This is a genomic window from Wenyingzhuangia sp. IMCC45574 (genome assembly GCF_054182685.1).
Genome location: NZ_CM135169.1, coordinates 3,282,858 through 3,339,849 on the forward strand (window position 1 = coordinate 3,282,858; position 56,992 = coordinate 3,339,849).

A 56,992-nucleotide genomic window follows, 5' to 3' on the forward strand; every position below is an offset into this window, starting at 1 on the left:
AGTAATTAAGAAAATTGAAAGAATTTCAACTCCAGGTTTACGTAAGTACGTTGGTGTTGAAGATTTACCAAGAGTGTTAAACGGATTAGGTGTTGCTATCGTTTCTACTTCTAAAGGAGTAATGACGTCTAAGCAAGCTAAAAACGAGAACGTTGGTGGAGAAGTAATTTGTCACGTTTACTAAAAAATAGAATAGTATGTCAAGAATAGGAAAAAGCCCAATCGCAATTCCAGCTGGTGTTACTGTTACTATTAACGGAGACACAGTTACAGTAAAAGGAAAATTAGGAGAATTAACTCAAGAATTAACAGATGGTATTTCTGTTAAAGAAGAAGATGGAACTTTAACTTTAGAGCGTCCGTCTGAATCTAAGCCACATAGAGCTAAACATGGTTTATATAGAGCTTTAATCAACAACATGCTTGTAGGAGTTTCTACAGGATGGTCTAAGGAATTAGAATTAGTTGGGGTTGGTTATAGAGCATCAAACCAAGGAAATGTTTTAGATTTAGCTATTGGATATTCACACAACATTGTGTTGAGTATTGCACCAGAAGTTAAAGTTGAAACAGTGTCAGAAAAAGGGAAAAACCCAATCGTTAAACTTACTTCTTTCGATAAGCAATTGGTAGGTCAAGTAGCTGCAAAGATTCGTTCTTTCCGTAGACCTGAACCGTACAAAGGAAAAGGAATTAAGTTTGTAGGTGAAGAATTAAGAAGAAAAGCAGGTAAATCTGCATAATTTATAGTATTATGGCATTATCAAAGCTTGAGAGAAGACAGAGAATTAAGCGTAGAATTAGAAAAATTTCTACTGGGACTACAGCTAAACCAAGATTATCTGTGTTTAGAAGTAACAAAGAAATTTACGCTCAATTAGTAGACGATAACGCAGGAGTTACATTAGCTTCTGTATCATCTAGAGATAAAGAAATCGATGCAAAAGGGACTAAGGTTGAAGTTGCAGCATTAGTAGGTAAAGCAATTGCTGAAAAAGCAGCTACTGCAGGAGTAGAAACTGTAGCATTCGATAGAAATGGTTATTTATACCATGGTAGAGTTAAAGCATTAGCTGAAGCAGCTAGAGAAGCTGGTTTAAAATTTTAAGAAAATTATATTATGCAAGGATATAAAAACGTAGAAAGAGTTAAGCCAAGCGGATTAGAATTAGTAGATCGCTTAGTAGCTGTAAACCGTGTAACTAAGGTTACAAAAGGAGGACGTACTTTCGGATTTTCTGCAATTGTTGTTGTAGGAAACGGAGATGGTGTTGTTGGTTACGGATCTGGTAAATCTTTAGATGTTGCATCTGCAATTGCTAAGGCTGTGGAAGAAGCTAAGAAAAACTTAGTTCGTATTCCTTTATTAAACGCAACGTTACCTCACGAACAGAAAGGTAAATTTGGAGGATCTAAGGTATTATTATTACCTGCCTCTCACGGTACCGGAGTTATTGCAGGGGGTGCTGTACGTCACGTATTGGAATCTGTTGGAGTACACGATGTATTATCAAAGTCTCAAGGATCATCTAACCCTCATAACGTAGTAAAGGCAACTTTTGATGCATTATTACAATTGAGAAGCCCTCAGCAGATTGCTGCAGAGAGAGGAATTTCTTTAGACAAAGTATTTAACGGTTAATATTGAGTACCATGGGAAAATTAAAGATAACACAAGTAAGAAGCCAAATTAACCGTACGCAAATTCAAAAAAGAACTTTAGCGGCATTAGGTTTAACTGGTATAGGTAAGGAGAAGTTACATGAAGCAACTCCTTCTATTTTAGGAATGGTTAAAAAAGTTGAACACTTAATTTCTGTAGAAGAAGTTAAATAAGATATAGAAAATTATGAGTTTAAATAATTTAAAACCTGCTAAGGGGTCTGTAAAAAGTAGCAAGCGTATCGCAAGAGGAGAAGGTTCTGGACACGGTGGAACTGCTACAAGAGGACACAAAGGTGCAAAGTCTCGTTCTGGATATTCTAGAAAAGTAGGATTCGAAGGAGGGCAAATGCCATTACAAAGAAGAGTACCTAAGTTTGGATTTACAAACGTAAACCGTAAGGAATACCAAGGAATCAACTTAGATAAGTTACAAGCTTTAGTAGATAATGGTAAAGTTACAGATACAGTAGATTTAGCTGTATTGGTTAAAAACGGTTTAGCTAGCAAGAATGAATTAGTGAAGATTTTAGGTGGAGGAGAGTTAAAGGCTAAATTAAACGTAACTGCTCACAAATTTACAGGATCTGCTAAGGCTGCTATCGAAGCTGCTGGAGGAGAAGCTGTAGCTTTATAATTTAAACAAGTAGATGAAGAAATTTATCCAAACATTAAAAGACATTTGGTCTATAGAAGAATTAAAAGGTAAGATATTATTAACTCTAGGGTTAATGGCAATTTACCGATTCATGGCACAGGTAACTTTGCCAGGTATTGATCCTCAACAGTTAACTGATTTAGGGACCAATACAAAGGACGGTCTTTTAGGTTTATTAAGCGCATTTACAGGTGGTGCATTCTCAAGAGCTTCTATTATGGCTCTTGGGATTATGCCATATATATCAGCATCTATTGTGGTTCAGTTAATGGGAATTGCTGTTCCTTATTTACAAAAATTGCAAAAAGATGGTGAAAGTGGTAGGAATAAAATCAACCAAATAACACGTTGGTTAACTATTGGAATTACTATTGTTCAAGGTGGTGCTTATTTAACAAGTTTACCTACATTAGGAATTCCTGCTGAAGCTTATTTATTAGGTCAAGGCGGTATGTTCTGGATTTCTTCAATGATTTTGTTAACTGCAGGAACTGTTTTTGCAATGTGGTTAGGAGAACGTATTACTGAAAAAGGAATTGGTAACGGTATTTCGTTATTAATTATGATTGGTATTATTGCTCGTTTTCCAGGTGCATTTGCTCAAGAAGTAGTTTCTAAGATATCAGGTGATGCAGCTGGTGGATTAATGATGATTTTATTAGAAATTATTATTTGGTTTGCCATTATTTTAGCTAGTATATTATTAGTAACTGCGGTTCGTAGAATTGCCGTTCAATATGCTAGACGTACTGTAGTAGGAAGTATTGACGATGCACAAGGTGCTAGACAATACATTCCATTAAAACTTAACTCTGCAGGAGTTATGCCAATTATCTTTGCACAAGCTATTATGTTTGTACCAGGATTAATTGCTAGAAACTCTGACGGAACAGTACAAACAGTTTTCAACTGGTTCTCAGATTTTAACGGATGGGGTTACAATATTTTATTTGCGGTATTAATTATTGTGTTTAGTTACTTCTACACAGCAATCACAATACCAACAAATAAGATGGCAGATGATCTAAAAAAGAGTGGTGGATTTATCCCTGGGACTAGACCAGGAGTAGAAACTGCAGAAAAATTAGATAATATTTTGTCAAAAATTACGTTACCTGGATCTATTTTCTTAGCTTTGCTGGCTGTTTTTCCGGCGATAATTGTTCATTTCGGTGTACAACAGAACTGGGCACTGTTTTATGGAGGTACTTCGTTAATTATTATGGTAGGTGTTGCTATAGACACTATCCAACAAATTAACTCGTATTTACTAAACAGACATTACGATGGTTTAATGAAAACAGGAACTAAAAGAAGAGCATCTTAAATTATGGCAAAACAAGCATCCATACAACAAGACGGTACTATTACCGAAGCATTATCTAACGCAATGTTTAGAGTTGAGTTAGAAAATGGTCATATAGTTACTGCTCATATTTCTGGTAAAATGCGTATGCATTACATTAAGTTGTTACCAGGAGATAAAGTTAAACTAGAAATGAGTCCTTATGATTTATCTAAGGCTCGTATTACTTATAGATACTAAAAATATCATACGATGAAAGTAAGAGCATCAATAAAGAAGAGAAGTGCCGAGTGCAAGATTGTGCGTAGAAAAGGCAGATTATATGTAATTAATAAAAAGAATCCTAGATTCAAACAAAGACAAGGTTAGTTATGGCAAGAATTTCAGGTATTGACATTCCAAAGAACAAGCGTGGTATAATCGCTTTGACTTATATTTTTGGAATTGGACCAAGTAGAGCTAAAGAAATCTTAGCAAACGCAGGAGTAGACGAGAACATCAAAGTTCAAGATTGGACAGATGAACAAATTGGAGCTATTCGTGAGCAAGCAGGAACTTTCACAATCGAAGGTGAGTTACGTTCAGAGATCCAGTTAAACATCAAACGTTTAATGGATATCGGATGTCAAAGAGGAATCCGTCACAGAGCTGGATTACCTTTAAGAGGTCAAAGAACAAAGAACAACTCTAGAACAAGAAAGGGTAAACGTAAAACTGTAGCGAACAAAAAGAAATAATTAAGTCATGGCTAAATCAAACACTAAGACCGCTAAAAAGCGTAAAGTTATTGTTGAAGCTGTTGGAGAAGCGCACGTTACTGCATCTTTTAACAACATCATCATTTCTTTAACAAATAAAAAAGGAGATGTAATTTCTTGGTCATCTGCTGGTAAAATGGGATTCCGTGGTTCTAAAAAGAACACTCCTTATGCTGCGCAGACTGCTGCTGAAGATTGTGCTGCTGTAGCACATGAGTTAGGATTACGTAAGGTAAAAGTTTACGTAAAAGGACCAGGTAACGGTAGAGAATCTGCTATCCGTACTATTCACAATGCTGGAATTGAAGTATCAGAAATTATTGATGTTACTCCATTACCACACAACGGATGTAGACCTCCTAAGAGAAGAAGAATCTAATTTTTTTTATATTTATTAACTATAAATCGACACTTAAAGTTATCGAAGGAGCACGCCTTAATTCATAACTGTCGATTTTTAATTTTTTATTATGGCAAGATATAATGGACCTAAAACTAAAATTGCTCGTAAGTTTGGAGAAGCAATTTTTGGTGACGACAAGTCTTTCGAAAAACGTAACTATCCTCCTGGACAACATGGTCAGGCAAAGAAAAGAGCAAAACGTTCTGAATATTCTTTACAGTTACAAGAAAAGCAAAAAGCAAAATATACTTACGGTATCTTAGAGCGTCAATTCTCTAACTTGTTTAAGAAAGCTTCTGCTAGTAAAGGTATTACTGGTGAGGTTTTATTACAGTTATGTGAATCTCGTTTAGATAACACAGTATTTAGAATGGGATTGGCAAACTCTAGAAGAGGATCACGTCAGTTAGTATCTCATAGACATATTACTGTTAACGGAGAAATCGTTAATATTCCTTCTTACCAATTAAAGCCAGGAGATGTTGTTGGTGTAAGAGAAAAATCTAAATCACTTACAGTAATTGAGAACAGTTTAGCTAGTTCTTCAGCTGTTTATGAGTGGTTAACTTGGAATACTGATACAAAAACTGGTACGTTTGTTGCTGTACCGGAAAGAATTCAAATTCCAGAAAACATCAAGGAGCAATTAATCGTCGAGTTGTACTCGAAATAATAAATAGACACCAGTTAGCTATGGCAATATTAAATTTTCAGAAACCAGATAAAGTTATTATGATCGAATCTACCGATTTTGAAGGTAAATTCGAATTCAGACCGTTAGAACCAGGTTTTGGTTTAACTGTAGGTAATGCTTTGAGAAGAGTATTATTGTCGTCTTTAGAAGGTTTCGCTATTACTTCTTTACGTATCGAAGGAGTTGAGCATGAGTTCTCAACTGTAGAAGGTGTTGTAGAGGATGTAACAGAAATCATCTTAAACTTAAAGCAAGTTCGCTTTAAGCAACAAATAGAGGACACCGACAAAGAATCAGTATCGGTATCTGTATCAGGTCAAAACCAAATAACTGCTGGTGATATTCAAAAGTTTACTTCTGGATTTCAAGTATTAAACCCAGATTTAGTAATATGTAACTTAGATAGTTCTGTATCTGTTAGTTTTGATATTACTATTGAAAAGGGTAGAGGATTTGTACCTGCTGAAGAAAACAAGAAGATAAATGTACCTATGGGAACTATCTTTACAGATTCTATTTACACTCCAATTAAGAATGTAAAATATGCTGTAGAGAACTACCGTGTAGAACAAAAGACTGATTATGAAAAATTAGTTTTTGACATCGTTACTGATGGTTCTATCAACCCTAAGGACGCATTGACTGAAGCTGCTAAGATCTTAATTCACCACTTTATGTTATTCTCTGATGAGCGTATTACATTAGAGGCTGATGAGATTGCTAGAACAGAGACTTATGATGAAGAGTCATTACACATGAGACAGTTGTTAAAAACTAAGTTGGTGGATATGGACTTATCAGTAAGAGCATTAAACTGTTTAAAAGCTGCTGAAGTAGAAACATTAGGTGATTTAGTATCATTTAATAAAAACGACTTAATGAAGTTTAGAAACTTTGGTAAAAAATCTTTAACAGAGTTAGACGAATTGGTAAACGTTAAAAATTTACATTTCGGAATGGATTTAAGCAAATACAAATTAGACAAAGACTAATTTATAGTATAAAAGCAAAAGTTAGATGTTAAAATTTTTAATGTCTAACTTTTACTTTTAAAAAATTAATAATTTAAAAACCCCTTTCATAATTTGCTCCCCAAAAGGGTAAGAAGCAAGATGAAAGCACAAATCATTTTACAATGAGACACGGAAAGAAATTTAACCACTTAGGGAGAAAAACTGCTCACAGAAACGCAATGTTATCTAACATGGCTTGTTCATTAATAGAGCACAAAAGAATTAACACTACTGTAGCTAAAGCAAAAGCTTTACGTCAGTTTGTTGAGCCAATTATCACCAAGTCTAAAGAAGATACTACTCACAACCGTAGAGTTGTTTTTTCTTACTTAAAGAACAAGTATGCAGTTAGTGAGTTATTCCAACAAATTTCTGTAAAAATTGGAGATAGACCAGGTGGATATATTCGTATCATCAAGTTAGGAAACCGTCAGGGAGATAATGCTCCTATGGCAATGGTTGAATTGGTTGATTACAACGAAATTTACAACCCTAATGGAGCTAAGAAGAAGAAAACTACACGTAGAAGTAGAAGAAAAGCTACTGATGCTGTAGATACTGCTGCTGAAGCTCAAGTAGAAGCTACTGATGCAACTGAGAAATCAGAAGAGTAGATGATTACTTAAAAATCAAAATATCAAAAGGATAAACTATTTTTTAGTTTATCCTTTTTTTATATTTGCAAAAATATTTTTTAAAAACATTCTTTGTTGAAAGCTTAGGTGACAAACCTCCACCCAACAATAAAAACAACTTTTATGAAGTACAAAGAATTAAAAAAAGCAATTTTATTACTAGAAGACGGTACTGTATTCGAAGGTAAAGCAGTAGGTGTAGAAGGTACAACTATTGGAGAAATCTGTTATAATACAGGAATGACAGGTTATCAAGAGATTTTTACAGATCCTTCTTACTTTGGACAAATTATGGTAGCTACCAATGCTCATATTGGTAATTACGGTGTAAATAATGACGAAGTAGAATCTGATGGTATTAAAATAGCTGGTTTGGTATGTAGAAACTTTAGTTATGAGTTTTCTAGAGACCGTGCAGATGGATCTTTAGAGGAATATTTTAAAAAGCATGGATTAATTTCTATTACAGATGTAGATACGAGAGCAGTTGTAAGCTATATTCGTGAAAATGGGGCTATGAATGCGTTAATTTCTACAGAGGTGGAAGATATTGATGCGTTAAAAGCTAAGTTGTCTGATGCTCCAAGTATGAAAGGATTAGATTTAGCTTCTGTTGTTTCTACAAAAGAGCCATATTACTATGGGGACGAAAATGCAACGTATAAAGTTTCTGCTTTAGATTTAGGTATTAAAACAAACATTTTAAGAAATTTAGCAAAAAGAGATTGTTACATTAAGGTTTTCCCTTGTACAGCATCTTTTGAAGATATGGCTTCTTTTGAGCCTGATGGATATTTCTTATCTAATGGACCTGGAGATCCAGAACCATTAAAATCTGCTCAAGAGGTAGCTAAGACTATTATAGAGAAAGATTTACCTTTATTTGGTATTTGTTTAGGACACCAAACAATTGCTTTATCTCAGGGAATTTCTACTTATAAAATGCACAATGGGCATAGAGGTATTAATCACCCAATTAAGAACTTAATTACTGGAAGAGGAGAAATTACTTCTCAGAACCATGGATTTAATGTTGTAAGAGAAGATGTAGAGAAAAGTGATAATGTAGAAATTACACATGTACACTTAAACGATAATACTGTTGCTGGTATTAAAATTAAAGATAAAAATGCTTTTTCTGTGCAGTATCACCCAGAGGCAAATCCTGGACCACACGATGCCGCTTATTTATTCGATCAATTTGTTGATAGTTTAAAGAAATAAGTTAAAAATCATATAAAATAAAAGCCCTCTTTTTAAGAGGGCTTTTTTTATAACTTAATAGCATCATCTATAACACAATTAGCTCCTTCTAATTTGTCTAAATGAATTTTATAGTCAAAAACTTCTTGGCTATATTCTCTTCTTCTATTTTTATTACTAGATAAACGAGTCCTAGAACGTACAAAACGTCTAATATCGTCTAAGGTGTTTAATTTTAAAGTAGGTACTTTTGCATTGGTACCATCTTCATTTTTTGCTACCATTACAAAATAAGAAGAGTTACAGTGTTTTTCTTCTCCTGTTTGTATATTGGTAGAAACAACTCTAATTCCAACCGTCATAGAGGTATTACCTACGTAGTTTACCCTGGCTTTTAAGGTTAAAAACTCTCCTACACTAACAGGGTTTACAAAGTCTACTGTATTTACAGAAGCCGTAACAGCATATTTACCTGAATATTTAGAGGCACAGGCAAACGCAATCTGATCCATAAGGTTTAAAATATATCCTCCATGAATTTTACCACTAAAATTAGAGTGGATAGGTTTCATTAATTCTGTTATTTCTACAGCCGAATCTTGTGGGGTTTTTATTATAGTTGTCATAATTTTTTTTTAGTTTAATATAGATTGATATAGTGCTATTGTCTTGTCTACAGTTGTCTCAATATCAAAGATGTTTTGAACTCTTTTATATCCTTCTATTCCAAATTTTTCTCTGTTTTCTTTTGATTTAATCAATAAGTTAAGCTTTTCTGCAATAGATTTAGGGTTTTTGTTATCGGCAATATATCCACTAACTCCATTATCTACTAATTCTGTACATCCACCAGCATTGGTAACAACAACAGGCTTTTTTAAACACATTGATTCTATAATAGCTCTTCCAAGCCCTTCGTTTTTAGATGTTTGGGTGTATATATGCGCTCCCATCATTAAATTCTTTATATCACTTCTTAAACCTAATTGTAAAATTTTGTTTTTAAGTTTACTCTTAGAAGCTAATTTTTTTAAGTCTTCACTATCAGTATTTTTTCCTACAAATACAAAATATACGTCTTTGGTATTCTGGATATAATTGGTTGCTTTCATTAAGTATTTCATACCTTTTACAGGTCTATGGTGAGCAGCAGATAGTATAATTATAGCATTTTTAGGTATTCCTAGTTCTGAATAATCAAAAGGAGTAGTGTTATTAAACCAATCAGTATTATAACCTTTATAGATTGTAATAACTTTGTTTTTTTTAAAAAGTTGTTTTTTTAAATGCCTAGTAATATCTTTACTTATAGATATAATCTTGTCTAATCTAAAGTTTAAATAGGTTCTATAAGCTAATGGATCGTGCCAATGAATGCTTGTAGACCCCATGTAACCAATAATTTTTACTTTTACTTTTTTTAACGCTTTACAAGTGTTACTAGTATAAGCTCCTCCAAAGACATGAACAATATCAAACTGATTATTTACAACCGTTTTTTTTAACCTATCGGCAAAAAGTTTGTCATTTTTGCTTTTTGCTCGATCCTCTATATAAGGCACATTATTTTCTAGTAAGATGCTTTTAATTTCATCAGAAAAATGACCTTGTATAGTTACATCAATACCTCTATGATGCATGATTATAAATTGTTTTAACTGTGCTTCATATAGCGAAAGGTTTCCATTATAGTTCCCAATAGTCAATATCTTCATACTATTTGTATATTTTCTTAGATTCATCCCAGTATACGTCCATTTCTTCCAGAGATAATTCTGTTAAATCAATCCCTTTTTTAAGGGTTTTCTCCTCTAGGTATTCAAAACGTTTTTTAAACTTTTCATTGGTTCTAGCTAAAGCGTTTTCAGGATTTACACCAATAAAACGCGCATAATTTACCATAGAAAATAACACATCACCAAATTCAGCTTCAATTTGGTCTTTGTTTCCTTTTTTAATTTCTTCGTTTAGTTCTGTAAGTTCTTCTTGTACTTTGGCCCATACTTGTTCTGGGTGTTCCCAATCGAAACCTACAGCAGATACTTTAGATTGAATTCTATTGGCTTTTACTAAAGCAGGTAAGGAGCTAGGAACTCCTTGTAATACAGACGTATTCCCTTTTTCTTTTAGTTTTAATTTTTCCCAATTCTCTTTTACTTCTTCTTCGCTTTCTACTTTAACATCTCCATATATATGTGGATGTCTATGTATTAACTTTTCAGAAATTGCATGTGCTACATCACCAATATCAAAAGCTTTTTTTTCGCTTCCAATTTTAGCATAGAAAGCAATGTGAAGTAACAAATCTCCTAACTCTTTCTTAATTTCTTCTAAGTCGTTTGTTAGAATGGCATCTGCAAGCTCGTAAGTTTCTTCTATGGTTAAATGCCTAAGAGACTCTAAAGTTTGTTTTTTGTCCCAAGGACATTGTTCTCTTAGTTCGTCCATTATAGTTAACAAACGATCTATAGCAGCTAGTTGTTCTTTTCTAGAATTCATATGCTCAAAGTAAAAAGAGTTATAATTCCTTGTAAATCTAGAAATTATAACTCTTTTAAAAGTCTTGTTTGGTAAAAATTATTCAGCAGCGTTTTCTTGTTGTGCTTCTTCTAATTTTTGAATGTCTTCTTTAATTGTTTCAAAGTTAAATTCAGCTTTTACTAAAACGTTGTACCATTGAATCACTTTTTTGATGTTAGAAACGTATACTCTTTCTTCATCATATTCAGGTAAAACTTCGCTAAATAAGTTTGTTAATTCTCCATTAGAAGATTTGTGACTGATAGCTTCTTTCCCTTCGAACTTTTCGTGAATGTTTAAAAACACCTGTCCTAAAGCGATCTCAGTTTCATATGTATATATTCCAATATCACTTAATACACTTACGTTTTGTGTATTTTTTACTGGAGCTTTTTTTCCATCTACTAAAGAAGTTGTAATAAATCCACCTTTAGTTTGTCCTAAAATTTCGTATAAACCTGGTTTACCAGCAATGGCAATAATTTTTGTTAAACTCATTTTCCTTAATTTTTATTATTTTCTTTTTGCGCTATGGTAACGCATTCTGTAGTCAGCACCTACTTTTCCTTTTGATATATTTTCTAATTTTCTTTTTATCAGACGTTTCTTTAAAGATGATATTTTATCTGTAAACAAAACTCCTTCTATATGATCGTATTCGTGTTGAAATACTCTAGCGGCTAAACCAGTTAAGGTTGCTTTTTGTTCTTTAAATTCGTCGTCTTGATACGTGATATGAACCGTTTCTTGTCTGTAGACATCTTCTCTAACATCAGGAATACTTAAACAACCTTCTTCAAACGGCCATTCGTCTCCTTCTTCGCTTACAATTTTTGGATTGATGAATACTTTTCTAAACGTAGCTAACATTTCTCTTTCTTCTGGAGTTGACTCTTCATCTTCTGCAAAAGGAGTTGCATCTACAACAAATAAACGGATAGATTTACCAATTTGTGGAGCTGCTAAACCAACACCGTTAGCATTTTCCATTGTTTTCCACATATTTTCAATCAAAGTAGCCAAGTCTGGATAATTCTTATCAATTTCTTTTCCTACTTTTCTTAAAACAGGATCTCCGTATGCAACAATAGGTAAAATCATAATATTTGCTAAAATTTGTGCAAAAATACGAATTAGGAGTGAACAATTAGCAATGAGTAATTAGCAATTTACAATGTGCGGTTAACAATTTATAATTTACAATGTACAGTGAGTAATTTGCAATGAATAATTTACAACGAGTAATGACCAATTTGCAGTTAACAGTTTACAATGCATAGAGAGGAATGTACAACTAACAATGGTTGTGAGTTTTTAATAGATAGTTATTGCTCTTAGAAATGACGAATTGTGAATTACAATAATTCCAAACGCCTAACTATATTTTTCTAAATACCACTGAATTGTTTTTAAAATTCCTGATTCGAAATTCTCTTCTGCTTGCCAACCCAACTCTTTTTCAATTTTAGTTGCATCTATAGCATAACGTCTATCATGACCAGCTCTGTCTTCTACAAATGTAATTTGATCTTTGTAACTTCCTGCAGTCTTTGGTTGTAGTTCGTCTAGAATTTCACAAATCTTAGCAGCAATGTAATTGTTATTACGTTCATTTTTTCCTCCAATATTGTATACTTCTCCTGCTGTTCCTTTATGATAAGCTACATCTATTCCTGTACAATGGTCTGTTACATACAACCAGTCTCGTATATTCTTACCATCTCCATAAATAGGAATATTTTGGCCTTTAAGAGCTTTTCTAATTACTGTAGGAATTAATTTTTCATTGTGTTGTTGGGGTCCATAATTGTTAGAGCAATTGGTAATAATAGTATCCATTCCATAGGTATGGTGATAGCTGCGAACCAACATGTCGCTACTAGCTTTAGAAGCACTGTAAGGCGAGTTAGGAGCGTATGGTGTAGTTTCTGTAAATAAACCAGTTTCACCTAAAGTACCATAAACCTCGTCGGTAGAGATGTGTAAAAAGCGGCAATTTGTGTATTCTTTTTTAGCAACAAAAGGTTTTTCCATCCAGTGCTTGTAAGCAACATCTAGTAAGGTAAATGTTCCGTTTACATTGGTTTGTATAAAAACATCTGGGTTGGTAATAGAATTGTCTACATGCGATTCTGCTGCAAAATGTATAACCCCTTGTATGTTATTTTCTTTAAATAGTAATTCTATCAATTCTCTATCACAAATATCACCTTTTACAAAGGTATGTCTTTTATGATTTTTAATCTTAGCCAAGTTCTCTAGATCCCCAGCATACGTTAATTTATCGAGACTAATGATATGATAATCAGGGTATGTTTCTATAAAGTGATATGTGAAATTAGAACCGATAAAACCAGCCGTTCCAGTAATTAAAATTGTTTTCATTAGATGTTTTTTAGGCATTGAGTCAGAGACTCTTTCCAGTGTGGAATTGTAATTCCAAAAGTGCTTTTAATTTTTTCTTTATCTAAGATACTAAATAAAGGTCTTTTTGCTTTTGTTGGGAATTCACTTGTTGTAATAGGTGATACCTTAATTTCGGTTGCTGTTTGCGAAAATATTTCTTTAGCAAAATCGTACCAACTGCAGTTACCATTATTAGAGTAATTATAAATTTCTACAGAGGTGTTTTTTATTTTAGGTACAATTTCTAGTATTGTTTTTGCTAAGTCTGCTGCATAGGTAGGGGTTCCAACCTGATCTGATACAATTTTTAGTTCTTTTTTTGTTTTGGCCAATTGCAGCATGCTTTTTACAAAGTTGCTGCCAAAACTAGAATATACCCAAGAGGTTCTTATAATGATAGAGTTTAGTGGGTTTATTTCTTTTAAAGCTTGTTCTCCCTTTAGTTTAGAAGCACCGTATACATTATTAGGGTTGGTTGAATCGGTTTCTAGGTAAGCTTGACTGTTTGTTCCATCAAAAACATAATCTGTAGAAATATGTACTAATTTTAGATTTAATTCTTTGGCAACTATAGCCAAGTTCTGAGTTCCTACATGGTTTACAGCAAAACAATCTTCTATAGCATCTTCGGCTTTTTCTACATTGGTATAAGCTGCACAGTTTATAATTACATCAATACTGTGCTTAGAGCAGTATTCTTTTACTTTAGCAAGGTCTGTAATATTTAAATCTAGAGAAGCTGTAAAGTAAAACTTAAATTGCACGTATTGCTCCGAGAGTTTTTTAATTTCTGAACCTACTTGTCCAGTGGCACCAGTAACTAATATATTACTCATACAAGTTTAAATTAAAGTCGAATAATGCTGCGTTTTCTAAACTTGGGTTTTTTGTGTCTTTTTCAGAAAGGATAAAATGATGAGCATCCATCCCCCAATTAATATTCAATGAAATATCGTCATAAGCAATTCCTCTTTCATCCCTAGGGCTATATGGAGCATCTATTTTATAACTAAATATAGCAGTATCGCTTAAGGTAATATAACCATGTGCAAACCCTTTAGGAATTAACAGTTGTTTTTTGTTTTCTGCAGATAACTCTACAGCAACGTGTTTGCCAAAAGTAGGCGAACCTTTACGAATGTCTACGGCAATATCTATAACTGTTCCTTGTATAACGCGGACTAGTTTTGTTTGTGCAAAAGCTCCAATTTGGTAATGTAAACCTCTTAGGACACCCTTACTAGATTTAGATTCATTATCCTGACAGAAATTTAAATCGTATCCCAGTAAAGATTCAAATTCCTCTTTTTTATATGCTTCCATAAAATATCCTCTGTGATCTCCATAAACTGTAGGTTCACATAATATAACATCTGGAATTTCTGTAGGAGTGTATTTCATTTTATTTATTAGCTTTCTTTATTAAATATTGTCCATATTCATTCTTACTCATTTTTTCACCCAAAACTAATAATTGTTCTTTGTTAATATATCCTTCTTCAAAAGCAATTTCCTCTATACAAGCAATTTTTAAACCTTGTCTTTTTTCTATGGTATGTATAAAATTACTGGCTTCTAACATAGATTCGTGCGTACCAGTATCTAGCCAAGCATAGCCTCTTCCCATTATCTCTACGTGTAATTTGTTTTTTTCTAAGTAGACTTGATTTACCGTTGTAATTTCCAATTCTCCACGTTCGCTTGGCTGAATGTCTTCTGCAATTTTAATAACATCGTTAGGGTAAAAGTACAGTCCAGAAACAGCATAGTCACTTTTAGGATTTTCGGGCTTTTCTTCTATACTAAGAACATTGCTATGTTCATCAAACTCTACCACACCATAGCGTTGAGGATTGTTGACATAGTAGCCAAAAATGGTCGATTTTTTTTCGGTTTGCAACCTGTCTATAGAACTTCTAAGCAGTTTGGTGAACCCTTGTCCGTAAAATATATTATCTCCTAAAATTAATGCAACATCGTCTGTTCCAATAAAGTTTTTACCTATTATAAATGCTTGTGCTAAACCCTCTGGTTTGGGTTGTACTGCATAAGAAATATGAATTCCTAGTTGGCTTCCATCACTTAATAAGTTTTGAAAACGTACGGTGTCTTCGGGAGTGGTAATAATTAAAATATCTTTAATACCTGCCAACATAAGTACAGATAGCGGATAGTATATCATTGGCTTGTCGTAGATAGCCAATAACTGTTTACTAGTTGCTTTTGTTAGTGGATACAATCTTGTGCCAGACCCTCCAGCAAGTATAATTCCTTTCATGGTAAGTTTTCTGTAGAGTGAATGTACTTATTTTTGTAGCGTATTTAAAAATTCTTGTAAGATAATAGTAGCACTAATTTTATCTACCAATCCTTTGTTTTGTCTTTTCTTTTTTCCAATTCCGCTTGCAAGCATCGTGTCAAAAGCCATTTTAGAGGTAAAACGTTCATCAAACCTTTTTATAGGAATATGGTGATATGTTTTTTCTAACTTGCTTATAAATTCTTTAATGTGAACTTCACTTTCGCTATGGCTTCCATCCATTTGTTTCGGTTCTCCAATAACAAAAGTATCAATCTTCTCTTCTTTTGTTATTTTTTGCAAAAAAGCAAAAAGTTCTTTGGTAGCAATGGTATCTAGTGCAAAAGCAAAAGTTTTGGAGGTATCAGAAATTGCAACTCCTGTTTTCTTTGTACCATAATCGATGGAAAGTATTTTAAATTCAGCCTTTAACATAATTAAATGCGAAAATAAGGAATGATATGATATTAATTTATTTATAAGTGGTATTTTTTTATAATTTTGGTCTTCTTTGGAGTTAGGTAAATTTTAACCAAAATTAATAAATGAAAATATCTGTTATAATTTCATATTACAAAGCTTTAGATAATTTAAAGCTAATACTTTTAGCTTTACAAAATCAGTCTGTAAAAGATTTTGAGGTAGTAATTTCTGAAGATGATAATAATCCAGAAACTCCTTTGTATATTAATGAGAATAGTAATAAATATAATTTTAGAATTCTTCACACCTACCAAGTGATAGATGATGGTTTTAGAAAAAATTCTATGTTAAATAAATCAATTATTGCTTCTAATGGTGATTTTTTAATCTTTATAGATGGAGATTGTATTCCAGATAAAAATTTTATTAAAAATTATATTAAATTTTATCAGCCTAATACTTTGATGAAAGGAAGAAGAGTAATGTTGGGTGAGAAAATTTCTAAAGAAATTAAAGAAACCAATTCTCTTAAAAAGTTATCTTTTAAAGGGATACTTTTTTCTGATTCTACAAAGAAAAAAGAAGCTATATATTCTCCTAAGCGACCTATAACTTTTTCTAAAAAAGTAAAGGGATTGCTAGGTTGTAATTGGGGAATAGATAAGCAGTCTCTTATAAATGTAAATGGATTTGATGAGGATTATGTAAAGCCGTCTGTAGGAGAGGATACAGATGTTAACTGGAGATTACAAAAAAATGGCGTTAAGAGTATATGGGTGAAAAATATTGCAGTAGTTTATCACATTTACCATGACCATAAATATTCTAAAGAGGATAACGATTTTAATGTTGCTCTTATGGAAAAGAAAAAAAGAGATGGTTTTTACTTTTGTAAAAATGGAATAAAGAAATAAGAATTTAAGCAAATCATATCATAACTCAATGAAACCTTTAAAATGTTATCTATTAAAAAAGAAATACGATTTACCTAAAGAGGTAGAGCCTAAAGTCATGTCTATTAATGATAGCTTTTCTGAGATGGTAAATAGGTTTAAGGAAAATAAACCTTTTTATTTTGTTCGTTTTGGAGATGGTGAGTTTAAGACTTTAATGGGGCATAATCATAGAAATTATGTTTTTAATCCTGGTTTAGCTAAAGAACTGCAAGAGTCTTTTACCATAGATCACAAAGATTACTTAATTTCTCTCCCAATTAATTATCCTTTTGATGAATATTGGGCTCAAGGAGTTTACAAAAGATTTAATTGGCAAGATGATATGGTTAAACTTATGGCTGAAAGGTCTTTAAAGTTTAAATCACTTTATCATAATCCGTGTATTATTCATTGTAAACTAGTTCGTAAGCCTAAAGAGCTAAAAAGCTTTTTAGAAGAGCAGATTAGACCCAAAAAGAAGATGTTTATAGGTGGAGCAAGTAAAGAAGATGCAGAGAAATTGTTTGGTAAAATTGATTATTATGTACAAACTCCTTTTAAAAGCGCTTACGAAGAAATAGATTTGTGGTGGCCCAGTGTTGAAAAATATGCAAGGGATGTTGATTTAATTATCCCTTCTATTGGGAGTTCTTCTAATGTGGTAGCTACAAGGTTATGGAATGCAGGAGTACGATGTTTTGTTGTTGATTTTGGTTCTATAATAGATGCTGTTGGTCTAAAGAAGACAAGAGGATGGATTAAAAGACAAGGACATAAAATTGAGAAAGTTTTACCAGAAGGAGCCTTAGAAATTTCATTAAAACAAAGAGTTTCTTTTTTATTAAAGAATATAAGATATTATATACAAAGACAGATTAACTAATCTCCCTTTTTTATTCCAAACGGAGTAAAATTAATTTTATTTTTTCGGGTGTTTTTTCTGATGTTATTGTTAATTTCCCAACTTTCTTTATTCATGTATCCCCTAGGGTGGTCTAGGTGTATAACAATGGCACTATAACGAATTTGTTTAGATTTTATACCTAAATTTACCAATCTTTCACCCAGTTCTCTATCCTGACCTCCATATTGCATTCTTTCATCAAACCCATTTATAGCTACAATATCTTTTTTCCATCCAGAAGCATTATGTCCATTCCAAGTTGCTTTTGTAGGAGTTACCCAGTTTAAAAAGGTGGCCTTTTTTCCAAAAGAGTTTAGCTTGTTGTTTTTAAAAGATTTTTTTAATCCATTATCTAATAACCACTTTAAATTAAAACATGCTTGATTTTCGATATATTCTTGGTTTATTTTTTCAGAAATAGTCATGGTTAGTTTGTAGTAACCACCAGATAGAAAGTATCCAGGCTCCTTATGTGTGTTGTGTACTTCAATGAAATCTTTTCTAGGTATACAATCACCATCAGACATTATTATGTAGTCTGTTTTACAAGCTAAAATAGCTTTGTTTAGTATTTGAGATTTTTGAAAACCATTATCTTCATGCCAAACATGAGTTATAGGATATTGAGCTTCAAAGTTTTCTATCATTTCTTTGGTATCCTCTCTAGATCCATCATCAGCTATTACAATTTCAAAATTTTGTAAAGTTTGCTGGTTATAACCAATCAGTACTTTTTTTAACCATTCTTTGGAATTATACGTGCTAATTATTACAGAAATAGATTTGTTAAACATATTCAGATAGAATTTTATTTGATGCAAAAATAAAAGTATTGTATCAATAAATTGTACTTTTGGATTAACAAATAAAAAAAGGCTTAATAGCATATACTTTAAAAGAATTATATAATGAGAATTTGTATAACTAGAACTAAAAAAACTTCATATTCAGAAACCTTTATTAAAGATCAAATTGATGGTTTTTCTAAATTCTCAGAGGTGTTTACTGTTCATACAAGTCGTTTTCCAGAAAGATCAGAAGATGGAAAATTATTAAGTCCTTATTTTTTTTGGATAATGCATAAAGTAATAAAGGGAATTGTTGGAAGGAATAATTTCTTTAGTAATTATGGAATGAAGAAGTTTTTAGATGAGAATAAGATTGATGTTGTTTTATGTAATTATGGGACGACAGGCTCTCATATGGTGCCTGTTTGTAAGGCACTTAACATTCCTTTAGTAGTAATTTTTCATGGGCATGATGCAACGGAGAAGAAAATACTTAAAAAATATTTAAGTAAATATAGAACGTTATTTAACTATAACACAAGACTAATTGCTGTTTCACAAGAAATTAAGAGAAAACTTGTTAGTTATGGAGCGGAATCTAGTAAGATAGAGGTGATTCCTTGTGGTGTGGATATAACGAGGTTTAAGCCAGATGAAAGTATTACAAGAAAGAATCAGTTTTTATCAGTGGGTAGATTTGCAGTAAAGAAAGGACCCCTTTACACTATTAAAGCTTTTAAAGAGGTTGTAAAGAAATACCCTGAAGCTAGGTTAATAATGGCTGGTTCAAAGGGGGGCTTATATCCAGAATGTGTAAAGCTAGTAGAGGCCTTAGGGATAGAAAAAAATATAAATTTTACAGGGGTTTTAAAACCAACAGAAGTGTCAGAATTAATGAAGTCTTCTATCGCTTTTGTACAGCACTCTATTACTGCACCTAATGGAGATATGGAAGGGACACCAGTAAGTATTATGGAAGCGAGTGCGTCTTGTTTACCTATTATTAGTACTAAACACGGTGGTATTAATGATGTTGTTGTTCATGGGGTAACAGGTTTTTTAGTTGATGAGAAAGATGTTGAAGGAATGTCTAATTATATGCTAAGGCTTTATGAAGATAGGAAAGAAGCAGAAGAGTTAGGGGAAAAGGCAAGAATACATATAAAGGAAAACTATTTACAGTCTAAACAAATAGAAAAAATAAACAATCTAGCCATGGTTGCTATTAATAGTTAATTTTTTACTGTATTATATTAATGTCTTTTCGATGGTTAAATCAATATATTTGTACGGTAATCGGTTGTTAAAATTGAATATAATATTTGTACAAAGCTAATGTTCCATCAGAATAGAAGTTTAAATGAAAGTTGCTTAATGAAATCTGAAGACAAACAAAAACTAAATGAAATAATAAGAGATAAATATTGGGTCTCTTATATGACAGACGGTAAATGGTATAAGTTAGCTTTGGCATTAACAGAGCAACTAGAAGAAGTTTTTGTTCTTTATAAGCTGGTGTATAATGATGAACTAGCTTTTACATCTATAAAGCACCCAGCATCTAAAACGAATTTTATGGGGACTATTGCCTACAAAGAAGTAGAATGGATAGAGTTTCCAAAAGAATTTGTCTTAGAAACAGGTTATATAGAAGACTTAGACTTACCGTTTGATGAAGAGCATAGTCAAGATGTTTCCCTAATTGAAAAAATTATAAAAAATACAGGAACTTACAACTTTGAAAGAAAAGTGAATTCTGTTAAGCTATTTGCATATAGATAGTTAGTTACCTTTTTCTTTTTTAATAGCTATCTTTTATTAAACATTTATCTCGTTATCATCTCTATTGTTTTGTATTTAATTGTCAAAAAATACCAGTACAGTACTCTTTTTGGTAAACATAATTTAAGTAGTGGGATAAAAAATACGTAGTTTTTACATTGTATTGTTCTAAAGTGGTAACTTTGCAAACTGAAAATTGCTAAGTGATTTTACGCAACTATTATACTTAATTTAACTCTTTATAGTTAGAGGTGTTAAATTTTGCCCCTTTATAATGACGACGTTTAATAAAATTGTTACAAGTACAGAGGTCAATTTATGAATTTAAGTTCAGAATATATAACTGTTTTTATACCTACATATAATAGAGGTGAATATTTGCCTAGGTTATTTAACAGTCTTGAGAAACAAACTATTAGAAACTTTAATGTATTAATAGTAGACGACGGTTCTACTGATAATACTGAAGATTTAGTGAAAGAAGTTTTAAAAACTGCTACATACCCTATTGTATATCATAAAAAGGAAAATGGAAAAAAATCTAGTGCTTATAATTATGGAATTCCTTTATTAAAAAGTGTGCTCACATTTGAGTTAGATTCTGATGATTATATTTTGCCAAATGCGTTAGAGACCGTAGAAAAAAGATGGAAGGCTTATAGTAGTAAGGAGATAAATATGGTAGGTATGCGTTTTTTAGCCATTGACCATCATAGTAAAGAGGTGATAGGAAGTCAATTTCCTAAAGGATTAAAATATGCGAGTTTATACGATCTTCGTTTTAAACACAAGATAAAAGGAGATAAAACAATTGTTTTCTTAACAGAGGAATTAAAAAAACATAGATTTCCCATTATAAAGAAAGAAAATATGAGGATGAGCATTATTCATAATCGGTTATGTCATAATGGTGGGGTTGTAGGTGTTAGTAATGATAAATTAATGGCAAAAGAATATTTACAAGGAGGAATTACTTGTAGTATTAACAACGAAAAACAGTTGTTTAAATATCCATTGTCTAATGCTATTTTTTATAACGAATTAAATTACTACAAAAAAAAATCTATTATAGCTTATTTAAGGCATAATTCGTATTATGCTAAGTTTGAGTTTTATAATGGTAAAAATGCAATAGCAATTTTTAAAGGGGCCATTGATAAAAAAATTCCTTTTGTTTTTATTTCTATACTAATAGGTTACGTAAAGTATAGAAAAAGGTTGTTTAAGAATAGATAAATATAAGATATTCTTTTACAATGTTTTTTTTGCTTAGTCCAAAAGTACCTTTTTTATTTTCTAAGTGTTCTAAGGTGTTATTTAGGCTATTTAGCTTATAGAAAATAGCGTTTTTGTTTACTATTTCTGTGTTTTTAAATTGTTCTTCCATAAGCAACGTTTTATCAAAACTCCAAGCTATATTGTAGCTACCAGATAGTTTAGTAGCTAAATATTCTTGGTAAAAAGAAATGTTAGGATGGATTAGAGTTAGTAGGTAATCACAATTTTTTATATAAGCATTAAAAAGGTCATCATTCACATAGTCATCAAAAGTAATACACCAGCTTTTTTGTTTTAATACGGCAACAATTTCTTGCTCTTTTGGAGAAGTAGAATTTCCTAATAAGATAATTTTTATAGGCGAGTTTACTGGTAAATCTACTTGGGTTAAAGCTTTGTAATCTCTTCTTTTAGAGTCTACAGTTCCAGGAACTACAATCCAAATTTCATTTGCTGGCTTCTTTAGGGTGTAATTGCTTTCTGGGTAATATATACTATAAAAAGTATGTGCTTTTGTTTTAATCTTTGGAGGTAAATTTTTTAAAAGATAGTCTCCTAATACCAAAACTTTATCGAGTTTTTTTCCAATTAATTTTTGAGTAGTATGTGTTTTAAAACGATGGAGATTATGAACACAACCAATTAATTCTGTTTTTTTGGGGTATGGAGGTAAAATAATTTTCCACGCTTTTTTTTCTGCAGTGTTGAATACAATTTTATCAAACTTTTGCTTATATAGAAATTTCCAGAGTTCAAATTTGCTGTTAATTTCAGATTTAGTTTTACCAAAATCTAAATAAATAATAGCGCAATCGTTGCTAATACTTTTTAAGCTTTCTTTTAATTTTCTATGGCATATAACAGTAAGGTTACAGGAACTTTTTTTTAAGTTCTTTACATGAGAAACAACACATTCTGCATGCCAATCGTTAATTTCTACAATAGCGATGTTCATTAGAAATACTTTTTTAATACCTCTGATCTTTTTTCTTGAAGTTGTGTTATTATTTCAGTGAAACGACTTTCGTTTGATAGATAAAAACTATTATTATGAGTAAGTTTTTTACCTAATTTGAAAAACCTTTTTTCACTTTTTACTTTTTTAAATAAATTTTGTTCATTGTATGGAATAGGTCTCTTGTATAGGCTAATATTTTCTACATTATGTAGATTTATAGAGCCAAACCAATCATGCCACTTAAATTCTGAAACAACTTCTGTTTCAGAAAAATGAGCATTAAATTTTATCCTTTTCCATGGTACTCTTAAAATATCAGCCATTATTGCACCATGCATAGCTTCCGCGTAAACTCTTTCGCTACTTGCTACTTGTATGATGAACTCTTCTACAGATAAATTAGAAGGTGTTATTAGGTTTAAGTTATTTTTATCACAAAATTTTTTCCAATTAATTAAGTCTATAGATTTGAAATAAGGGATGACACTTATTTTATGCTTTTTAGGTAGTTTCATTACTTTTTTATACTCATCAAGTAAAGCGTAAAAATAGGCTGAGTCCGTTATAAAGTTATTAAAACTACCTGTAATTTTAAAAGAACTTAATGGGCCTCTTAGAAAAGAAAAATCCCAAGTTTCATCAAAAGTTAAGTTTTCTTTTAATGATCTAACCCCAGTTCCTAAAATTAATTTATTATCAAATAGACTAGCTTCTTTTATGAAGGTGCTGTTTTCCGTTAATATAGAGCCAATTCCAAGAAAAGCTATATTTTCATTTTCAGAAAATTTAGGGCCAAATATTTTAGGCCACAAATAACTATTTAAATCATCACCGAAATTACCATTTTTGTTTTTGTAAGAAATTAATTTCATAAGATCACAGAATTATTTTTAATTAGGTCTTCAATACTAGGAAAGCTAAAGTCGTTAAGAGTTATTTTTTTTTCTAAAAAAGTTGTTTTATCTTTTCTAAAGTTAAAATTATGAATGCTATTAATAGCATGCGGAGTATGAATTCCTTGGGATAAAAAATAATCGTCATATTTAAATAAAGGTTCATTAGATAGAGGTTTTACAAAGACGCACTCTTTACCCATAGCGTGTGCAAATATAATACCGTGTAAAGAAGATGAATACACAACTGATGATTTAGCGATATCTAGGGCGATGTTTTTAGGTTTAGTATCAATATTTAAAATTTTAAATTCTTTTGGGAAATTATTTTTGTAGATTTTATAATCATTATAATGGGGAATAAATACAGTGTTCTCAGAAGTGTTGTTATTTAAATTAATCCCACAAACTTCAGGAAGTAATATACCAGGATCCATTTGAAAACAATTGTTTTTTATATTAGCTCCAAATCGTTTAAACAATTCAAGCGTTTTTGGGCCTCTAACTCCATATACAGTTGAGCTAGATATATTTTCAGAAATTTCGGATAAGTCATTTCCTTTCCATCCAATACCACAAATCAAGTCATTTTTTTTAATAGTTGAGGCAATTGAACCAACAAATAATGCTTTTGAGTTTTGAGATTTAGAGTTGGATATTTCTTTTTGATAAAGAAAATTAATCAAATCAATATTAAATATATCACCTACATTTCCGTATCTAAAATATGTTTTTTTTTTGTTACTAAAGTAGTATTTAAGCAGAGATGATTTTCTTGAATTCCAGAAGTAAGATTTTATTTCCATAGTTTTTTTAAATTAATTCTAATTAAATTCCAACTGATATCATTTACACCATAACCAATAATTACGGAATCATTTTTTTTAAATAAACCAGAAAAATAGGTGCAGGATATTAAGTTTGGGTTCAATTTAAACTTAGAACCAAATAACTGTTTTGTTGAGTGAATTAAAAGTTTTCTTTCGGATAAAATTTTAAATTTATTATCGTTGATAATCAATCTAAAACATTTACCAAGGTATAGTCGTTTTTTTAAAAAATAAACTTTTTTATGTCCAATAAATATATTTTCGGTTGTAGAGTTCTGTATTAGAGGGGTACCAATTGTATGTTTACTTTTAGTTTTATCACTATAAATCTGTTCGAAAAAAATTTGATGAGCCTCTCTTTTGTATTCTTTTAAGACAACACATTTATTTATGTTGTATAAAGAATGGATTTTATTTTGATACATGAAGAACCCCCAATTCTTTTCTATTTTTTGTCTTTCCGTATATAGACATTCATAGTAATTTAAATCATTATCATTTAAAACTTCAATTATGGCAATAGTGTTTTCCTTATTTTGAGTATGTCCGTTGTTAATGTTAATCCAAGGTTGTTTATTAAGTAAGAAAATTTTGGGATCAGATACTTTGTCTATTTTATGTTTAAGGAATTCGCTTAAGTTTAGTTCCTTAATTGATTGTTCTTTAATGTTATAAATGTATAAGAAAGCTAAAACTTTTTGGTTAATATTGTCGTACTTTCTAATTGTAACATAAATTTTATTTCCTAATTCTACGTAACTAGGGTTAAAAGTAATATTAGTATCATTTAATACTTTAAGTAACCCTTTTGGTAAAGATTCTTTAGAAGATTTATATAGTTTTAACATTTTTCTTTAAAAATAATTTTAAAAATTCTAGAGAGCTTACTCTTTCTTCTTTTAAATCTTAAGTGATAGTCTTCCGTAAATTCTTTTTTGACCAATGCTGGATTTAAAAGATATTTCTCTTGTACTTTATTGTAGTTGTTTTTTTTTATTTCAGGTCTTCCAGTAAAATGTAAAATTAAGGGTTTGTGTATCTCTGTTTGATATAGGTTCTCGAACCTACTATTGAATTTTTTGTAATTATATTTTTTGAAAGGAAATTTTTCAGGGTTATTATAAAGTAAATATATCATTATATCTTGATCTCCATTAGAGAAATATCCATACTCATCTTTCCACCATGCTTTTACAATTGAAAGTTTGGTTGACAAGATATTTTCAAAAAAAAGTTTGGTTGTGCTGTTACATTTTGTAATAAACTGTCCAGAACTTAACTCTGTTTTTAATTCTTTATAATCTGGACTTTTGCAAAATGAAATTAAATCTGATCCTATTGGTTTAAATAGCATTATATCTTTTGAAAAATCCCAAAAGAAAGCATCGTCATCAATCCAAATTATGTATTCATACTTTTCAATGTATGATAATATATAATAAATTTTGTTTAAATATACATTCTGAGCTTTTGTAGGCCAATTACAATGTATATAATCATATCCGAATTTATCTGCGTACATTTTGTGATTGGTAGGTGATTCAAAATCCGTACTAGTATATCTTCCAGAAATAATACAAGTTTTATTCATTTTGTAAAGAATTATATTTTAATCAAAGTTAGTTATTAAACATTAGAATGAGAACTAGATGTTCTATTGTCTACTAATAAAAAAGGGTTGAATAATTATGATGAACCAATAATAGAGGAGGAAATAAAAACAGCCTAATTTTCCAAACCTTGTAACTTTTCCAATTTATTAATTATGTCTTACTAGAGTATGTTACTATTAAAAACACAGCAGATGTGTTTGATAAATGTTAGTTTTTAAAATAGGTTGTAGGTCAAATCAGAAGTATGGGTTAATAGAGGAGTTTCTAATATGAGTGCTCATCTTTCAAATGGTAGTGATTTTGAAACAAGTATTTGGGTAAGAAATCTAGGTGGGTTTAATTCTAACCAACACTGGTTGTCTGGAGATTTTAATGGAGGTGGTATAGAGGAAGTAGCTAAGATTTGGGCAAATGGTAATTCTTCTAATATCAATGTATATATTAAAAGATAACATCGAATTTTTAAACGAAAAGTCTAGTCTTTGATTTTCTTAAAGATCCAATAGAAAGAGCAAAGAATTCTTTAGATTAAAAGTTTATTTGTAAAAAATCCCCTTTAAAAATAACTATATTTTCTAAAGGGGATTTTAACGTTATTTAAAATAACAACTTATCCTTCCAAACTCTGTAATTCTACTAATTTGTTCTAATTTCCTTTAGCTTTAATTAATTCTTCGTGAGTTCTTTGTTCTACAATCTTACCTTTTTTTATTACTACAATAGTATCTTAGGTCTGTTTTGGTACATTGTTTGGAACTAAATTTATTAACAAATTATTGATTTTAAAAGCTAACTGTTTTGAATAAGAAAGAGTAAATTTGTTAATAAAAAAAGCTACAAAAGATGATTAAATTAAGGGTTTCAGTTGCTATGTTATTTCTAGCAACATTATTTGTTTCGTGTAATAACAACAGTACAGAAACTATAGAGGAAGAAATTGTATTTCTTCCTACACCTGATGAAGTTCCAAGTGCAATAGATGAAAATAATGCAATACTGTATGATTTAAGTACTACTGAATTAGGTATTGGATATAATTTGGAAAAAAAGGAAGAAAAAGGAAATCCTTTAGATATGAGTACGATTAGTATTATACCTCAGAGTTCAATAACTAGTTATTATGATCTTGATTTTTTTGGTTTAGACTTTGAAGAAGCTATTGCAAGGAAAACTAGTTCCGTTATTACCATAGAAGCTGATAGAGATTTCTTGAATCATAAAAAGATAGAAAAGTCATATAGAGATTTTTTATTACAATTCTTCAACAGTGAAGATTCTAAAATATACCTTCTTAGAGAAGCCCATTTGGAGTTAAAGCATCATGCAATTGTTGGTGTTCCAAAATTTAAACAAGAAGTGGTTAACATAATTGAGGAAAAGGGTATAGGGGAATTTGATAAAATATATGGGCGTTATTTTGTAGGTAGTAATATTAGTGGAGCTAATATGTCGATTATTTACGTATATGATTTTTCAAATGTTTTAGATTTAAATAAGAATAAAATTGAGTCTATTATTAAAAAACATGTACTTGGAGAAGAGTTAACAGAATTTGAGAAAAACGTATTTTCGAAGTTAGAAGTCAATTACGATTACCACACAAATTTGCCGGACTATAGTATCTCCTTAACCGGAAATGTTAAAGAGTTAGATGACGAAATTTCTAAGTTTGTAGAGTATGCGAGTAGCAATTCAGACAAATTACCGTCAGTAGGCTTTAGTTTAAGATCTTACGAAGATATTGTATATAATTATCGTGATTTTCTTTCCAAGTTTAGATTATATTATAACGTTTGTTTGTCTCATTTAGAAGAATGGACAGATATTTTAACAGAATTGAAAGCTGTAATTCCCTTGGTAAAGGATGGTGTTCTTTTAGATGAGCTACATATGGCTAAGAGTAACGTAGAAGCAAAAATAAAAGACGCTAGATCATGTACAAATTCTAGGCCTCCAAGCTTAGTGTTTTACAATGATCTAATAGAAAGAGCAAAGAAGTCTTTAGATTAAAAGTTTATTTGTAAAAAAATCCCCTTTAGAAAATAACTATATTTTCTAAAGGGGATTTTAACGTTATTTAAAATAACAATTTATCCTTCCAAACTCTGTAATTCTACTAATTTGTTATAATTTCCTTTAGCTTTAATTAATTCTTCGTGAGTTCCTTGTTCTACAATCTTACCTTTTTTCATTACTACAATAGTATCTGCATTTTGTATGGTAGACAAGCGGTGGGCAATTACCAGAGAAGTTCTGTTTTCCATTAGGTTTTCTAAGGCATCTTGTACCAATTTTTCAGACTCAGTATCTAATGCAGAGGTTGCTTCGTCTAAAATCATAATGGGAGGGTTTTTAAAAATAGCCCTAGCAATAGAAACACGCTGTCTTTGTCCACCAGAAAGATTTCCTCCTCTGTCGCCAACCATAGAATCGTATTGGTTGTTAAAGTCCGAAATAAATTCATGTGCATGTGCAGCTTTTGCAGCATCTATTACTTTGGTATTGTCTCCTTTTAAATCGATCCCTAAAGCGATGTTGTTTTTAATGGTGTCGTTAAACAAAATTGAATCTTGAGTAACTACTCCCATTAATTTTCTTAGGGTGTCCGTTTTAACATTTTTAATGTTCGTACCATCAATTAAGATCTCTCCCTCATTTACATCCCAAAAACGAGTAATTAAATTAGCAAGAGTAGATTTTCCACTACCAGATTGTCCAACCAATGCTACTTTTTTTCCTTTAGGAATGGTTAAAGAAAAGTCTTTTAATACATATTGTTCGTCGTATTTAAAAGAAACGTTTCTAAACTCTATTTTAGAATTAAATTGAGACAATTCTGTAGGGTTTTTAATGTCTGCCAATGCGTTTTGTGTATCTAAAACTTCTACCACACGTTCTGCAGCCGAGTTTGCAACTTTAAGAGCATTGTTGGCTTTAGATAATATTTTAGCAGGAGTTAAAATATTATAAGCAGAGGCCATAAAACCTATAAATATCCCCCCAGTCATAACATGATCAATTAAAACCATTTTACCACCAAACCATAGTAGAGAAGAAATAGAGAGTACTCCTAAAAACTCACTTATAGGGCTTGCTAAAGACTGTCTAGCAGCCATTTTATTACTTAAAACTCTAATCTCTTCGGTTTCATTTAGGTATTTCTTATTAAAGAATAGTTCAGAAGTAAAGGCTTTAATAATTTTTAAACCACTAATGGTTTCTTCTATTATTCCTAATAAATTCCCTCCTTTTGCAAAAATTTCTTTGGACTGTTGTTTTATTTTTTTGCTTATTAAAGAAATAATAAAACCCGACAAAGGAATAAATCCAAACATTACCAAAGTAAGTTTCCAACTAACGTTAAACATTACGATTAAGGTGAAAACAATATTTAAAGGTTCTCTTATGTAAGTAATTATAAGGTCTAAATAAGTAGAGTTTACAGTTCCAATATCCCCAGTTGCCCTTGCAATAATATCTCCCTTTCTTTTTTCTGAATAGTAGAAAACTGGCAAGCTTATAATTTTACCGTAAATTTCGTTTCTTAAATCTTTTAACACAGCATTCTTTAAAAAGGTCATAGAAATTCTACCTAAGTAAGCAAAAATGTTTTTTAGTAAAAACACAATTACCACAGAACTAATTAAATAAATAAGTGTTTGCTCTGGTCCTTGATTTTGATTTGTTAAAGTGACGTAATAATTAAGTAAATCAGATAAATAATTTTTGCTTAAGTGTTTAATACCAGGGTATATAGGTTTTATAAGTATTTTTTCAGTGTCACCAAAAAGAACATTTAACATGGGCATTAATATTACATATGAAAGCGTAGTAAATAATGCGTAAAGTATGTTAAAGAAAATTCCTAAGAAAGCGGTTGATTTATAGGGTATTGCGTATCTAACGAAACGTTTAAAGTTGTTCATTTATCGTTGTAATAAAATATCAACAAATATAGTACTTTTGCATTGTGATTAATGAATTAAAAGAAAATAGAGTAATTCTATATCCAACGGACACGGTTTGGGGGATAGGTTGTGATGCTACTTCGGAAGAAGCAGTCGCAAAAATTTATAAGATTAAGAAAAGAGAAGAAACAAAGAGCTTGGTAATTTTAGTAGCTTCTATAGATATGCTAAAACAGTATATAGACAATATACCAACAAAGGCTGTTGAGATTTTAGAAAAATCTGAAAAGCCTACAACTATTGTGTACGATGCTCCTATAGGAATTGCAAAGAATGCTATTGGTAAAGACAATACCATTGCTATAAGAATTGCTTCGGATGAGTTTTGTAAACAGAAAATAGAAGAGTTTGGGAAACCCATTGTTTCTACATCGGCCAATATTAGCGGAGAAGCCACTCCAAAGCAATTTTCCGAAATAAGTCAAGCTATTTTGGACAATGTAGATTATATAGTAGATTTGCACCACGATAAAATTTGTGAAAAATCTTCTACCATCATAAAAGTCACAAAAAGTAATCAGGTAACCGTAATTAGACCTTAATGCAAATTTTAGAAAATTATAAAACTGCTATACAACATCCTGTTTTTAAATTTATTACACAAGCTACAGGAGAACTAAATGTAGATGCCTATGTTATAGGTGGCTTTGTGCGTGATTTTATTCTAGAACGTGGAACAGCTAAAGATGTAGATGTTGTTGCAATAGGTAGTGGTATAGACTTGGCTTTAAAGGTAGCTAAGCTGTTACCTAACAAACCAAAGGTTCAGGTTTTTAAAACCTATGGAACAGCCATGTTACGTTATCAAGATATAGAAGTGGAGTTTGTAGGTGCGCGTAAGGAATCGTATACGGAAGATAGTAGAAATCCTCATGTAGAAGAAGGAAGTTTACAAGACGATCAGAACCGTAGAGATTTTACCATTAATGCATTGGCAGTTTCTTTAAACGAAGCTTCATTAGGAAATTTATTAGATCCTTTTGGAGGAGTTGATGATTTACAGGCTAAAATTATACGTACTCCTTTAGATCCAGATATAACCTATTCGGACGATCCATTGCGAATGATGAGAGCTATTCGTTTTGCGACTCAATTAAATTTTACGATAGAAAAAGAATCTTTAGAGGCTATCTCTAAGAATTCAGAACGCTTAAAAATCATTACTCGTGAGCGTGTAATGGTAGAGATTAATAAGATATTAGAATCTCCGGTACCTTCCATTGGGTTTCTTCATTTAGAAAAAACGGGGTTGTTACATCAAATATTACCAGAGCTAACCGCTCTAAAAGGAGTGCAAGAAGTAGAAGGGCAAAAGCATAAAGATAATTTTTACCATACATTAGAAGTGGTAGATAATATTTCGGAAAATACAGATGATGTTTGGTTACGTTGGGCTGCTTTGTTACATGATATAGGAAAAGCTCCTACCAAACGTTTTAGTAAAAAAGTAGGGTGGACTTTTCATAACCACGAATTTGTGGGGTCTAAAATGGTCTTTAAATTGTTTAAGAGGGTAAAACTACCTTTGAATAATAAAATGAAGTTTGTTCAGAAAATGGTATTGTTAAGTTCTAGGCCTATTGTATTGGCAAGCGAAGTAACAGATTCTGCAGTAAGAAGATTAATTTTTGATGCAGGGGATGATATTGAAAGTTTGATGACCTTATGCGAAGCTGATATTACAACAAAGAACCCTGCTAAGTTTAAAAAATACCACAATAACTTTAAGATTGTTCGCAACAAAATTAAAGAAGTAGAAGAAAGAGATCATGTTCGTAATTTTGAACCTCCAATTTCTGGAGAGGTGATTATGGAGACATTTAATTTAAAACCATGTAGAGAGATTGGTCAGATTAAAGACCACATAAAAGAAGCTATTTTAGATGGAGAAATAGCCAATAATTACGATGAGGCTTATCAATTAATGCTAAAAAGAGGTGAAAAGTTAGGGCTAGAGCCTAAAAAATAACCGCTAAATACATAAAAACTTATTAAAAGTCGAAGAAATTTTTCTTCGACTTTTTTTGTGTCTTCGAGTTAAATAATGATGCCTAAACCTAGGTTTTATAAAGTATTAATAATTAAAAATGAGGTGTGATAAATGGCTATTTATCAATAGAAGATACTTTTTGTTAAATATTCTTTTGTTTTAATGATTATTAACAAGTATATTTGGTAAACCAAACTGGTAAACCAATTTATTTATGTTGAAAATCAAATACATCATACTAGCAGCTAGTTTTTTATTACTAGCGTGTACGGAAAAAATTTCAAAAAAATCAAATGCAATTGCAACGATTGAAGAATTGCAACAAAAAATTTCCGAAGCTCAACCAGGAGATGAGATCGTTTTGGCAAATGGGGAGTGGAAAAATACAGAGATTTTATTCCATGCAAACGGAACCAAAGAACAACCAATTGTTTTAAGATCGGAAGATAGTGGAAAGGTTATTTTAAGTGGAAATTCTAATTTAAGAATTGCAGGAAGCCATTTGGTAGTAAAAGGGTTGGTTTTTAAGAACGGTTTTACACCTACGAATGAGGTAATAACATTTAAAAAGGATAAAAAAACATTAGCTAGTAATTGTAGACTAACGGAATGTGTAATAGAAAACTACAGCAATCCCGAACGTCACGAAACAGATACTTGGGTAGCGTTGTATGGAAAAAATAACAGGGTAGATCATTGTCACTTGGCTGGTAAAAACAATAAAGGCGTTACTATGATTGTTCGTTTGAATAGCAAAGAGAGTCAGGAGAACAATCACAGAATAGATCACAACTACTTTGGGCCAAGACCAAATTTGGGGGCTAATGGAGGAGAAACCTTACGTATTGGTACAAGTCATTACTCGCTGTCTAATTCTAAAACTATAGTGGAGTATAATTACTTTGATAGATGTGATGGTGAGCACGAAACCATTTCTAATAAATCGTGTAAAAATATTTATAAGAACAATGTGTTTTATGAGTGTAGAGGAACGTTAACTATGAGACATGGGAATGGAACTTTGGTAGAAGGAAATGCATTCTTTGGAAATAACAAACCATGTACAGGAGGGATTAGAGTAATTAACGGTCAGCAAAAGGTAGTTAACAATTACGCAGAAGGTTTAATGGGAAGTCGTTTTAGAGGTGCTTTTGTAATTATGAATGGGGTTCCAAATTCTCCTATCAATCGTTACCACCAAGTAAAAGATGCAGTAGTAAAGAATAACACGTTTGTAAATTGTGCCAATGTTCAATTGTGTGCAGGTAGCGATAAAGAACGTAGTGCAACTCCTGAGAATTCTATTGTAGCTGATAATATTTTTTACAACGAACATAAAAACAATGTCTTTAAAGCATATGATGACATTAGTGGAATTGCCTTTACTAATAATGTAATTAGTAAGAATATAGAACCTTTAACTCCAAAAGGATTTAAAAAGCAAGTTTTAGATTTTAAAAGAAATAAATCTGGTTTTTTAATTCCAGCAGGAACTGTAAAAGTAGGGGCTACCTTGTCTAAGGATTTACCAACCAAAAATAATACAGGAGCAAGTTGGTATTCTAAGACAGATACAAAAGTGACTTTGTCGTCAGGAAAAGTAATAAAAGTTGAACCAGGATTGAATACACTTGTAGAAGCAGTTTTAAGTTCTAATGAGGGGGATATCTTAGAGCTTACAGCAGGGGAAGTTTACAGAAATAGTAAAATTATTGAAGTAAATCATCCCATTACAGTAAGATCATCAGGAGAAAAGAAATCCGTAGTCTATTTTGAAAAGAAATATCTTTTTCAGATTAATAACTACGGTGCACTAAAATTGAATAGGTTAGTTTTAAATGGAAAACAATCTCCAGATGATAACGGAAACGCTGTAATTTCTACAAGTAAGTATTCAATGAATACCAATTACAATTTATTTGTAAACGATTGTGACTTTGTAGACTTGGATATTAATTATGCTTTTGATGCTATTAAAGTTTACAAGAATACGTTTGCAGATACCATAAGCATTACCAATTCTAGTTTTAAAGATGTTACAGGGTCTGTAATTGCGTTAGACAAAGAAACAGATGATATAGGTATTTATAATGGGGAGTATGTAATCCTTAAGAACAATTCGTTTAAAAACATAGGATGTACTGTTCTTAACTTATACAGAGGAGGTACAGATGAAAGTACTTATGGACCTTTCTTACAATTAGAAAACTCGGTTTTTGATAATGTGGGAAATAACAAAAGAAACAAAGCTAAATCTGCAATTTCTTTGTACGGAGTGCAAAAAATTGAGTTAAAAAACAATATTTTTAAAGAGAGCAAGGGGGTGCAAATGCACTTAGTAGTTGGTGAGCCTGTAGTAGAGGTTTTAAATAATAATTTTTACAAATCAGAAAAGTTAACAATTACTGGAGATCAAAAGTATACCGTAAAAAACGTTTGGAGTTTTAACCCAAAGTTTTCAAACCCAAACACCTATGAATTGTCAGAAAAGTCTCCATTGAGAAATAAAGGGACCAATGGACAAGATATAGGATTAAAACATTCAATTCAATAAATGTCTACCCAAATGAACATCAAACACAATATCGTATTATTTCTATTCTTTTTAGGTTGTATCTTTTCTACAGAGATTAGGTCTCAAGAACACCCAATTTTGATTTTGACACAACAAGGTGTTGAAAGCATTAGAAAAGAATTAGGAAGCGTGCCTGTGTTTGATGCAACTTTACAAAGAGTACAGCAAGAAGTAGATGCTGTAATAGCTCTAGGAATTGATACTCCAACTCCCAAAGATTACTCAGGAGGTTACACGCACGAAAAACACAAGCAGAACTACTTAAACATGCAAAAAGCAGGTTTGTTGTTTCAGATTTTAAACGACGAAAAATATGCTGTGTATGTTCGCGATATGTTGTTTCAGTACGAGGCAATGTATAAGGATTTACCATTACATCCGCAAACAAGATCTTATGCTAGGGGAAAGTTGTTTTGGCAATGTCTAAACGACTCTAATTGGCTGGTGTACACTAGCCAAGCTTACGATTGTATTTATAATTGGTTGTCTAAAAAGGAGCGAAGAAAATTAGAAAAAAACTTATTTAAACCATTTGCTGATTTTATCTCTATAGAGAATCCTCAGTTTTTTAATCGTGTACACAATCATAGTACATGGGGAAATGCAGCTGTTGGAATGATTGGTTTGGTTATGAATGATGATGAATTGGTTGATAGAGCTTTGTATGGAATTAAAAACGATGGTTTGTCTCCAGATGCTAGAGATAACGACGGAGGTTTTATTAAAAAAGAAGGACAGAAAGCAGGTTTTTTAGCCAATATAGACGAGCCTTTTTCACCAGACGGATATTATACGGAAGGGCCTTACTACCAACGTTATGCCATGTATCCTTTTTTAGCATTTGCACAAGCTTTGCAAAATGCAAAACCATCATTAAAAATCTTTGAACATAAAAATGGAGTTTTACTAAAATCTGTAGATGCTTTGTTAAACTTAACAGATGCATCGGGTAATTTTTTCCCATTGAACGATGGGCAAAAAGGAATGTCTTATTATTCTAGAGAGTTGGTAAATGCGATCAATACGGCTTATTATTTTGGGGATAAAAATCCTGCGTTGTTGGGTATTTCTAAAAAGCAAAATAGAGTATTGTTAAGTGATGCTGGTTTGGCGGTTGCGTTGGCTATACGAGATGGGAAAAATAAAGAATTTGCAAAGAAGTCTATTTTATTTTCTGATGGAATGGATGGGAAACAGGGAGGTGTTGGTGTACTACGTTATGGAGATGAGGATATAACAGTTGTTTTTAAGTATGCAGCACAAGGACTGAGTCATGGACATTATGATAAACTTTCTTTTTCTATGTATGCCAAAGGAGATGAGATTATTCAGGATTACGGATTGGCAAGATTTGTAAACATAGAACAAAAAGGAGGAGGAAATTATTTAAAAGAAAATAAAACATGGGCTAAGCAAAGTATTGCTCATAACACCGTTATACAAAACAGAGCATCTCACTTTAAAGGAAAGTATAAAATAGGAAGTCAACACCATTCAGAATTGTTATTTGCAGATATTCAGAACGAAGATTTTCAGATTCTTAGTGCTGAAGAAGAAAATGCTTACGCTGGGACTAAAATGCAAAGAACTCAGGCAATTATAAAGTTAAAGGATCTAAAGCCTTTTGTACTAGATGTAATGAAAGTTACCGCAGAAAAAGAAAATGAATATGATTTTCCTTTTTACTACTTAGGACAAATTATCAATACTAATTTTAGTTACCAAACACCTAAGAATTTACAGGCATTAGGAGAAAAAAATGGGTATCAGCATTTGTGGCTAGAAGGAAGAGGGAAAGCTAGCAAAGAGACCCATCAATTTACCTTTTTAAATAAGCAGACATTTTACACAATATCATCAGCGAACCAATTAGAAGATGAGTTGCTATTAACTAGAATTGGTGCGAATGATCCTGAGTTTAATTTACGAAGAGATCCAGGGTTTATGATTCGTAGAAAGGCTAAGAATACTGTGTTTGCAAGTATTATAGAACCTCATGGAGGGTATAGTTATGTGTCTGAGTTTTCCAAAGGAGCAAATAGCAATATTGCAGAAGTAGCTGTAGTATATGATGATAAATACTACACGGCAGTTTCTATTAAGACAGTAAAAGGAGTAGTTGGATTATTAATTATAGCAAACAATAGCAGAGATACTACTAAGAAACATAGTGTAAAAATTAAGGATAAAAAATATAGCTGGAAAGGAGTTTATCATTATCAACAAACAAAAAAATAAATAAATGAAACGATTTAGTGAAAAGTACATGATGACCAAAAAAATGGAATGGGAAGAGCTTGGAGGAGGAGTATCTAGAAAATTTTTAGGATACGATAATCAAATTATGATGGTAAAAGTAAAATTTGAAAAAGGTGCATTAGGATCTCCGCATAAACACTTTCATACACAGGCTACCTATTGCGTTTCAGGTAAATTTGAATTTGAAATAGATGGAGAAAAGAAAATTGTAGAAGCAGGAGACGGAGTTTATATGGAGCCTAACTTACTACATAGTGCCATTTGTTTAGAAGAAGGGATACTAATAGATACTTTTAGTCCTGTAAGAGAAGATTTTTTAAGCGGAGATGGAGTTTCTTATTTTGGAGATAAGGAGTCTAAATAAGATTGTTTTAGAAGTAAACATCTATTAAAAATAGCATATACCTACTGGTATGTGTTTTTTTTTGTTTTTTTTATAATAAACAGACTAATAAGTTGTTAATAATGTTTTTATTATATATATTTGGTAAACCAAACTGGTAAACCAATTAAAATAACTAAGATGTCTAACAAAAACTACAATATATATATGAGAGGTAAAACATAAGTAAACAAAAAAAAGGATGGGTGCACGCCCATCCTCTTAAAAGGGAAATTACTTCATTTCGAAGGGAAGTAATATCTAAAGCATGTAATCTAGTAACATACTACTGCAAAAGTAATAAAATTTATCTATGCACTAGTGTGTTAAGGGTGAGACCTACTATTCAAACGAATAAATGCACAAAAAAGGATGCTCACCATGGGAAGGTCCCATTTTAATCAACTTAACTTAATACTAATACCAATGAAACTAAAGAGAAGTTTAACACTAGTGGCTTTATTGTTTTTCAATATCGCTTTGTTTGCGCAGGAGTTCGCTGTTTCGGGATCGGTTGTTTCCGAAGGTAATGAACCTATTCCTGGGGCGACAGTTGTTATAAAAGGAAGCTCAAAAGGTACTATTTCAGATTTTGATGGAAATTATCAGATTTCCGTTAAAAAAGGAGATGTACTGGAGATTTCTTTTATTGGATACGAAACGAAACTGGTTACTATAGGTGATCAGAAGAAAATAACAACACAATTAAAAGAAAGTTCTGCACAACTTGATGAGATTGTGATTGTTGGTTATGGTACTCAGAAAAAATCACACTTAACAGGTGCTATTTCTAAAGTTACCAACGAAAAATTAGACCAGATTGCGGTGGCTAGGGTAGATGATGCCTTAGTAGGACAAGTATCTGGGGTTAACATACAGGCTACAGATGGAGAAGCGGGAGCTGCACCAACTATTAGCATACGTGGTGTTGGTTCTATGTCTGGAGATTCTACTCCTTTAGTAGTGGTAGATGGAGTAATTGTAGATGCTGACTTTTTAGGTTCTTTAAATATGAACGATGTAGCTTCTTTCGAAATTTTGAAAGATGCAGCTTCTTCTTCTATTTACGGATCTAAAGGAGCAAACGGGGTAATTATGATTACTATGAAAGACGGTGTTGCAGGAAAAACAAAAATAAGCTACAGTACTTTTATTGGATTTAAAGAAGCTAGACACAATGATAAGTACGATTTTTCTATTGCAGAAACAGCTGCTGCAGAAACAGCTTATTACCAAGCTTTGGAACAAAGTGATCCAACTGCTTTTGCTGCTTTAGGGCATAGAGAAGAGAATGGAGGAATTTATCTTTCAGACAGAACTAAATACAAGCAATTAATTGGTATTGATCGTTCTTGGCAAGATGTTATTTTTGATGGAGGAACTATTAAGAGTCATTCTCTATCTGTAAGAGGAGGTAACAAGAAAACAAAATACGCAACAAGTATTAACTACTCTAATGATGAAGGGGTATTGTTAACAGATAACTTTGAAAAATACGGATTAAGGTTAAAAGTAGATAGTAAATTAAACGATCAGTTTTCTGTAGGAGTAAATTTAACTCCATCTTTTACTAAAAGAAGACGTTTTGATGGTTCTACACACGATATTTTAAGACAAACCAACTGGTTGCCTGTTTATCATGATGAGAACACGATTCAATATTTAGACAGAGGAGTATATCCAAATGTACAAGTTGGAGACTATGCTTTTCAACGTCATTTTGATAACTATGATTTATACGGAGATGCAAGTACCTTAGTAGATATTAGTAATACATCTAATACAAACCCGGCTGCTAAAATTTTAGAGCGTGAGCGTTACGATGATAAGTTTAAAATGTTTGGTAGTGTTTATGCTAGTTACAATGTTTTAAAAGGGTTAAACTTTAAAACTACTTTATCAGGATCTTATCAAGATACAAAACGTTCTAGATGGCAAGGAGTGGAGTCTAACAGAAATGGTGCTTCTGCTGCTCAAATGAACGAAATTTCTCAAAGAGAATTGTATTTAATATCAGACAACTTCTTTAATTACAATACCACAATAAAAGATGTACACGATATTAGTGCAACTGCAGGTATGGTTGTAGAATCTAGAAAGTTCTCTTTCTCTTCTATTTCTGGAACAGGATATACAAACGATGGAGTTAAAGAAATTACGAATGCTTCTATTATTAGTGCTGCAGATGCTTTTGAATGGGAAAAAAGAGGTATTTCTTACGTAACAAGATTAAATTATGCATACAACGATAAGTATTTAGCATCTTTTAGTTTTAGACGCGATGGTAGTTCAATCTTTGGATCGGATTATAAATTTGGTAATTTCCCTGCTGCTTCTATTGGTTGGAATGTTTCTAACGAAGACTTTATGGAAGATAACGAAGTAATTAACCGATTAAAGGTAAGAGCAAGTTACGGGGTTACAGGTAACGATCGTTTAAATACTGGAAGTGTTAATCCGGATACTAGTAGTAGTACAAGTAGTTTAAGTACAGGAGATAAGTTAGTAGATTTCTATCCATCATTGGCTTTATTACAAGCAAATACAGCGGTAGTAGATGGTGGTGCTATTACTTCAGGTTTTGCTCCATTAAATATTGCAAACCCAGAATTAAAATGGGAAAGATTGGTAGAGATTAACCCAGGGGTAGACTTTGGATTGTTAAACAATAGAATTTCTGGTTCTATAGATTGGTACCAAAGAACAAGTGACCAATTATTATTAAACAACCCGATATCTTTTACTACAGGATTTAACAGTGCTTTAGTAAACTTAGGAGAAGTTAGAAATGAAGGTTGGGAATTTGAGTTGAGAACTAAGAATATTGCTTCTGAAAAGTTTAGTTGGAGTTCTACTTTAATAGCAACAACTAACAAGAATACTTTAGTAGATTTTGCAGATTCAGATGGACAGATTTCGAGTGTAGATTCTAAAAGAGCTGCAGAGTGGATTAACTTAGCAGGACAACCAATTTCTACATTCTATGGATGGGTTGTAGATAGAGACATTCCGGCAGAATACTTAAATAATCCTTTCCACCCAGTAGGAGGAGAAGCACAAGATGTGTATGTAAAAGATTTAAATGGTGATGGAATTATTGATGATGAAGATAAAGCTGCGTTAGGAGATCCATATCCAGAATTGGTTTGGAGTTTTACCAACGAGTTTAAAATTGGTAATGTAGATTTAAGTGTTATGTTACAAGGATCTCACGGTGCTGAGGTAAGAAATATGGGAGACCAGTATATCTTTAATCAGTTTAATAGTGCGCAAGATTTTATTTCGTCTACACCAGATCAAGAGTTTATTAAGCAAAAAATATTTACAGACGATATCATTCAAGATGCATCTTATTTTGCGTTACGTAACATAAATATTGGATATACTTTCCCTAAAGATTTCTTATCAAAATATAAGATAGAAGGTTTACGAGTGTACGCTACAGGGCAAAACTTACTATATGTAACAGCAGATGATTATACTGGATTTAATCCTGAGTCTATAGATAGAACAAGTCCAACTAACTACGGTTATCAGCGTGCAGGTTCTCCTATTTACAGAACAATTTCATTTGGTTTAAATCTAGATTTCTAAAACTTAAAAATGTATATCATGAAAAATATAAAATATATGCTATTACTTATAGTTGGAGGCTTTATGGCTTCTTGTAGTAGCGATTACTTAGAAATAACACCAGAGTCTGGAATTACAGTAGATGCTTACTTTAACAATGCAGGCGAGGTAGAAACAGGGATTATTGGTATCTACGATGCGATTCAAGGAACTAATAGTACAAGTCCATCAGACAATCACGGTATTATGTACGAATATTACTTAACAGAAATGCGTAGTGATAATACCAGAACTAAAAGTCAAGAAGGAGAAGCGGCTCAGTTTGAGTTTTACAATGTAGAAGCTACCAATGGTATTGTACAAGATTATTATGCAAGTTTTTACAATGTAATCTATAGAGCAAACATTGTATTGGCAAATTTAGAAGTGGTAACAGACGAAACAACCAAAGCTGCATTTGAAGCAGAGGCAAAGTTTTTAAGAGCTTATGCATATTTTAACTTGGTTAGATTGTTTGGAGACATTCCTTTAGTAGATAGAGTAATTTCTCCATTAGAAACCGAAACTCAATTTACAAGAGTTGCAACTGCTGAGGTTTATAACTTAATTGTATCAGATTTAACAACTGCAGTTGCAGGGTTAGACAATTCGTCTAAAACAAGAGCTTCAAAAGCAGCAGCTCAGACTTTGTTGGCTAAGGTATACTTAACAAAGGAAGATAGAGATTACACAGAGGCTCAGTTGTTGTTAGAAGATGTAATGACGGCTGGATATACTTTAATGTCAGACTTTAATGATGTGTTTTATTCAGAAGAGAATGCAGAGATTATTTTTGCAATTGGTTACAATACAACTTCAAATGATAGTCAGAATTTTTCTGCTGAATGGATGAATGGTGTAGGACGTACATCTGGTGTAAACTATGTAACCACAGATGCAGTAACTGCTTTAGATGCTGCAGGTGGAGATAGAACACAATATTCTTACAGAGTAGATCCTAGTCAGACCACACAAAATCAAGTGATGAAATACTTACCAAATGGAGACAGTGGAGGATCGGATGGAAAGACTTTTACATTGGATGCTACTTTGGCTGGTAATGACTGGATAGTTTTACGTTATGCAGATGTATTGTTAATGCATACAGAAGCGATTATGGCTGGAGGAACAGAAACGTCTAATACTAATGCTGTGGCTTCTTTTAACGAAGTAAGAAATAGAGCAGGGTTAGCTAACGATACTGATGGAATTGTTACCAAAGATGAGTTGTTATTAGAAAGGAGAGTAGAATTAGCTTTTGAAAACCATAGATTCTTTGACTTGGTAAGAATGGGAAGAGCCGAAGCGGTATTCTCAACTTTTTCAGCAACGAATGGTTTAGGTTATTCTTCTTCGGATTTATTATTACCAATTCCTCAGAGAGAAATCAACTTAGGAAAAGGAGTAATGGCACAAAATCCAGGTTACTAATGTTTAACGAATTAAAAAGAACATCATGAAAACAATAAATATATATAAAAGCCGATTTTCAGCATCATTTTTTGGGCTGATGGTTTTAGCGGCACTTTCTTTTACATCTTGTGAATCTTTTGAGTACGATTTACCAGAGGCAAACTCTAAGGAAGATACAACTCCTCCGGCGGCTAGCTTTTCTGCAACAGAGACAGAAGATTATTTAACGTATACATTTGCAAATTCTTCTACTAGTGCTACAGATTATGCATGGGATTACGGAGATGGTAATACATCAACAGGTGTTGATGGGGAAAATACCTATCCGGCAGAAGGGACTTATACCATTACTTTAACAGCTACAGATAAATTAGGTATTTCTAGTACCTACTCTCTAAATATTGAAGTGGTAGAACCTGAAATTCCAGCAGCTATTACTCCAGATGTTATAGATGGAGATATGGGTGGTGCTTCTCCTAGAGATGGATGGGGATGGCAAACGTTTACAGATGGAGATACCTATCCTTATGGTACAACTAGTGATGGATCTACTTTCTTGATTGATGGTACAGATTCTGGTGCTAAAACCAAAGGAGCTAAGTTTACACAAGGTACTTCAGGAGGTATTTACAGAAGTAGTAAAAGTAGATACGGAGGACAAGCAATTGTAGTTTCTGCTAACAGAGATTATGTGTTAGAGTATGAATATGCAATTAAAAATGATGACGATCTAAACACAGGAGCTAAAATAGTAGTAGAAATTTTAGACGGTCATTTTACAGATGGTAAAGAAGCTGTAGATAATGCTCCTAGAATTATTACCAACGTAGGTAATAAGCTAGAAGGTAAAGGGAACTTCACAAAAGTAACACAAAACTTTACCGCAAATGCAACAGGTAATGTTATGATTCTTTTCTGGGGTGAAACGAAACAAGATGCTTACCTAGATAACGTAAAGGTATATCCTTTAGAATAGAAGATATAAAGATGAAATTTATAAGACAAATCATATCTGTTTTAGTATTTATATTCTTTTCTGAGAATGTTACTTGCCAAGAAAAGGCAAGTAACACCTCAGAAATACAAACAGTGACGAAAGCAAAGAAGAAGAAAAAGAAGAAGCGTAAAAAGGTAAAATTACCTAAGATAGACTTAAGTCATTGGAGTGTAACTACACCAGAATTAAATCATAAAGGGAAGGCAACTAATATTCAACCGCCAGAAATTTTAGATTATGCAACGGATAAGAGGTTGTTAAAATACATGTACAACGATTCTATTAAAGGAGCTTTGGTGTTTTATGCATACCCAAGTAATGCTACAACAGCCAATACTAAGTATTCTAGATCTGAGTTAAGAGAACAAATGGAACCAGGAAACAATAATGTAAACTGGACATTTAAGCAAGGGGGTAAAATGAAAGGAACGCTTAAAGTAGACAAGATTTCTAAGGATGATAATGGGAAACCACACAAAGTAATTATAATGCAAATTCACGGAAGATTAACAAATGAACAACGTGATTTGATAGGTCAAAAAGACAATAATGCCCCTCCAATTTTAAAGATATATTGGCAAAAAGGTAAGATACGAGTAAAAACAAAAGTGCTTAAAAACTTAAAAGCAACAGGAGAAGAATTGTTGCACGAAGATGCTTGGGGAGATGACGAAGGTTACACTTTTGATGAAGAAGTAGGACATAGAAAGTTTACATTAGAAGTAAAAGTATCCGAAGGAAAAATGCTGATTGTATTAAACGGTCAAAGCTTTAAATCTTACAAAGGCATTCATATGGAAAAATGGGGTGTTTTTGAAAATTATTTCAAAGCAGGAAACTATTTCCAAAGCAGGGATGAAGGAGCTTTTGCAAAAGTGAATTATTACAAATTAGAAGTAAGTCACTAAGAAAGAAACAAAACAACATGAAGTTTAAAAATCTACATATATGGGGAGTATTAATTTTTATTTTCAGTTTTACCAATTGTAATTCTGACAATGGAATTAGCAAACCTATTGTAACAGACAATACAGAACAAGACAAACCAGAAGAACCGGTAGAGGAAGAAGAAACTCCACCTGTTAAAGAATATAAGTTGCCAAATATAGATTTAAGTAACTGGAAGGTAACATTGCCTATTGGAAGTCCAACAGAGGTGGAGCCACCAGAAATTTTAAACTATGGAACCAACACAACCGTTAAACCATTTATGTACAATGACTCTATTAATGGAGCATTGGTATTTTACACATATCCAGGTAGTACTACCGCAAATACTTCTTATTCCAGAACAGAATTAAGAGAGCAAATGGTACCAGGTAGCAATAGTGTAAACTGGACCTTTAAACAAGGAGGGTACTTAAAGGGAGAATTAGCGGTAACAGATATTAGCAAAGAGGATAATGGAGATTATCACCGAACTATTATAATGCAGATCCATGGGAGATTAACCAATGCCCAACGAGATTTAATAGGTCAAAAAGATAATAATGCTCCACCAATGTTAAAAATTTACTGGCATAAAGGATATGTTAGGGTAAAAACAAAAGTATTAAAAGATCTAAATGCATCAAATACAGAAATTTTAGAAACAGATGCATGGGGTGATGATGATGGGTATAATTTTCCAGAATATGTAGGTTTTAACAAGTTTACATTAGAGGTAAAAGTGTCAGATGGGAGAATGGAGGTCTTATTAAACGGAAAATCAAAGGTGTACAACGATATACATATGCAAAAGTGGTCTGTGTTTGAAAACTACTTTAAAGCTGGTAACTACTTAACAACCAGAGATAATGGGGCCTATGCAAAGGTGGCTTATTACTCGTTAAGTACTAGCCATTAACAAAGTTATACACCGTGGAATTATTTAGTATATTTACGGAGTAAAACTGGTTAACCAATTTAAATATTTACTATATTTGTATTAAGGTAACTGGTTAACCAATTTAATTTAAAGTCATTTAATATGAAGTTAGAGTTAGTGTCCAGAGGAGAACAAACAGTTCAGAACGAAATTATTTCTAAGTTAAGAGATTTAATCAATGCAAAAAATCTCGAAACAGGCGATAAGTTGCCATCAGAAAGAATGTTGTCAGAAAAGTTTGAAGTTAGTAGAAGTAATATTAGAGAAGCAATTCAGTTATTAGAGTTTTATGGGTTGTTAAAATCCAAGCCTCAGAGTGGGACTTTTATTGCAGATATTGGACCTATAGCACTTAATGGAATGATAAATGACATTCTAAGATTAGAAGATCCTGATTTTAGATCGTTGGTAGAGACCAGAATAATGCTCGAGTTAAAAACTGTTGGTTTAGCTGCCCAACGAAGAACAGAAGAGCAATTACAACAGATAGAAGATGCTTTATTGGCTTATAAAGAAAAGGTGTTAAATGGGGAAAATGCAGTACAAGAAGATTTACTTTTTCATCTGGCCATTGCACAAGCCACTGGTAATAGTACAATGAATACCTTTATGTTGATGATTACTCCAAATATCATTACCAATTTTGAAAAATATCATGTTTGTGATAAGGGACAATCAGTAAAAGGAATTCAAGAGCATCAAGATATATATGATGCAATTAAAGAACAAGAATCAGAAAAAGCGAGAGTAATGATGAAAGTTCACTTTGGTGTACTGTATCATTATTGTTATAAAATCTAAAATCGGCGATTTACAAATGCACGATTGTGAATCGTTTCTAAGAAAAAAGAAGGGAAAAATAATAACTAAAGCTTGAGTACTTAGAACTAGTAAATTCATTTCAACCTAGATCTAATCATTCAAGATTGACAACAAAAAATAAATGTTTTTTTGTTGCAGGGATTTTTTTGATAAAAAACAAAAGAAATAATTACGTTAATATATTGAAAAACATACGATTATGAAAGTAAAAGGACTTAGGTGGTGGGTAATACTGTTAATTTGTTTAGCAACAGTAATTAACTACATAGATAGAACCGCATTTGGTGTAATGTGGCCAGAAATGGGAAAAGATTTAGGTTTAGACGAATCTGATTATGCAGTAATGTTAAACATATTTATGGTAACTTATGCCTTAGGTAAGTTTTTATCAGGAAAATTATACGATGAAATAGGAACACGTTTAGGATTTGTAGTTTCTATAGTAGTATGGTCTTTATCTTCTGTACTGCATGCTTTTGCAGGAGGATTGATAAGCTTAACAGCTTTTAGAGCTTTTTTAGGATTGGGAGAAGCAGGAAATTGGCCTGGAGCGGTAAAGAGTAATGGAGAGTGGTTTCCTATTAAACAAAGAGCCATTGCGCAAGGTATTTTTAATGCGGGTGCGTCTTTAGGTAGTGTAATTGCTCCTGTATTAATTGCTTATTTATATGGACATTTTGGATGGAGAACTACTTTTATTATTATTGGAGTTATTGGATTGTTATGGGTAATTCCATGGTTAATTGTAAACAAAGCTAAACCAGAATTACATCCGTGGATAACAGACAAGGAAAAAGAATTGATTTTAAAAGATAGAATAGAAAAACCAGCTGAAAGCACAGAGAAACCAAAAGGGCTTTCGTTGATGAAAATTTTAAGTCACAAAGAATCTTGGGGAGTATTGGCAGCCAGATTTTTTATAGAACCAATATGGTGGTTGTTTGTAGGATGGATGCCGTTGTATTTAAATTCTAAGTTTGGTTTTAGTATTGAAGAAATTGGAGCGACCATTTGGATCTCTTACTTAGGAGGAATGGCAGGTAGTATTATTGGAGGATGGTATTCTGGAAAATTAATGGAAACCAAAACAGTAGATGCCGCAAGAAAAAGAACGATTTCTATAGGAGGAGTATTGATATTTTTAGGGTTGCTAGGAATTATTTTCTTAGTAAACGAAAACAACCCAATGACCTTTATTTATATAGTTGCTGTAGTATTGTTTGGATTCCAGTTTGCAATTGGAAATATACAAACCATACCTAGTGATTTATTTAGTGGGCCATCTGTAGGAACTTTAGCAGGTTTTGCAGGAACCATTGCAGCATTCTCTGTAATTATTATGAACAGTTTAATTCCATTAATTGCTTCGGTATCTTATACACCAGCATTTATTGTAATTGCAGTATTGGCTCCTTTAGCGGTAGGTTCTATCTACCTATTAATTAAGAACATTAAACCTGTGGAGCAGGGATAATAGATAAATAACAAATGCACAAAAATTAAGAAACATGAGTTCAAAAGGGAAGATTGCAGTAGTCACAGGTGCTACTGGAGGAATTGGTTTTGAGGTGGCCAAGAGGCTAGGTCAGGACGGGTATACAGTAATATTAAACGGAATAGATAATGTTGCTGGTGAAGAAAGAATAGGGCAGTTAACAGCTTTAGGTATTACTGCAGAGTATTATGGTTTTGATGTGACTAACGATGAGGCAGTTACAGCTAACATAACAGCTATTGGAGAGAAATATGGTAGAATAGATGTGTTGGTAAACAATGCAGGAGGTTTAGGTGGTAGATCTAGATTTGAAGAAATGACTACAGAGTTTTACAGGTTTGTAATGGCTTTAAATTTAGATTCTGTATTCTTTGCATCTAGAGCAGCAATTCCATTTTTAAAGAAAGGAGAGAATGCTACAATCATTAACTATACTTCTAATGCTGGTTGGAATGCAGGTGGTCCAGGAGCTGGTATTTATGGTACTTCTAAAGCAGGAGTCCATACTATTACAAGAGCTTTGGCAAAAGATTTGGCAGAATATGGTATTAGAGTAAATGCAGTATCTCCGGGTACTATAGATACTCCTTTCCACGCACAAATTAAATCTACAAAACCAGAAGTCTTTGCTTCTTGGAAAAACAATATTATGTTAGGAAGGTTAGGACAGCCAGAAGAAGTTGCTTCTGTGGTTTCTTTCTTAGCAAGTAAGGATGCTGCTTTTATTACTGCAGAAACTATCCAAATTGGTGGAGGTCAAGCTTTAGGAATTTAAACAGTAAGAAAGTGATTAAAGTGAGTGTTGTAATAGAGCAAAAGACTCTTTTTTCGAAGGGGAAGAGTAAGTTTCTAAATAACTACTTACGAATTTATAAAGTATACTATTCTTAATTGAATAGCTATAGTATAATAGGGGATAGCGTTTAGTTAGTTCTTTATTAGGTTTTTAGTTTTTTTTAATAAAACAGCCTAAGGTTTTTGGTCCTTAGGCTGTTGTTCTATTCTGTAAAATCTAAATTTATTACGAAGGGAATTTTCTAATAAATTCTTCAACTTTTTCTACCATATTCACACTTCCGCAAACAATAGGAACTCTTTGGTGAAGTTCCGTTGGCTTGATATCTAAAATTCTTTGGGTTCCATCAGATGCTTTACCTCCGGCTTGTTCTGCTAAGAAAGCAATAGGGTTACATTCGTACAACAATCTTAATTTACCATCAGGGTTTTTTGTACTCTTTGGGTATAAATACACACCTCCTTTGATCATGTTTCTATGGAAATCTGATACTAAAGAACCAATATATCTACTTGTATAAGGTCTATCTTCCGTTACTTCCTGACAGTACTTAATGTATTTTTTAATTCCTTCTGGAAACTCTAAATAGTTTCCTTCATTTACAGAGTAAATTTTACCATCTTTTGGGAATTTCATGTCTGGGTGAGACAAGTAAAAAGTTCCGATGGCAGGGTTTAATGTAAATCCGTTTACACCATGTCCTGTAGAATAAACCAACATGGTAGAAGTTCCGTAAACAATATAACCAGCGGCTACTTGTTTGTTACCTTCTTGTAAGAAATCTTCTTTAGTTACAGGAGTTCCAACCGGAGTTATACGTCTGTAGATAGAAAAAATAGTACCTACAGATACGTTTACATCTATATTAGATGATCCATCTAAAGGGTCCATTAGAACAACATATTTGTTTTGATGATTTTCGTCTTTACTGTTTACAATAATAAAATCATCTTCTTCTTCACTCGTAATTCCACAAACAATATTTCTGTTAATTAGTGTTTGAATGAATATATCATTGGCATAAACATCTAATTTCTGTTGATCTTCTCCTTGAACATTGGTGTCACCAGCAGCTCCTGTAATATCTACTAAACCTGCTTGGTTTACTTCGTGATTTACCACTTTTGCAGCTAAGCGCAACGAATTAATTAAGCTAGATAGCTCTCCTGTGGTGTACTTAAATGCGTGTTGATTCTCGTTGATGAATTCTCCTAACGTTTTGTTCTTAAATGACATATTGAATTACTAATTTTTATGTAAATATGCTAACTTTTTTAAACTACTACAACGATTTCGTAAAATATTTTACCAACTGGTGGTGAATTTATCATAATAAAAAAATCCGTTTAGTTTTAAACGGATTTTTTAGGTGTATTTTGTTAAATATTAAATGCTGTAACTGTTTTCAGAAAAATAACTAAAGTCATCTCCGTTTTCGATTGATTTTACGGTTTCAAAAATTAATTTGATAACATTTTCTACATCATTTCTATGTACCATTTCTACAGTAGTGTGCATATATCTTAAGGGTAAAGAAATTAATGCAGAAGGAACACCACCATTGCTATACGCAAAAGCATCGGTATCTGTACCAGTTGCTCTAGATGATGCATGTCTTTGAAAAGGGATGTCATTTTTCTCTGCAGTGTTAATAATTAATTCTCTTACGTTGTGTTGTATCGCAGGAGCATAAGATATTACCGGACCATCACCAATTTTAGAGTCTCCTTCAACAGATTTTTTAATCATAGGAGTGGTGGTGTCATGACAAACATCGGTAACAATAGCTACATTAGGTTTAATGGTTTGTGTAATCATTTCAGCTCCACGTAAACCAATTTCTTCTTGAACTGCATTGGTAACATATAAACCAAAAGGTAAATCAATATTGTTCTCTTTAATTAAACGTGCAACTTCAGCAATCATAAAACCTCCCATACGATTGTCTAGGGCTCTACAAATAAATTTATTACCATTTAATACTTCAAAAGTATCTGGATATGTAATTACACTTCCAACATGTACGCCTAAAGCAAGTACTTCTTCTTTGGTTTCGCAACCAACATCAATAGTAATGTTTTCAATTTTAGGAGTATCTTCTTTGGCTCCTTTTAATCTTGTATGAATAGCTGGCCATCCAAAAACACCTTTAACAATTCCGTTCTTTGTGTGGATGTTTACTCTTTTAGAAGGGGCAATCATATGGTCGCTACCACCATTTCTAATTACATGTATCAATCCATTGTCTGTAATGTAGTTAACATACCAAGCAATCTCATCAGAATGTCCTTCTATTACAACTTTGTATTTAGCCTCTGGATTAATTACTCCAACCGCAGTTCCATATGAATCTGTAATAAATTCATCTACATAAGGTTTTAAGTAATCCATCCATATTTTTTGTCCCTTACTTTCATATCCAGTTGGAGAAGCGTTATTTAGGTACTCTTCTAAAAAGTCCATAGACTTTTCATTCAAAATTGTATTTTCACTCATCATTTTCTGTTTTAAATCTCTCAAAAATACTATTTTGATTTTAGATGTTAGGCATACGTTTTGTGGTTTTTCACTAGGTTTTTTATGTATTTTTGACGGTAATGAAGCAATGGTTTACATATAGTTTGTGTTTTGTCTTGTTAATGACTTTTCAGTTTTCTGCAGCACAAGATAAAGATACTCTTAACGATCTCTATAAGTATGGTGGGGAGTTGGTGACAGATCCCAATCAAAAAGTAGAGTTAGATACAGTAATTCTATTCCCTAAGCCAAAATTTAGGACAAGTTACGATAGGAGATATTACGCTTGGTTTACTAGAAAAACATACAAAGCATATCCGTTTGCTGTTTTGGCCAAGCAAAAAATTACGCAAATAAACGATTCTATACAGAGCATAAAGTCTAAAAGAAAGCGAAAAAAGTTTATCAAAGAGAAGCAAAAGTATTTTGAACAGCAGTTTACGGACGACATTAAGAAACTAACAAGAACCGAGGGAAGGATTTTAATTAAGTTGATACATAGATTAACGGGTCAAACAGTAGATGCACATATAAAAGATAAAAGAGGAAAGTTTAAAGCTTTTTGGTACAGAGTTTCTGCGAGTTTATTTAAGATAAAGTTAAGTTTAGAGTATCATCCAGAGAGTGTTCAGGAAGATTATATGATAGAGTCAATTTTACAAAAAGCATTTGAGCAAGGAAGGTTAAAAGAAGAACCTTCAGTCTTAAAAAGTGCAAATACAATTTACTCCAGACGCGAAATTCACATTGAAAAAAAGAAATAACTTTAAAAGAACTTGTTTTTTTAAATAAAAAAAAAGTCTTACTTTTCCGAGCACCAAAATGAAGACGAATATCATGGCTAAAGAAAAATACCAATTAGAATTCCCAATTCACGCATCACCATCTATGTTGTATCAATATTTTGCAACTCCTTCTGGTTTAGGTGAATGGTTTGCGGATAATGTAAACTCTAGAGGAGAGTTGTTTACATTTATATGGGATGGTGCCGAAGAAGAGGCAAAGCTTTTAACTTACAAAGCTGATGACAGAGCCAAGTTCCAATGGGCAGATGACGAAGGTGAAGAAGCGTACTTTGAATTTAAAATTCAAGTAGATGCTCTAACCAAAGATGTTTCCTTAATTATTACGGACTTTGCAGAAGATGACGAAATAGACGAAGCAAAAATGTTATGGGAAAATCAAATTGCTGAATTAAAACATTTGATTGGAGCGTAACGACTAAACTAAACGATACGAAATGAATAAAGCTTTGATGAAAATCAAAGCTTTTTTATTTATAAATTTGCCAAAATTTTTGAATGATGATTAACTACAACGGACAGATTGTTTCTGAAACTGATAATAGCATAGATTTTAATAACAGAGCTTATAAATACGGAGATGCCTTATTTGAATCTATTAAGATTAAAGACGAAGCAGTGGTTTTTTGTGAAGATCATTATTTTAGACTAATGGCTTCTATGCGTATGTTGCGTATGGAAATTCCAATGGATTTTACATTGGAGTTTTTTGAAGCGGAGATTTTAAAAACAGTGAATGCTAACAAAGGAGACGAAAACAGAGTAAAGTTTACTGTTTTTAGAGATTCGGAAGGTTTGTATGCACCAGATAATAATTCAATTTCTTATGTTGTAGAAGCTAAGAAAGTAACTGTAGCTGTTAAAACATCTTATGAGGTAGAGTTGTATAAAGACTTTATGATCAACCCTAATTTGTTATCAACTATTAAAAGTAATAATAAGTTGGTAAACGTATTGGCCTCTATATATGCTAAGGAAAATGGAATGGACAATTGTGTGTTGTTAAATTCTAACAAGAATGTAGTTGAGTTTACCAATGGTAATATCTTCTTAATAAAAGGGAACACGGTAACTACCCCTCCTTTATCAGACGGTTGTTTAAAAGGAGTAATGCGTAAAAATGTAATAGATTATATTACAAAGTTAAAAGAGTACGAAATTGTAGAGGAGTCTATATCTCCATTTGCAATTCAGAAAGCAGATGAGGTATTTTTAACAAATGCGATAGTTGGAGTACAGCCAGTTACTAAGTATAGAAAGAAAACATTTGCTACCAAATTAAGTATTGCCTTAGGAAAGCAAATATCTAATTTAAGCTAGGATTCTTTGGGGCATTTACCCATATGTGGTATTTGCTGTCGAATTTTAGTAAGTTGTCTTTCCATAAAGTGTTGTCTTGGGTGTTGAAAATATTTTTATATTTATTTTCGGCAACCAGCCAAGATTCTGTTTCCCATTCGTGATGCAATTGCCCTTTGCCCCAACCAGAATACCCTAAGAAAAAACGAATATCTTCTTTGTGTACCAGTCCTTGATTTAAAAGTGTGATTAATTCATTAAAATCGCCTCCCCAATAAATTCCTTGTGCAACTTCTATGCTGTTAGGAAGTAACTCTGGTATCTTATGAATAAAATATAGATTGTCTTTTTCTACAGGACCGCCTTGGTAAACTTTAAAATCGCAGTCTATTTCGGGAATCAGGTCATGCAGGTTATATTCTAATGGTTTATTGATAATAAATCCTATAGAACTATTGTTGTTGTGTTCGGTTAGTAAAATAATAGACCTGTTGAATGAAGCATCTCCAGCAATAGAGGGTTCCGCAACAAGTAGTCTACCTTTAAGGGGTTTTAAGTATACCATACTCACAGCTTTTGAATAAAGCTACTAAAAAAAAGCATAAAAAAAAACTCCTTTAAAAATAAAGGAGTTTTTTTATGTTGTAATAGCAGCTATTAGTTTACAGCATCAGCTAAACTAGCACCTGGCTTAAACTTAACGATGTTTTTCTCAGCTATTTGAATAGTAGCTCCAGTTTGTGGGTTTCTACCTTCTCTTGCAGGTCTCTTAGAAACTGACCAAGTTCCCCAACCAATTAAAGAAACTTTACCTCCTTCTTTTAAAGTAGAAGTAACGTTGTTAGTAACTGATTCTAATGCAGCTTTAGCAGCAGTTTTAGAAATTCCTGCATCGGCAGCGATAGCATCGATTAAATCTGATTTGTTCATAACTAGTATTTTGTTAAATTATAATAAGTTTATCTGTAAACAAATATATAAGTAAATCTAGCTTATGCAAGCGCTCAGCCCTTAAAAACATTGAAATGTTAATAACTTTTTTAATTTGTTAATAAACATGCCGCTTAAAGCTTGTGTTTTTTCTAAAATACTTAATTAAATAAAGACTGCTTTGTCCGAAAATGAGTGTCCGTTCAGTAAACTTGCAGTATCCATAAGTTTCTTACCAGCCAGTTTTAGGCGTTTTACTTTTAAAAAACCATCTTTGGTAGCAACTTTTAAGCTTTTTTTGTTGATAACTAGGTCTCCTGGTTTTAAATTGTGATTTTCTATTTCTATCTCGCAATCGTAAATTTTTACGTTTGTTTGGTTTTCTTCTTCAACTAAGGTGGTCCATGCAGCAGGGTATGGATTTAGTCCTCTAATATGGTTGTAGATTTGTTGCGAAGACAAACTCCAGTCTATTTTACATGTATCGGTATGAATTTTATAAGCTAGCTTGTTACTAGTGGCTGCTTGTTTTTGAGTTGTTACGTTACCGCTTTCAATTAGTGTAAGTGTATCAATAACCAAGTCGCTTCCAGAGTGCATCAATTTATCATGTAGCTCACCAACCGTTTCGTCTGGATCAATAGAGGTTTTGTTTTGCATTATAATTTCCCCAGTATCAATTTTATTGTCTAAAAAGAACGTAGTGGTTCCAGTCTCAGTTTCTCCATTTATAATTGCCCAGTTAATAGGAGCAGCTCCTCTGTAGTCTGGTAATAAAGATGCATGTAGGTTAAAGGTACCATATTCGGGTAAGCTCCAAACAGTTTCTGGCAGCATTCTAAAAGCAACAACAACTTGTAGGTTGGGTTTTAAAGCTTCTAATTCTGCTTGGAATTCTGGAGACTTTAAGTTGGTTGGTTGTAATACGTTTAACTCGTTTTCTACCGCGTACTTTTTAACTGCAGATTGTTGAATTTTTCTTCCTCGTCCTGCTTGTTTGTCGGGAGCTGTTATAACTCCAACTACGTTATAGTTGTTTTTAAGGATACTGTCTAAAATGGTAACTGCAAAATCTGGAGTTCCCATAAATACAATTCTAAGTTTACTCATGTTTGTATTGATAGTGTTGTAGGTTTTGTGATATAAAGTTTTCGCTTAGTAAAAAACTCAAAACTTTCTGAGTGGTGTCTGCGTTGCTTTTTATGGCAATCATTAGCTCGTTAAAAGTAAGCGGTTTTTTTTGTAAAAGGTTAATAACATCTTTTCCAAGAGTTTCTATATCTAAGTCTTTTAAATTTTCAAGGCAAATATCGCAAATACCACAGTCTTTTGTAGACTCTTCCTGAAAGTAATTTAAAATTAATTGATTTCTACAGCTGCGACTGTTCTTAAAATAATTTTCTGTTTTTTCTGCTTTAATACGGTCTATTTCATTCAATAAAATTAAATCCTTTTTAAGGATAGCTGTGGTTTTATTGTCTTCTCTTGGGCTTAAAAAAGTTAACGATTGGTTATTTTCGTTTTTCTCGTACTCTATGTAATTTAGTTCTTTTAAATAATTAAGTTTTTTATAGATTTCTACTACAGAAAGCTGTGTTTTTTGAGAGACTCTAGCAATGTTTATTTTTTTAGTGACTTCGTAGAGCCCTGTATAGTTTCTTAAAAGGCATTCTATAAGGTTTCTATATCCTTTTCTAGATGCACAAAAATCAAGCAAGGTATTACTGCTGCAAATAATTTTAATATAAGTACTACTTCTCGGATTTTCTTTAAAATCGATAATCCTATATGTATTTAGTTTTTGGAGCGCTTTTAAGGTTAGTGTTGGATTCTGGTTGTATTTTAGGCTGAATTTATCTAGATTAAAATCAAATTGTTCTTCTATAACTTCTCCATAGGCAACCTGATAATGTTGGTTTAAGTTGTGGTAGGTTGTGGAAATAAATTCTGGTGTTAAAAGGTTTTTTGTAATTTTATCGTTGAATTTCTGAAAATCGTTCTGATTTAAAATGACACAAGAAAATGACTTTTTTCCATCTCTTCCGGCCCTTCCTGCTTCCTGAATATAACTCTCAATAGAGTTCGGTATTTCTAAATGAATAACCAAGCGGACGTTGCTTTTGTCTATCCCCATTCCAAAAGCACTGGTAGCAATCATTATGTTTTTTTCTTCGGATAACCACTGTTGATAGTTGCGATCTTTTGTTTTGGATTCTAAGCCAGCATGAAAAAAAGTGGTCTGAAAGCCTAAAAGAGTTAACCTTTGCGAAAGCTCGTTTACAGCGAGTCTGTTCTGTAGGTATATAATTGTAGGTAGTTTTCTTTTTGAAAGGATCTTGCAGAGCAAATCTAATTTCTGCGGAGTTTTGTATACTTGATACGCTAAGTTGTCTCTAGAAAAAGACCCTATGTGTTTTTCTACGTTTTTTAGTTGTAGAATTTCTATAATTTGTTCTTGCGTTTTTTGTGTTGCAGTAGCTGTTACTGCTATAATGGTTTTTTTAGGGTATAGTTCTTTTAACTTTCCAAGGTTTAGGTAGCTAGGTCTAAAATCGTGTCCCCATTGCGATATACAATGAGCTTCGTCAATAGCAAAAAAAGAGACCTTTAATTGTTGTAGTTTTTCCTGAATTAGAGGTTGATTAAATCGTTCTGGCGATAGGTATAGTAGTTTTATTTTTTTTACACGAATGTTGTCAAATAATATCACAATATCATCAATAGAAGATTTACTGGGAATGGAAAGTGCCTCTATTCCTTTTTCTTTTAGATTAGAAATTTGATCTTGGATTAAAGCAATTAAAGGAGAGATTACAACACAGGTACCTTCTAAAATTAATGCAGGGAGTTGATAACAGATAGATTTACCTCCTCCTGTTGGTAATATGGCTAATGTGTCTTGTTCTTTTAGTATAGACGTTATTATACCTTCCTGTAAAGGTCTAAAGGATGTGTGTTTCCAGTATGTAAAAAGAGTTTCTTTAAGTGTTGCAGGGTTGATGGGCATAGCATTTTTTTAAAATAAAAGCAACTCTTTCTTTAGGAGTTCCTATGGGTACAGGGATAATTTGTGAGTGCTTTTTTAAGTACTCTTCGCTAATAGACTTGTCAATAAGCTGTGCTTGGTTAAAAGTTTCAAAGCGTTCGCTGTCGGTAGTGTATATTTCTTCCCATGGTGGAAATACAAATACAAGATCGTAAACGTGTTGTTCTAATGCCTTGGAAAAGAAATCCGGAATAGGTGTCTTTACATAGTTTAGGTATGCAGTAACATCTGGAATTCCTCTGTCGTAAAAAATAAAAGGA

General features: G+C 32.2%; 62 protein-coding genes (2 of these 62 only partly in view). 38 read left to right on the forward strand and 24 right to left on the reverse strand.

From position 1 onward, the window contains the following. The 15 genes from rpsH to carA all read left to right on the forward strand — a co-directional run. A protein-coding gene (rpsH, locus tag ACXHHC_RS13880) for a 30S ribosomal protein S8 (protein ID WP_458226971.1) crosses the window boundary here: on the forward strand, positions 1–184 show its final stretch. It extends 215 nt beyond the left edge of the window; 184 of the gene's 399 nt are visible here — the last part of the coding sequence; the start codon falls outside the window, past its left edge; the stop codon is at positions 182–184. Between the two features lie 13 nt (positions 185–197). Continuing rightward, positions 198–743, forward strand: coding sequence for a 50S ribosomal protein L6 (rplF, locus tag ACXHHC_RS13885; RefSeq protein ID WP_458226972.1), 546 nt, complete (start codon positions 198–200; stop codon positions 741–743). A gap of 11 nt (positions 744–754) precedes the next feature. Further along, positions 755–1,108, forward strand: coding sequence for a 50S ribosomal protein L18 (rplR, locus tag ACXHHC_RS13890; RefSeq protein WP_458226973.1), 354 nt, complete (start codon positions 755–757; stop codon positions 1,106–1,108). A 9-nt stretch (positions 1,109–1,117) separates the two neighbouring features. After that, positions 1,118–1,642, forward strand: coding sequence for a 30S ribosomal protein S5 (gene rpsE / locus ACXHHC_RS13895; RefSeq protein WP_458229258.1), 525 nt, complete (start codon positions 1,118–1,120; stop codon positions 1,640–1,642). An 11-nt stretch (positions 1,643–1,653) separates the two neighbouring features. Further along, entirely contained in the window at positions 1,654–1,836 is a 183-nt protein-coding gene (rpmD, locus tag ACXHHC_RS13900; protein WP_458226974.1) for a 50S ribosomal protein L30, read from the forward strand. A gap of 13 nt (positions 1,837–1,849) precedes the next feature. After that, positions 1,850–2,299 carry a 50S ribosomal protein L15 gene (gene rplO, locus ACXHHC_RS13905; RefSeq protein ID WP_458226975.1) on the forward strand — a complete coding sequence of 150 codons (450 nt, stop codon included), beginning with the start codon at positions 1,850–1,852 and terminating at the stop codon, positions 2,297–2,299. 13 nt (positions 2,300–2,312) lie between these two features. Further along, complete coding sequence (secY, locus tag ACXHHC_RS13910; protein ID WP_458226976.1) at positions 2,313–3,647, forward strand: preprotein translocase subunit SecY; 1,335 nt, start codon at positions 2,313–2,315, stop codon at positions 3,645–3,647. Between the two features lie 3 nt (positions 3,648–3,650). Next, on the forward strand, positions 3,651–3,866 hold the full coding sequence (gene infA, locus ACXHHC_RS13915; RefSeq protein WP_010137062.1) for a translation initiation factor IF-1: 216 nt from the start codon (positions 3,651–3,653) through the stop codon (positions 3,864–3,866). Positions 3,867–3,878: 12 nt separating this feature from the next. Continuing rightward, on the forward strand, positions 3,879–3,995 hold the full coding sequence (gene ykgO / locus ACXHHC_RS13920) for a type B 50S ribosomal protein L36 (RefSeq protein WP_013621733.1): 117 nt from the start codon (positions 3,879–3,881) through the stop codon (positions 3,993–3,995). Positions 3,996–3,997: 2 nt separating this feature from the next. Then, a complete protein-coding gene (rpsM, locus tag ACXHHC_RS13925; RefSeq protein WP_458226977.1) occupies positions 3,998–4,363 on the forward strand; it encodes a 30S ribosomal protein S13 in 366 nt (121 codons plus the stop codon). A gap of 7 nt (positions 4,364–4,370) precedes the next feature. Further along, complete coding sequence (gene rpsK, locus ACXHHC_RS13930) at positions 4,371–4,763, forward strand: 30S ribosomal protein S11 (RefSeq protein WP_458226978.1); 393 nt, start codon at positions 4,371–4,373, stop codon at positions 4,761–4,763. Positions 4,764–4,854: 91 nt separating this feature from the next. Further along, entirely contained in the window at positions 4,855–5,460 is a 606-nt protein-coding gene (gene rpsD, locus ACXHHC_RS13935; protein ID WP_458226979.1) for a 30S ribosomal protein S4, read from the forward strand. 20 nt (positions 5,461–5,480) lie between these two features. Next, positions 5,481–6,473, forward strand: coding sequence for a DNA-directed RNA polymerase subunit alpha (locus tag ACXHHC_RS13940; RefSeq protein ID WP_458226980.1), 993 nt, complete (start codon positions 5,481–5,483; stop codon positions 6,471–6,473). Positions 6,474–6,616: 143 nt separating this feature from the next. After that, a complete protein-coding gene (gene rplQ, locus ACXHHC_RS13945; protein ID WP_458226981.1) occupies positions 6,617–7,108 on the forward strand; it encodes a 50S ribosomal protein L17 in 492 nt (163 codons plus the stop codon). Between the two features lie 144 nt (positions 7,109–7,252). Continuing rightward, positions 7,253–8,353: a glutamine-hydrolyzing carbamoyl-phosphate synthase small subunit gene (carA, locus tag ACXHHC_RS13950; RefSeq protein WP_458226982.1), complete on the forward strand. Its 1,101-nt coding sequence runs from the start codon at positions 7,253–7,255 to the stop codon at positions 8,351–8,353. Positions 8,354–8,400: 47 nt separating this feature from the next. Here carA and ACXHHC_RS13955 read toward each other — a convergent pair whose 3' ends face one another. From ACXHHC_RS13955 to ruvX, 10 genes are all read right to left on the reverse strand, one after another. Further along, positions 8,401–8,958: an acyl-CoA thioesterase gene (locus tag ACXHHC_RS13955; protein ID WP_458226983.1), complete on the reverse strand. Its 558-nt coding sequence runs from the start codon at positions 8,956–8,958 to the stop codon at positions 8,401–8,403. A 9-nt stretch (positions 8,959–8,967) separates the two neighbouring features. After that, positions 8,968–10,047, reverse strand: coding sequence for a glycosyltransferase family 4 protein (locus tag ACXHHC_RS13960; protein WP_458226984.1), 1,080 nt, complete (start codon positions 10,045–10,047; stop codon positions 8,968–8,970). Between the two features lies 1 nt (position 10,048). After that, a complete protein-coding gene (gene mazG, locus ACXHHC_RS13965) occupies positions 10,049–10,831 on the reverse strand; it encodes a nucleoside triphosphate pyrophosphohydrolase (protein ID WP_458226985.1) in 783 nt (260 codons plus the stop codon). A 78-nt stretch (positions 10,832–10,909) separates the two neighbouring features. Further along, a complete protein-coding gene (locus ACXHHC_RS13970) occupies positions 10,910–11,350 on the reverse strand; it encodes a DUF5606 family protein (RefSeq protein WP_458226986.1) in 441 nt (146 codons plus the stop codon). 15 nt (positions 11,351–11,365) lie between these two features. Further along, the gene (def, locus tag ACXHHC_RS13975) at positions 11,366–11,953 is read right to left on the reverse strand and encodes a peptide deformylase (RefSeq protein WP_458226987.1); all 588 of its coding nucleotides are present in this window, start codon (positions 11,951–11,953) and stop codon (positions 11,366–11,368) included. 273 nt (positions 11,954–12,226) lie between these two features. Continuing rightward, entirely contained in the window at positions 12,227–13,237 is a 1,011-nt protein-coding gene (rfbB, locus tag ACXHHC_RS13980; protein WP_458226988.1) for a dTDP-glucose 4,6-dehydratase, read from the reverse strand. Continuing rightward, on the reverse strand, positions 13,237–14,094 hold the full coding sequence (gene rfbD / locus ACXHHC_RS13985; RefSeq protein WP_458226989.1) for a dTDP-4-dehydrorhamnose reductase: 858 nt from the start codon (positions 14,092–14,094) through the stop codon (positions 13,237–13,239). Before rfbD ends, rfbB begins: the two co-directional genes overlap by 1 nt. Next, a complete protein-coding gene (gene rfbC, locus ACXHHC_RS13990; protein ID WP_458226990.1) occupies positions 14,087–14,659 on the reverse strand; it encodes a dTDP-4-dehydrorhamnose 3,5-epimerase in 573 nt (190 codons plus the stop codon). The genes rfbD and rfbC overlap by 8 nt, the downstream gene beginning before the upstream one ends. A 1-nt stretch (position 14,660) precedes the next feature. After that, entirely contained in the window at positions 14,661–15,536 is an 876-nt protein-coding gene (rfbA, locus tag ACXHHC_RS13995) for a glucose-1-phosphate thymidylyltransferase RfbA (protein ID WP_458226991.1), read from the reverse strand. 27 nt (positions 15,537–15,563) lie between these two features. After that, entirely contained in the window at positions 15,564–15,992 is a 429-nt protein-coding gene (gene ruvX / locus ACXHHC_RS14000) for a Holliday junction resolvase RuvX (protein ID WP_458226992.1), read from the reverse strand. A 110-nt stretch (positions 15,993–16,102) separates the two neighbouring features. Here ruvX and ACXHHC_RS14005 point away from each other — a divergent pair, with 110 nt between their 5' ends. Together ACXHHC_RS14005 and ACXHHC_RS14010 are read left to right on the forward strand one after the other, a co-directional pair. Further along, positions 16,103–16,894: a glycosyltransferase gene (locus tag ACXHHC_RS14005; protein WP_458226993.1), complete on the forward strand. Its 792-nt coding sequence runs from the start codon at positions 16,103–16,105 to the stop codon at positions 16,892–16,894. A gap of 28 nt (positions 16,895–16,922) precedes the next feature. Further along, positions 16,923–17,798: a GT-D fold domain-containing glycosyltransferase gene (locus tag ACXHHC_RS14010; protein WP_458226994.1), complete on the forward strand. Its 876-nt coding sequence runs from the start codon at positions 16,923–16,925 to the stop codon at positions 17,796–17,798. On the opposite strand, the gene ACXHHC_RS14015 is transcribed toward ACXHHC_RS14010, so the two are convergent. Beyond that, positions 17,795–18,613, reverse strand: coding sequence for a glycosyltransferase family 2 protein (locus ACXHHC_RS14015; protein ID WP_458226995.1), 819 nt, complete (start codon positions 18,611–18,613; stop codon positions 17,795–17,797). The genes ACXHHC_RS14010 and ACXHHC_RS14015 overlap by 4 nt on opposite strands. 114 nt (positions 18,614–18,727) lie before the next feature. Between ACXHHC_RS14015 and ACXHHC_RS14020 the strand changes: the two genes are divergently transcribed. The 3 genes from ACXHHC_RS14020 (at position 18,728) to ACXHHC_RS14030 (ending at position 21,625) form a co-directional block, all read left to right on the forward strand. Next, complete coding sequence (locus ACXHHC_RS14020) at positions 18,728–19,843, forward strand: glycosyltransferase family 4 protein (RefSeq protein ID WP_458226996.1); 1,116 nt, start codon at positions 18,728–18,730, stop codon at positions 19,841–19,843. Between the two features lie 138 nt (positions 19,844–19,981). Beyond that, positions 19,982–20,389: a hypothetical protein gene (locus ACXHHC_RS14025; RefSeq protein ID WP_458226997.1), complete on the forward strand. Its 408-nt coding sequence runs from the start codon at positions 19,982–19,984 to the stop codon at positions 20,387–20,389. A gap of 318 nt (positions 20,390–20,707) precedes the next feature. Then, a complete protein-coding gene (locus ACXHHC_RS14030; RefSeq protein WP_458226998.1) occupies positions 20,708–21,625 on the forward strand; it encodes a glycosyltransferase family A protein in 918 nt (305 codons plus the stop codon). Here the strand turns inward: ACXHHC_RS14030 and ACXHHC_RS14035 are convergent. From ACXHHC_RS14035 to ACXHHC_RS14055, 5 genes are read right to left on the reverse strand one after another with little or no spacing between them, the layout of a single operon-like run. Further along, complete coding sequence (locus tag ACXHHC_RS14035) at positions 21,612–22,622, reverse strand: hypothetical protein (RefSeq protein WP_458226999.1); 1,011 nt, start codon at positions 22,620–22,622, stop codon at positions 21,612–21,614. The genes ACXHHC_RS14030 and ACXHHC_RS14035 overlap by 14 nt on opposite strands. Further along, positions 22,622–23,497: a polysaccharide pyruvyl transferase family protein gene (locus ACXHHC_RS14040; protein WP_458227000.1), complete on the reverse strand. Its 876-nt coding sequence runs from the start codon at positions 23,495–23,497 to the stop codon at positions 22,622–22,624. Before ACXHHC_RS14040 ends, ACXHHC_RS14035 begins: the two co-directional genes overlap by 1 nt. Further along, a complete protein-coding gene (locus ACXHHC_RS14045; RefSeq protein ID WP_458227001.1) occupies positions 23,494–24,324 on the reverse strand; it encodes a polysaccharide pyruvyl transferase family protein in 831 nt (276 codons plus the stop codon). Before ACXHHC_RS14045 ends, ACXHHC_RS14040 begins: the two co-directional genes overlap by 4 nt. After that, positions 24,315–25,196, reverse strand: a complete 882-nt coding sequence (locus ACXHHC_RS14050) for a hypothetical protein (protein WP_458227002.1) — start codon at positions 25,194–25,196, stop codon at positions 24,315–24,317. Before ACXHHC_RS14050 ends, ACXHHC_RS14045 begins: the two co-directional genes overlap by 10 nt. Then, a complete protein-coding gene (locus ACXHHC_RS14055; RefSeq protein WP_458227003.1) occupies positions 25,190–25,939 on the reverse strand; it encodes a hypothetical protein in 750 nt (249 codons plus the stop codon). Before ACXHHC_RS14055 ends, ACXHHC_RS14050 begins: the two co-directional genes overlap by 7 nt. Positions 25,940–26,230: 291 nt before the next feature. Between ACXHHC_RS14055 and ACXHHC_RS14060 the strand changes: the two genes are divergently transcribed. Both ACXHHC_RS14060 and ACXHHC_RS14065 read left to right on the forward strand, forming a co-directional pair. Next, positions 26,231–26,413: a hypothetical protein gene (locus ACXHHC_RS14060; RefSeq protein WP_458227004.1), complete on the forward strand. Its 183-nt coding sequence runs from the start codon at positions 26,231–26,233 to the stop codon at positions 26,411–26,413. A 391-nt stretch (positions 26,414–26,804) separates the two neighbouring features. Next, positions 26,805–27,971, forward strand: coding sequence for a hypothetical protein (locus ACXHHC_RS14065; RefSeq protein WP_458227005.1), 1,167 nt, complete (start codon positions 26,805–26,807; stop codon positions 27,969–27,971). Positions 27,972–28,051: 80 nt separating this feature from the next. Here the strand turns inward: ACXHHC_RS14065 and ACXHHC_RS14070 are convergent, their stop codons facing one another. Next, positions 28,052–29,887, reverse strand: a complete 1,836-nt coding sequence (locus tag ACXHHC_RS14070) for an ABC transporter ATP-binding protein (protein ID WP_458227006.1) — start codon at positions 29,885–29,887, stop codon at positions 28,052–28,054. A gap of 44 nt (positions 29,888–29,931) precedes the next feature. Between ACXHHC_RS14070 and ACXHHC_RS14075 the strand changes: the two genes are divergently transcribed. The 13 genes from ACXHHC_RS14075 (at position 29,932) to ACXHHC_RS14135 (ending at position 48,116) form a co-directional block, all read left to right on the forward strand. Next, a complete protein-coding gene (locus ACXHHC_RS14075; RefSeq protein WP_458227007.1) occupies positions 29,932–30,471 on the forward strand; it encodes an L-threonylcarbamoyladenylate synthase in 540 nt (179 codons plus the stop codon). Then, positions 30,471–31,898 carry a CCA tRNA nucleotidyltransferase gene (locus ACXHHC_RS14080; RefSeq protein ID WP_458227008.1) on the forward strand — a complete coding sequence of 476 codons (1,428 nt, stop codon included), beginning with the start codon at positions 30,471–30,473 and terminating at the stop codon, positions 31,896–31,898. The genes ACXHHC_RS14075 and ACXHHC_RS14080 overlap by 1 nt, the downstream gene beginning before the upstream one ends. 235 nt (positions 31,899–32,133) lie before the next feature. Next, a complete protein-coding gene (locus ACXHHC_RS14085; RefSeq protein WP_458227009.1) occupies positions 32,134–34,473 on the forward strand; it encodes a polysaccharide lyase 6 family protein in 2,340 nt (779 codons plus the stop codon). A 12-nt stretch (positions 34,474–34,485) separates the two neighbouring features. Beyond that, complete coding sequence (locus tag ACXHHC_RS14090; RefSeq protein ID WP_458227010.1) at positions 34,486–36,732, forward strand: alginate lyase family protein; 2,247 nt, start codon at positions 34,486–34,488, stop codon at positions 36,730–36,732. Positions 36,733–36,736: 4 nt separating this feature from the next. Beyond that, a complete protein-coding gene (locus tag ACXHHC_RS14095) occupies positions 36,737–37,117 on the forward strand; it encodes a cupin domain-containing protein (RefSeq protein WP_458227011.1) in 381 nt (126 codons plus the stop codon). Positions 37,118–37,561: 444 nt separating this feature from the next. After that, the gene (locus tag ACXHHC_RS14100) at positions 37,562–40,729 is read left to right on the forward strand and encodes a SusC/RagA family TonB-linked outer membrane protein (protein WP_458227012.1); all 3,168 of its coding nucleotides are present in this window, start codon (positions 37,562–37,564) and stop codon (positions 40,727–40,729) included. An 18-nt stretch (positions 40,730–40,747) separates the two neighbouring features. Next, complete coding sequence (locus ACXHHC_RS14105; RefSeq protein WP_458227013.1) at positions 40,748–42,178, forward strand: RagB/SusD family nutrient uptake outer membrane protein; 1,431 nt, start codon at positions 40,748–40,750, stop codon at positions 42,176–42,178. A 25-nt stretch (positions 42,179–42,203) separates the two neighbouring features. Further along, a complete protein-coding gene (locus ACXHHC_RS14110; RefSeq protein ID WP_458227014.1) occupies positions 42,204–43,136 on the forward strand; it encodes a PKD domain-containing protein in 933 nt (310 codons plus the stop codon). Between the two features lie 11 nt (positions 43,137–43,147). Beyond that, positions 43,148–44,065, forward strand: coding sequence for a polysaccharide lyase family 7 protein (locus ACXHHC_RS14115; RefSeq protein ID WP_458227015.1), 918 nt, complete (start codon positions 43,148–43,150; stop codon positions 44,063–44,065). A 17-nt stretch (positions 44,066–44,082) separates the two neighbouring features. Beyond that, the gene (locus tag ACXHHC_RS14120) at positions 44,083–45,003 is read left to right on the forward strand and encodes a polysaccharide lyase family 7 protein (RefSeq protein ID WP_458227016.1); all 921 of its coding nucleotides are present in this window, start codon (positions 44,083–44,085) and stop codon (positions 45,001–45,003) included. Positions 45,004–45,126: 123 nt separating this feature from the next. After that, positions 45,127–45,825: a FadR/GntR family transcriptional regulator gene (locus ACXHHC_RS14125; protein WP_458227017.1), complete on the forward strand. Its 699-nt coding sequence runs from the start codon at positions 45,127–45,129 to the stop codon at positions 45,823–45,825. Between the two features lie 220 nt (positions 45,826–46,045). After that, a complete protein-coding gene (locus ACXHHC_RS14130) occupies positions 46,046–47,320 on the forward strand; it encodes an MFS transporter (RefSeq protein WP_458227018.1) in 1,275 nt (424 codons plus the stop codon). A gap of 34 nt (positions 47,321–47,354) precedes the next feature. Then, on the forward strand, positions 47,355–48,116 hold the full coding sequence (locus ACXHHC_RS14135) for an SDR family NAD(P)-dependent oxidoreductase (RefSeq protein WP_458227019.1): 762 nt from the start codon (positions 47,355–47,357) through the stop codon (positions 48,114–48,116). 246 nt (positions 48,117–48,362) lie between these two features. On the opposite strand, the gene fbp is transcribed toward ACXHHC_RS14135, so the two are convergent. Continuing rightward, complete coding sequence (gene fbp / locus ACXHHC_RS14140) at positions 48,363–49,373, reverse strand: class 1 fructose-bisphosphatase (protein ID WP_458227020.1); 1,011 nt, start codon at positions 49,371–49,373, stop codon at positions 48,363–48,365. Between the two features lie 150 nt (positions 49,374–49,523). Further along, on the reverse strand, positions 49,524–50,633 hold the full coding sequence (locus tag ACXHHC_RS14145; protein ID WP_458229259.1) for a M42 family metallopeptidase: 1,110 nt from the start codon (positions 50,631–50,633) through the stop codon (positions 49,524–49,526). Positions 50,634–50,734: 101 nt separating this feature from the next. Between ACXHHC_RS14145 and ACXHHC_RS14150 the strand changes: the two genes are divergently transcribed. The 3 genes from ACXHHC_RS14150 (at position 50,735) to ACXHHC_RS14160 (ending at position 52,777) form a co-directional block, all read left to right on the forward strand. After that, positions 50,735–51,418 (forward strand): DUF4294 domain-containing protein, encoded by a 684-nt coding sequence (locus ACXHHC_RS14150; RefSeq protein WP_458227021.1) that lies wholly within the window; start codon positions 50,735–50,737, stop codon positions 51,416–51,418. Between the two features lie 70 nt (positions 51,419–51,488). Beyond that, positions 51,489–51,872: an START-like domain-containing protein gene (locus ACXHHC_RS14155; protein ID WP_458229260.1), complete on the forward strand. Its 384-nt coding sequence runs from the start codon at positions 51,489–51,491 to the stop codon at positions 51,870–51,872. A gap of 86 nt (positions 51,873–51,958) precedes the next feature. Continuing rightward, complete coding sequence (locus tag ACXHHC_RS14160; RefSeq protein WP_458229261.1) at positions 51,959–52,777, forward strand: aminotransferase class IV; 819 nt, start codon at positions 51,959–51,961, stop codon at positions 52,775–52,777. Here the strand turns inward: ACXHHC_RS14160 and ACXHHC_RS14165 are convergent. The 5 genes from ACXHHC_RS14165 to ACXHHC_RS14185 all read right to left on the reverse strand — a co-directional run. Beyond that, positions 52,764–53,321: a YqgE/AlgH family protein gene (locus ACXHHC_RS14165; protein ID WP_458227022.1), complete on the reverse strand. Its 558-nt coding sequence runs from the start codon at positions 53,319–53,321 to the stop codon at positions 52,764–52,766. The genes ACXHHC_RS14160 and ACXHHC_RS14165 overlap by 14 nt on opposite strands. Positions 53,322–53,413: 92 nt before the next feature. Next, the gene (locus ACXHHC_RS14170; protein WP_458227023.1) at positions 53,414–53,686 is read right to left on the reverse strand and encodes an HU family DNA-binding protein; all 273 of its coding nucleotides are present in this window, start codon (positions 53,684–53,686) and stop codon (positions 53,414–53,416) included. Positions 53,687–53,851: 165 nt separating this feature from the next. After that, entirely contained in the window at positions 53,852–54,796 is a 945-nt protein-coding gene (fmt, locus tag ACXHHC_RS14175; protein ID WP_458227024.1) for a methionyl-tRNA formyltransferase, read from the reverse strand. Further along, complete coding sequence (locus ACXHHC_RS14180; protein ID WP_458227025.1) at positions 54,789–56,693, reverse strand: RecQ family ATP-dependent DNA helicase; 1,905 nt, start codon at positions 56,691–56,693, stop codon at positions 54,789–54,791. Before ACXHHC_RS14180 ends, fmt begins: the two co-directional genes overlap by 8 nt. After that, positions 56,668–56,992, reverse strand: partial view of an AAA family ATPase gene (locus tag ACXHHC_RS14185; protein ID WP_458227026.1) — the 3' portion only. It continues 224 nt past the right edge of the window; 325 of the gene's 549 nt are visible here — the last part of the coding sequence; the start codon falls outside the window, past its right edge — the gene reads right to left on this strand; the stop codon is at positions 56,668–56,670. Before ACXHHC_RS14185 ends, ACXHHC_RS14180 begins: the two co-directional genes overlap by 26 nt.

Bases quoted from the DNA above. Each gene is read 5' to 3' on its own strand.
- infA (WP_010137062.1), top strand. From the start codon at position 3,651: ATGGCAAAACAAGCATCCATACAACAAGACGGTACTATTACCGAAGCA.
- ACXHHC_RS14025 (WP_458226997.1), top strand. From the start codon at position 19,982: ATGAAATCTGAAGACAAACAAAAACTAAATGAAATAATAAGAGATAAA.
- ACXHHC_RS13960 (WP_458226984.1), bottom strand. From the start codon at position 10,047: ATGAAGATATTGACTATTGGGAACTATAATGGAAACCTTTCGCTATAT.
- ACXHHC_RS14105 (WP_458227013.1), top strand. From the start codon at position 40,748: ATGAAAAATATAAAATATATGCTATTACTTATAGTTGGAGGCTTTATG.
- rplF (WP_458226972.1), top strand. From the start codon at position 198: ATGTCAAGAATAGGAAAAAGCCCAATCGCAATTCCAGCTGGTGTTACT.
- ACXHHC_RS14150 (WP_458227021.1), top strand. From the start codon at position 50,735: ATGAAGCAATGGTTTACATATAGTTTGTGTTTTGTCTTGTTAATGACT.
- ACXHHC_RS14015 (WP_458226995.1), bottom strand. From the start codon at position 18,613: ATGTTTAACAAATCTATTTCTGTAATAATTAGCACGTATAATTCCAAA.
- ACXHHC_RS14110 (WP_458227014.1), top strand. From the start codon at position 42,204: ATGAAAACAATAAATATATATAAAAGCCGATTTTCAGCATCATTTTTT.
- ACXHHC_RS14135 (WP_458227019.1), top strand. From the start codon at position 47,355: ATGAGTTCAAAAGGGAAGATTGCAGTAGTCACAGGTGCTACTGGAGGA.
- ACXHHC_RS14040 (WP_458227000.1), bottom strand. From the start codon at position 23,497: ATGAAATTAATTTCTTACAAAAACAAAAATGGTAATTTCGGTGATGAT.
- def (WP_458226987.1), bottom strand. From the start codon at position 11,953: ATGATTTTACCTATTGTTGCATACGGAGATCCTGTTTTAAGAAAAGTA.
- fmt (WP_458227024.1), bottom strand. From the start codon at position 54,796: ATGAGTAAACTTAGAATTGTATTTATGGGAACTCCAGATTTTGCAGTT.
- ACXHHC_RS14050 (WP_458227002.1), bottom strand. From the start codon at position 25,196: ATGTTAAAACTATATAAATCTTCTAAAGAATCTTTACCAAAAGGGTTA.
- ACXHHC_RS14095 (WP_458227011.1), top strand. From the start codon at position 36,737: ATGAAACGATTTAGTGAAAAGTACATGATGACCAAAAAAATGGAATGG.
- rfbB (WP_458226988.1), bottom strand. From the start codon at position 13,237: ATGAAAACAATTTTAATTACTGGAACGGCTGGTTTTATCGGTTCTAAT.
- secY (WP_458226976.1), top strand. From the start codon at position 2,313: ATGAAGAAATTTATCCAAACATTAAAAGACATTTGGTCTATAGAAGAA.
- rpsK (WP_458226978.1), top strand. From the start codon at position 4,371: ATGGCTAAATCAAACACTAAGACCGCTAAAAAGCGTAAAGTTATTGTT.
- rfbD (WP_458226989.1), bottom strand. From the start codon at position 14,094: ATGAGTAATATATTAGTTACTGGTGCCACTGGACAAGTAGGTTCAGAA.
- ACXHHC_RS13955 (WP_458226983.1), bottom strand. From the start codon at position 8,958: ATGACAACTATAATAAAAACCCCACAAGATTCGGCTGTAGAAATAACA.
- ACXHHC_RS14010 (WP_458226994.1), top strand. From the start codon at position 16,923: ATGAAACCTTTAAAATGTTATCTATTAAAAAAGAAATACGATTTACCT.
- rpsM (WP_458226977.1), top strand. From the start codon at position 3,998: ATGGCAAGAATTTCAGGTATTGACATTCCAAAGAACAAGCGTGGTATA.
- ACXHHC_RS14115 (WP_458227015.1), top strand. From the start codon at position 43,148: ATGAAATTTATAAGACAAATCATATCTGTTTTAGTATTTATATTCTTT.
- ACXHHC_RS14085 (WP_458227009.1), top strand. From the start codon at position 32,134: ATGTTGAAAATCAAATACATCATACTAGCAGCTAGTTTTTTATTACTA.
- ACXHHC_RS14120 (WP_458227016.1), top strand. From the start codon at position 44,083: ATGAAGTTTAAAAATCTACATATATGGGGAGTATTAATTTTTATTTTC.
- carA (WP_458226982.1), top strand. From the start codon at position 7,253: ATGAAGTACAAAGAATTAAAAAAAGCAATTTTATTACTAGAAGACGGT.
- ACXHHC_RS14160 (WP_458229261.1), top strand. From the start codon at position 51,959: ATGATTAACTACAACGGACAGATTGTTTCTGAAACTGATAATAGCATA.
- ACXHHC_RS14090 (WP_458227010.1), top strand. From the start codon at position 34,486: ATGAACATCAAACACAATATCGTATTATTTCTATTCTTTTTAGGTTGT.
- ACXHHC_RS13970 (WP_458226986.1), bottom strand. From the start codon at position 11,350: ATGAGTTTAACAAAAATTATTGCCATTGCTGGTAAACCAGGTTTATAC.
- rplQ (WP_458226981.1), top strand. From the start codon at position 6,617: ATGAGACACGGAAAGAAATTTAACCACTTAGGGAGAAAAACTGCTCAC.
- ACXHHC_RS14020 (WP_458226996.1), top strand. From the start codon at position 18,728: ATGAGAATTTGTATAACTAGAACTAAAAAAACTTCATATTCAGAAACC.
- rfbC (WP_458226990.1), bottom strand. From the start codon at position 14,659: ATGAAATACACTCCTACAGAAATTCCAGATGTTATATTATGTGAACCT.
- fbp (WP_458227020.1), bottom strand. From the start codon at position 49,373: ATGTCATTTAAGAACAAAACGTTAGGAGAATTCATCAACGAGAATCAA.
- ACXHHC_RS14170 (WP_458227023.1), bottom strand. From the start codon at position 53,686: ATGAACAAATCAGATTTAATCGATGCTATCGCTGCCGATGCAGGAATT.
- ykgO (WP_013621733.1), top strand. From the start codon at position 3,879: ATGAAAGTAAGAGCATCAATAAAGAAGAGAAGTGCCGAGTGCAAGATT.
- ACXHHC_RS13940 (WP_458226980.1), top strand. From the start codon at position 5,481: ATGGCAATATTAAATTTTCAGAAACCAGATAAAGTTATTATGATCGAA.
- mazG (WP_458226985.1), bottom strand. From the start codon at position 10,831: ATGAATTCTAGAAAAGAACAACTAGCTGCTATAGATCGTTTGTTAACT.
- ACXHHC_RS14005 (WP_458226993.1), top strand. From the start codon at position 16,103: ATGAAAATATCTGTTATAATTTCATATTACAAAGCTTTAGATAATTTA.
- rplR (WP_458226973.1), top strand. From the start codon at position 755: ATGGCATTATCAAAGCTTGAGAGAAGACAGAGAATTAAGCGTAGAATT.
- ACXHHC_RS14100 (WP_458227012.1), top strand. From the start codon at position 37,562: ATGAAACTAAAGAGAAGTTTAACACTAGTGGCTTTATTGTTTTTCAAT.
- ACXHHC_RS14045 (WP_458227001.1), bottom strand. From the start codon at position 24,324: ATGGAAATAAAATCTTACTTCTGGAATTCAAGAAAATCATCTCTGCTT.
- ACXHHC_RS14180 (WP_458227025.1), bottom strand. From the start codon at position 56,693: ATGCCCATCAACCCTGCAACACTTAAAGAAACTCTTTTTACATACTGG.
- rpsD (WP_458226979.1), top strand. From the start codon at position 4,855: ATGGCAAGATATAATGGACCTAAAACTAAAATTGCTCGTAAGTTTGGA.
- ACXHHC_RS14130 (WP_458227018.1), top strand. From the start codon at position 46,046: ATGAAAGTAAAAGGACTTAGGTGGTGGGTAATACTGTTAATTTGTTTA.
- ACXHHC_RS14030 (WP_458226998.1), top strand. From the start codon at position 20,708: ATGAATTTAAGTTCAGAATATATAACTGTTTTTATACCTACATATAAT.
- ACXHHC_RS14145 (WP_458229259.1), bottom strand. From the start codon at position 50,633: ATGAGTGAAAATACAATTTTGAATGAAAAGTCTATGGACTTTTTAGAA.
- rpmD (WP_458226974.1), top strand. From the start codon at position 1,654: ATGGGAAAATTAAAGATAACACAAGTAAGAAGCCAAATTAACCGTACG.
- ACXHHC_RS14070 (WP_458227006.1), bottom strand. From the start codon at position 29,887: ATGAACAACTTTAAACGTTTCGTTAGATACGCAATACCCTATAAATCA.
- ACXHHC_RS14165 (WP_458227022.1), bottom strand. From the start codon at position 53,321: ATGGTATACTTAAAACCCCTTAAAGGTAGACTACTTGTTGCGGAACCC.
- ACXHHC_RS14125 (WP_458227017.1), top strand. From the start codon at position 45,127: ATGAAGTTAGAGTTAGTGTCCAGAGGAGAACAAACAGTTCAGAACGAA.
- ACXHHC_RS14065 (WP_458227005.1), top strand. From the start codon at position 26,805: ATGATTAAATTAAGGGTTTCAGTTGCTATGTTATTTCTAGCAACATTA.
- ACXHHC_RS14060 (WP_458227004.1), top strand. From the start codon at position 26,231: ATGAGTGCTCATCTTTCAAATGGTAGTGATTTTGAAACAAGTATTTGG.
- rfbA (WP_458226991.1), bottom strand. From the start codon at position 15,536: ATGAAAGGAATTATACTTGCTGGAGGGTCTGGCACAAGATTGTATCCA.
- ACXHHC_RS14035 (WP_458226999.1), bottom strand. From the start codon at position 22,622: ATGAACATCGCTATTGTAGAAATTAACGATTGGCATGCAGAATGTGTT.
- rplO (WP_458226975.1), top strand. From the start codon at position 1,850: ATGAGTTTAAATAATTTAAAACCTGCTAAGGGGTCTGTAAAAAGTAGC.
- ACXHHC_RS14080 (WP_458227008.1), top strand. From the start codon at position 30,471: ATGCAAATTTTAGAAAATTATAAAACTGCTATACAACATCCTGTTTTT.
- ruvX (WP_458226992.1), bottom strand. From the start codon at position 15,992: ATGTTAAAGGCTGAATTTAAAATACTTTCCATCGATTATGGTACAAAG.
- ACXHHC_RS14055 (WP_458227003.1), bottom strand. From the start codon at position 25,939: ATGAATAAAACTTGTATTATTTCTGGAAGATATACTAGTACGGATTTT.